The sequence below is a fragment of the Deltaproteobacteria bacterium genome, from assembly GCA_016930875.1.
Taxonomy (GTDB): domain Bacteria; phylum Desulfobacterota; class Desulfobacteria; order Desulfobacterales.
Map to the genome: position 1 here is coordinate 1 of JAFGFW010000095.1, position 57,671 is coordinate 57,671.

Annotated in this window: 52 protein-coding genes and 1 tRNA gene (1 of these 53 running past the window's edge); 17 read left to right on the plus strand and 36 right to left on the minus strand. The window is 48.6% G+C overall.

The window, feature by feature from the left end:
• The 9 genes from JW883_08860 to JW883_08900 all read right to left on the minus strand — a co-directional run.
• On the minus strand, positions 1-192 hold a 192-nt coding region (locus tag JW883_08860; GenBank protein ID MBN1842371.1), incomplete at its 3' end, for a hypothetical protein.
• A gap of 140 nt (positions 193-332) precedes the next feature.
• Positions 333-911, minus strand: a complete 579-nt coding sequence (gene gmhB, locus JW883_08865; protein ID MBN1842372.1) for a D-glycero-beta-D-manno-heptose 1,7-bisphosphate 7-phosphatase — start codon at positions 909-911, stop codon at positions 333-335.
• A gap of 34 nt (positions 912-945) precedes the next feature.
• A complete protein-coding gene (locus JW883_08870) occupies positions 946-1,722 on the minus strand; it encodes a septal ring lytic transglycosylase RlpA family protein (GenBank protein ID MBN1842373.1) in 777 nt (258 codons plus the stop codon).
• A gap of 57 nt (positions 1,723-1,779) precedes the next feature.
• Complete coding sequence (locus JW883_08875; protein MBN1842374.1) at positions 1,780-2,175, minus strand: cobalamin B12-binding domain-containing protein; 396 nt, start codon at positions 2,173-2,175, stop codon at positions 1,780-1,782.
• Between the two features lie 18 nt (positions 2,176-2,193).
• Complete coding sequence (locus JW883_08880) at positions 2,194-3,870, minus strand: methylmalonyl-CoA mutase family protein (GenBank protein ID MBN1842375.1); 1,677 nt, start codon at positions 3,868-3,870, stop codon at positions 2,194-2,196.
• Between the two features lie 17 nt (positions 3,871-3,887).
• Complete coding sequence (locus JW883_08885; protein ID MBN1842376.1) at positions 3,888-5,438, minus strand: methylmalonyl-CoA carboxyltransferase; 1,551 nt, start codon at positions 5,436-5,438, stop codon at positions 3,888-3,890.
• Between the two features lie 35 nt (positions 5,439-5,473).
• Positions 5,474-5,926: a biotin/lipoyl-binding protein gene (locus JW883_08890; protein ID MBN1842377.1), complete on the minus strand. Its 453-nt coding sequence runs from the start codon at positions 5,924-5,926 to the stop codon at positions 5,474-5,476.
• Positions 5,927-6,083: 157 nt separating this feature from the next.
• Positions 6,084-8,447, minus strand: coding sequence for an endopeptidase La (gene lon, locus JW883_08895; protein ID MBN1842378.1), 2,364 nt, complete (start codon positions 8,445-8,447; stop codon positions 6,084-6,086).
• 24 nt (positions 8,448-8,471) lie between these two features.
• Positions 8,472-8,918 (minus strand): Hsp20/alpha crystallin family protein, encoded by a 447-nt coding sequence (locus JW883_08900; protein ID MBN1842379.1) that lies wholly within the window; start codon positions 8,916-8,918, stop codon positions 8,472-8,474.
• A 310-nt stretch (positions 8,919-9,228) separates the two neighbouring features.
• On the opposite strand from JW883_08900, the gene JW883_08905 reads away from it, so the two are divergent.
• Positions 9,229-9,765: a hypothetical protein gene (locus JW883_08905; protein MBN1842380.1), complete on the plus strand. Its 537-nt coding sequence runs from the start codon at positions 9,229-9,231 to the stop codon at positions 9,763-9,765.
• Positions 9,766-9,787: 22 nt separating this feature from the next.
• Here the strand turns inward: JW883_08905 and JW883_08910 are convergent, their stop codons facing one another.
• The 10 genes from JW883_08910 to JW883_08955 all read right to left on the minus strand — a co-directional run bounded on the left by JW883_08910 (position 9,788) and on the right by JW883_08955 (position 21,498).
• Positions 9,788-10,072: a hypothetical protein gene (locus tag JW883_08910; protein ID MBN1842381.1), complete on the minus strand. Its 285-nt coding sequence runs from the start codon at positions 10,070-10,072 to the stop codon at positions 9,788-9,790.
• Between the two features lie 172 nt (positions 10,073-10,244).
• Positions 10,245-10,520 (minus strand): hypothetical protein, encoded by a 276-nt coding sequence (locus tag JW883_08915; GenBank protein ID MBN1842382.1) that lies wholly within the window; start codon positions 10,518-10,520, stop codon positions 10,245-10,247.
• Between the two features lie 9 nt (positions 10,521-10,529).
• Positions 10,530-10,874, minus strand: coding sequence for a hypothetical protein (locus JW883_08920; GenBank protein ID MBN1842383.1), 345 nt, complete (start codon positions 10,872-10,874; stop codon positions 10,530-10,532).
• Positions 10,875-11,226: 352 nt separating this feature from the next.
• Positions 11,227-14,628 (minus strand): DEAD/DEAH box helicase family protein, encoded by a 3,402-nt coding sequence (locus JW883_08925; GenBank protein ID MBN1842384.1) that lies wholly within the window; start codon positions 14,626-14,628, stop codon positions 11,227-11,229.
• A gap of 231 nt (positions 14,629-14,859) precedes the next feature.
• A complete protein-coding gene (locus JW883_08930) occupies positions 14,860-16,887 on the minus strand; it encodes a site-specific DNA-methyltransferase (protein ID MBN1842385.1) in 2,028 nt (675 codons plus the stop codon).
• A gap of 42 nt (positions 16,888-16,929) precedes the next feature.
• Entirely contained in the window at positions 16,930-17,445 is a 516-nt protein-coding gene (locus JW883_08935) for a PIN domain-containing protein (protein ID MBN1842386.1), read from the minus strand.
• On the minus strand, positions 17,445-20,000 hold the full coding sequence (locus JW883_08940; protein ID MBN1842387.1) for an N-6 DNA methylase: 2,556 nt from the start codon (positions 19,998-20,000) through the stop codon (positions 17,445-17,447). Before JW883_08940 ends, JW883_08935 begins: the two co-directional genes overlap by 1 nt.
• Positions 20,001-20,020: 20 nt before the next feature.
• Entirely contained in the window at positions 20,021-20,461 is a 441-nt protein-coding gene (locus JW883_08945; GenBank protein ID MBN1842388.1) for a MerR family transcriptional regulator, read from the minus strand.
• Positions 20,462-20,899: 438 nt separating this feature from the next.
• Positions 20,900-21,211, minus strand: a complete 312-nt coding sequence (locus JW883_08950; protein MBN1842389.1) for a helix-turn-helix domain-containing protein — start codon at positions 21,209-21,211, stop codon at positions 20,900-20,902.
• Positions 21,212-21,213: 2 nt separating this feature from the next.
• Positions 21,214-21,498 carry a type II toxin-antitoxin system RelE/ParE family toxin gene (locus JW883_08955; protein MBN1842390.1) on the minus strand — a complete coding sequence of 95 codons (285 nt, stop codon included), beginning with the start codon at positions 21,496-21,498 and terminating at the stop codon, positions 21,214-21,216.
• 362 nt (positions 21,499-21,860) lie between these two features.
• Here JW883_08955 and JW883_08960 point away from each other — a divergent pair, with 362 nt between their 5' ends.
• The gene (locus JW883_08960; GenBank protein MBN1842391.1) at positions 21,861-22,448 is read left to right on the plus strand and encodes a peptidyl-prolyl cis-trans isomerase; all 588 of its coding nucleotides are present in this window, start codon (positions 21,861-21,863) and stop codon (positions 22,446-22,448) included.
• 35 nt (positions 22,449-22,483) lie between these two features.
• Here JW883_08960 and lepA read toward each other — a convergent pair whose 3' ends face one another.
• From lepA to JW883_08980, 4 genes are all read right to left on the minus strand, one after another.
• On the minus strand, positions 22,484-24,280 hold the full coding sequence (gene lepA / locus JW883_08965) for an elongation factor 4 (GenBank protein MBN1842392.1): 1,797 nt from the start codon (positions 24,278-24,280) through the stop codon (positions 22,484-22,486).
• On the minus strand, positions 24,277-24,861 hold the full coding sequence (locus tag JW883_08970) for an indolepyruvate oxidoreductase subunit beta (GenBank protein MBN1842393.1): 585 nt from the start codon (positions 24,859-24,861) through the stop codon (positions 24,277-24,279). The genes lepA and JW883_08970 overlap by 4 nt, the downstream gene beginning before the upstream one ends.
• A 135-nt stretch (positions 24,862-24,996) precedes the next feature.
• Entirely contained in the window at positions 24,997-26,874 is a 1,878-nt protein-coding gene (iorA, locus tag JW883_08975) for an indolepyruvate ferredoxin oxidoreductase subunit alpha (protein ID MBN1842394.1), read from the minus strand.
• 488 nt (positions 26,875-27,362) lie between these two features.
• On the minus strand, positions 27,363-28,187 hold the full coding sequence (locus JW883_08980; GenBank protein MBN1842395.1) for an ABC transporter ATP-binding protein: 825 nt from the start codon (positions 28,185-28,187) through the stop codon (positions 27,363-27,365).
• Positions 28,188-28,400: 213 nt separating this feature from the next.
• On the opposite strand from JW883_08980, the gene JW883_08985 reads away from it, so the two are divergent.
• The gene (locus JW883_08985; protein ID MBN1842396.1) at positions 28,401-29,774 is read left to right on the plus strand and encodes an ABC transporter substrate-binding protein; all 1,374 of its coding nucleotides are present in this window, start codon (positions 28,401-28,403) and stop codon (positions 29,772-29,774) included.
• Between the two features lie 62 nt (positions 29,775-29,836).
• Here JW883_08985 and JW883_08990 read toward each other — a convergent pair whose 3' ends face one another.
• From JW883_08990 to mce, 4 genes are all read right to left on the minus strand, one after another.
• Positions 29,837-30,310 carry a universal stress protein gene (locus JW883_08990; protein MBN1842397.1) on the minus strand — a complete coding sequence of 158 codons (474 nt, stop codon included), beginning with the start codon at positions 30,308-30,310 and terminating at the stop codon, positions 29,837-29,839.
• Between the two features lie 234 nt (positions 30,311-30,544).
• Positions 30,545-30,817, minus strand: a complete 273-nt coding sequence (locus JW883_08995; protein ID MBN1842398.1) for a hypothetical protein — start codon at positions 30,815-30,817, stop codon at positions 30,545-30,547.
• Positions 30,818-30,903: 86 nt separating this feature from the next.
• A tRNA-Ala gene (locus tag JW883_09000) sits at positions 30,904-30,979 on the minus strand.
• A 202-nt stretch (positions 30,980-31,181) separates the two neighbouring features.
• A complete protein-coding gene (mce, locus tag JW883_09005; GenBank protein MBN1842399.1) occupies positions 31,182-31,586 on the minus strand; it encodes a methylmalonyl-CoA epimerase in 405 nt (134 codons plus the stop codon).
• A 156-nt stretch (positions 31,587-31,742) separates the two neighbouring features.
• Here mce and JW883_09010 point away from each other — a divergent pair, with 156 nt between their 5' ends.
• The gene (locus JW883_09010; GenBank protein ID MBN1842400.1) at positions 31,743-31,991 is read left to right on the plus strand and encodes a cytoplasmic protein; all 249 of its coding nucleotides are present in this window, start codon (positions 31,743-31,745) and stop codon (positions 31,989-31,991) included.
• Between the two features lie 6 nt (positions 31,992-31,997).
• Here JW883_09010 and JW883_09015 read toward each other — a convergent pair whose 3' ends face one another.
• From JW883_09015 to thiC, 4 genes are all read right to left on the minus strand, one after another.
• Positions 31,998-32,777 carry a thymidylate synthase gene (locus JW883_09015; protein MBN1842401.1) on the minus strand — a complete coding sequence of 260 codons (780 nt, stop codon included), beginning with the start codon at positions 32,775-32,777 and terminating at the stop codon, positions 31,998-32,000.
• Positions 32,778-35,174 (minus strand): DNA topoisomerase (ATP-hydrolyzing) subunit B, encoded by a 2,397-nt coding sequence (gene gyrB, locus JW883_09020; protein ID MBN1842402.1) that lies wholly within the window; start codon positions 35,172-35,174, stop codon positions 32,778-32,780.
• 1 nt (position 35,175) lies between these two features.
• Positions 35,176-36,291 carry a DNA polymerase III subunit beta gene (gene dnaN / locus JW883_09025; GenBank protein ID MBN1842403.1) on the minus strand — a complete coding sequence of 372 codons (1,116 nt, stop codon included), beginning with the start codon at positions 36,289-36,291 and terminating at the stop codon, positions 35,176-35,178.
• 264 nt (positions 36,292-36,555) lie between these two features.
• Entirely contained in the window at positions 36,556-37,839 is a 1,284-nt protein-coding gene (gene thiC / locus JW883_09030; GenBank protein ID MBN1842404.1) for a phosphomethylpyrimidine synthase ThiC, read from the minus strand.
• A 356-nt stretch (positions 37,840-38,195) separates the two neighbouring features.
• On the opposite strand from thiC, the gene tal reads away from it, so the two are divergent.
• Positions 38,196-39,290, plus strand: a complete 1,095-nt coding sequence (gene tal, locus JW883_09035) for a transaldolase (GenBank protein MBN1842405.1) — start codon at positions 38,196-38,198, stop codon at positions 39,288-39,290.
• 33 nt (positions 39,291-39,323) lie between these two features.
• Here tal and JW883_09040 read toward each other — a convergent pair whose 3' ends face one another.
• The 3 genes from JW883_09040 to JW883_09050 form a co-directional block, all read right to left on the minus strand.
• Positions 39,324-40,502, minus strand: a complete 1,179-nt coding sequence (locus tag JW883_09040) for a divergent polysaccharide deacetylase family protein (GenBank protein MBN1842406.1) — start codon at positions 40,500-40,502, stop codon at positions 39,324-39,326.
• 85 nt (positions 40,503-40,587) lie between these two features.
• Positions 40,588-41,937 (minus strand): S41 family peptidase, encoded by a 1,350-nt coding sequence (locus JW883_09045; protein MBN1842407.1) that lies wholly within the window; start codon positions 41,935-41,937, stop codon positions 40,588-40,590.
• A 175-nt stretch (positions 41,938-42,112) separates the two neighbouring features.
• Positions 42,113-43,459, minus strand: coding sequence for a TolC family protein (locus tag JW883_09050; protein MBN1842408.1), 1,347 nt, complete (start codon positions 43,457-43,459; stop codon positions 42,113-42,115).
• 910 nt (positions 43,460-44,369) lie between these two features.
• Between JW883_09050 and JW883_09055 the strand changes: the two genes are divergently transcribed.
• From JW883_09055 to JW883_09080, 6 genes are all read left to right on the plus strand, one after another.
• On the plus strand, positions 44,370-45,071 hold the full coding sequence (locus JW883_09055) for a tetratricopeptide repeat protein (GenBank protein MBN1842409.1): 702 nt from the start codon (positions 44,370-44,372) through the stop codon (positions 45,069-45,071).
• A 286-nt stretch (positions 45,072-45,357) separates the two neighbouring features.
• On the plus strand, positions 45,358-46,698 hold the full coding sequence (locus tag JW883_09060; GenBank protein MBN1842410.1) for a phenylacetate--CoA ligase: 1,341 nt from the start codon (positions 45,358-45,360) through the stop codon (positions 46,696-46,698).
• Positions 46,699-46,712: 14 nt separating this feature from the next.
• Positions 46,713-47,144: an ACT domain-containing protein gene (locus tag JW883_09065; GenBank protein MBN1842411.1), complete on the plus strand. Its 432-nt coding sequence runs from the start codon at positions 46,713-46,715 to the stop codon at positions 47,142-47,144.
• A 50-nt stretch (positions 47,145-47,194) separates the two neighbouring features.
• A complete protein-coding gene (locus JW883_09070; protein ID MBN1842412.1) occupies positions 47,195-48,385 on the plus strand; it encodes an ABC transporter substrate-binding protein in 1,191 nt (396 codons plus the stop codon).
• Positions 48,386-48,605: 220 nt separating this feature from the next.
• Positions 48,606-49,499: a branched-chain amino acid ABC transporter permease gene (locus tag JW883_09075; GenBank protein ID MBN1842413.1), complete on the plus strand. Its 894-nt coding sequence runs from the start codon at positions 48,606-48,608 to the stop codon at positions 49,497-49,499.
• Between the two features lie 52 nt (positions 49,500-49,551).
• Entirely contained in the window at positions 49,552-50,529 is a 978-nt protein-coding gene (locus tag JW883_09080) for a branched-chain amino acid ABC transporter permease (GenBank protein ID MBN1842414.1), read from the plus strand.
• A gap of 11 nt (positions 50,530-50,540) precedes the next feature.
• Here JW883_09080 and JW883_09085 read toward each other — a convergent pair whose 3' ends face one another.
• On the minus strand, positions 50,541-51,596 hold the full coding sequence (locus JW883_09085) for a histone deacetylase (GenBank protein MBN1842415.1): 1,056 nt from the start codon (positions 51,594-51,596) through the stop codon (positions 50,541-50,543).
• A gap of 300 nt (positions 51,597-51,896) precedes the next feature.
• Here JW883_09085 and JW883_09090 point away from each other — a divergent pair, with 300 nt between their 5' ends.
• The 6 genes from JW883_09090 to JW883_09115 all read left to right on the plus strand — a co-directional run bounded on the left by JW883_09090 (position 51,897) and on the right by JW883_09115 (position 57,547).
• Positions 51,897-52,940 (plus strand): type IV pilus twitching motility protein PilT, encoded by a 1,044-nt coding sequence (locus JW883_09090; protein ID MBN1842416.1) that lies wholly within the window; start codon positions 51,897-51,899, stop codon positions 52,938-52,940.
• Positions 52,941-53,017: 77 nt separating this feature from the next.
• Positions 53,018-55,018, plus strand: a complete 2,001-nt coding sequence (locus tag JW883_09095) for a response regulator (GenBank protein MBN1842417.1) — start codon at positions 53,018-53,020, stop codon at positions 55,016-55,018.
• 15 nt (positions 55,019-55,033) lie between these two features.
• The gene (locus JW883_09100) at positions 55,034-55,489 is read left to right on the plus strand and encodes a hypothetical protein (protein ID MBN1842418.1); all 456 of its coding nucleotides are present in this window, start codon (positions 55,034-55,036) and stop codon (positions 55,487-55,489) included.
• A 124-nt stretch (positions 55,490-55,613) separates the two neighbouring features.
• The gene (locus JW883_09105; protein MBN1842419.1) at positions 55,614-56,393 is read left to right on the plus strand and encodes a MotA/TolQ/ExbB proton channel family protein; all 780 of its coding nucleotides are present in this window, start codon (positions 55,614-55,616) and stop codon (positions 56,391-56,393) included.
• Positions 56,386-57,153, plus strand: coding sequence for an OmpA family protein (locus JW883_09110; GenBank protein ID MBN1842420.1), 768 nt, complete (start codon positions 56,386-56,388; stop codon positions 57,151-57,153). The genes JW883_09105 and JW883_09110 overlap by 8 nt, the downstream gene beginning before the upstream one ends.
• On the plus strand, positions 57,128-57,547 hold the full coding sequence (locus tag JW883_09115) for a PilZ domain-containing protein (protein MBN1842421.1): 420 nt from the start codon (positions 57,128-57,130) through the stop codon (positions 57,545-57,547). The genes JW883_09110 and JW883_09115 overlap by 26 nt, the downstream gene beginning before the upstream one ends.
• On the opposite strand, the gene JW883_09120 is transcribed toward JW883_09115, so the two are convergent.
• A protein-coding gene (locus JW883_09120) for a hypothetical protein (protein ID MBN1842422.1) crosses the window boundary here: on the minus strand, positions 57,544-57,671 show its end. The gene runs 1,237 nt beyond the window's last position; only the last 128 of its 1,365 coding nucleotides appear in the window; its start codon lies off the right edge, out of view; the stop codon is at positions 57,544-57,546. The two genes, JW883_09115 and JW883_09120, sit on opposite strands and share 4 nt — an antisense overlap.

Below are 57,671 nucleotides of genomic sequence, written 5' to 3' on the forward strand. Positions count from 1 at the left end.
GGTGATTCTGAATACTGCACATGTCCTACCAGGAATCAACTGTACACCCGTTATGGGATTTGAGCTTCGTTGCAAAGTCATATTGAACTCAAGATGGTGAATTACAAGATACCTGACGAAATCCTGAAGCAGACCACGAGATGCCAGAAAAACTTCAGTTGTTTGTCCGGTGAAGTAGACAATATGTGCCAATTTGAATTTCTTTCAAAATCTGCTCCAGTTCTGTTTGTCGATAAAGTTCAGGATCGGTTCTGCAGTTACTGTGGTCAGTTCAGACACTCCTGCGTTTGCTCCTGTCCTGTGAGGATAGAGCTTTATAATCGCTACCGGATCTAGGCCTTGCATGAGCTTTCACCAATCAGCCATTTGACAGCAGCCAGAAGATCATCCGCTACGTAATCCGGGACCATGCCATCTTCCCGGCACAGACGTTCGGCCTCCACACCATGGCCCGTGCGAACGAGTATGGCCGCCCCACACCCCGCCCGGCGGGCGCACTGGATGTCTTTGAAACTGTCACCAATCATGCACGCCTCAGACAAGTTCAGCCCGTGCTCAGCTTGCGCCCGGTAGATCAATCCGGGTTCCGGCTTTCGGCAACTGCAGCCGTCCTCAGGAACATGGGGACAATAATAGACCGCCTCTATCTTGCCGCCGTGGGCGACTGCGGCCCTTGCCATCTTCTCATGTATCTCTCTGAGTTCGGCCTCGCTAAGCATTTTTCGATTGATCACTGACTGGTTAGTGATTACAACAATGCGGAACCCGCGAAGGGTTAACAACTTCACGGCATCAAGGCTTCCCGGTATCCAGTCGAACTCAGGCGCGCTTTTGACATAGTCAGCGCGATCCCGGTTGATCACCCCGTCTCTGTCCAGAAAAATTGTCTTCAACTTACGAAATTGTTCCATGATTTTTTTTGAGAAAAAATGTCAATGCCTCTTCCTAGCGAGCTACTACAATGGCCTCCGGGAATCCATCGGCTTCCAGCATTTTTTCGTACTCCCTGGCCTGATCCAGGGTTGTGCACCGTGCAACACGAACCCTGTAGAATGTCCCCTCCTTGCTCTCGTATGCAACAATATGGACGTCCTTATACGCCGGAACCAGTCTGTCTTTTATCTTTAGAGCGTTAGCCCTCTCTTTGAATGCGCCAACCTGAACCGCAAAATCCCCAACATAGTAATTGCCCGGCACATAAGTCGGTTTGCCATCGGCCTTTGCCGCCATTTTTTTCGGTGTCCCCAATGCCACAATCTCCACAGGCGCTGTTCCCGGGCCCACCAATCCAATCTTTTTGGCGGCGCCGTATGACAGGTCAATGATCCGGCCACGGACAAAGGGCCCCCGGTCGTTTATTCTCACCACTATTTTTTTCCCGTTCCTTAAGTTATGCACCTTCACGTGAGTTCCAAAAGGCAGGGTTTTGTGCGCAGCCGTCACGCCATACATGTTATAGGTCTCGCCGGTGGATGTCTTTCGGCCGTGAAACTTCTTCCCGTACCACGAACCAACCCCCCGCTCTCGAAAACCACGAGCATGTTTTGCGGGTTGATACCATTTTTTACCAATCTTGTACGCGGCGGGATAACCCGGAAGGTAAGGGGGTTCTTTTTCCGGCGTGGCACAGCCGAACAAGAAAAATAGGGAAATATATAATGCAAATGGCAGGGTATGGTGCTTAGGAAAAAATTTTGACGGCACGGTTCTTTCCTCAAGCATGGGGCAATTCGACAAGGCCCCGCCCACGGCGGGACCACTTGGAATCGCGAAGCGGTTCTATCTAACGTTTTCTTCTATGAAACGAACAGTATCGCTTGTGGAGGTGCCAGGCCCGAAAATGGCCCTTATACCAGCCTTCTTCAAACCCGGGATATCTTCTTCGGGGATGATTCCGCCACCAATGACCAATATATCGCTCGCGCCAGCCTCCTTTAGAAGTTCCATGACCCTCGGAAAGAGGTAATCGTGGGCGCCTGACAGCACACTCATGGCAATAACATCCACACCTTCCTGGATGGCTGCCTGGACGATCTGCTCAGGGGTCTGGCGCAAACCCGTGTAAATCACCTCCATGCCGGCATCACGCAAGGCATAGCAGATGACTTTGATGCCTCTATCATGACCGTCCAGCCCTGGCTTTGCAGCCAGGACCCGAATCTTTTTCTTTGTCATCGGCTGACCCTCACACCTCTATAACGTCGACACCGCCCTGTACTCTCCGAAAACCTCCCTCAGTGTATCACAAATCTCCCCCAGGCTGGCATAGCATCTGACTGCTTCAATAATATGCGGCATCAAGTTATCGGTCCCCTGCGCACAGTTCTTGAGCCTTTCAAGGGCCGAAACCACGGCAGCACCGTCCCGCCGTGCCTTGACCTGCTTAAGCTTGGCCACCTGAGACTCCCCGACAGCAGGATCCACACGCAGGAGGTTCCTGGGCGGCGCTTCCTCCTGTTGAAACTTGTTGAGCCCAACCACTACCTGGTCGCCGGACTCCACAGCCCGTTGATAAGCATACGCGCTTTCCTGTATCTCTTTCTGGATGAATCCTTGTTCAATGGCTGCCACGGCTCCTCCATTTTCGTCAATTTGGTCAAGGTAGGCCTGCGCCAGCTGCTCAATCTCGTCGGTCAGCCTCTCGACAAAAAATGAGCCTCCCAGGGGGTCGACTGTATTGGCAACCCCAGATTCGTAAGCAACAACCTGTTGGGTTCTAAGGGCTATTTGAACGGCCTCTTCCGAAGGAAGTGAAAAGGCTTCATCCATGGAATTCGTATGAAGAGATTGGGTACCGCCAAGCACGGCAGAGAGGGCCTGGAGGGTGACTCTCATCACGTTGTTGTACGGCTGCTGGGCCGTGAGTGTGCATCCGGCCGTCTGCGTATGAAAGCGCAGCATCAGAGACCTGGGGGACTTGGCACCGAATCGCTCCTTCATGATCCGCGCCCACAAGCGCCGAGCCGCCCTGAACTTGGCGCTCTCTTCAAAAAAGTCCATATGGGCATTAAAGAAAAAAGAAAGCCTCGGAGCAAAGTCATCCACCTTTAGGCCCGCCTGGAGGGCTGCCTCTACATAGGCGATACCGTTGGCCAAGGTAAAGGCCACCTCTTGCACGGCTGTGGACCCCGCCTCCCTGATGTGATATCCGCTGATACTGATAGTATTCCATGTGGGAATGTGCTGGGAACAAAAGCTGAAGATATCCGTAATAATGCGCATGGAAGGCGCAGGCGGAAAGATGTAGGTCCCTCTTGCTGCGTACTCTTTTAGGATGTCATTCTGAATCGTACCTTTCAGTTTTTCGGGAGTAACTCCTTGTTTGGCCGCTGTTTCCACGTACATTGCAAGCAAAACTGCAGCGGGCGCATTGATTGTCATCGAGGTGCTCACCCGGTCCAGCGGGATGCCGTCAAACAGGGTCTCCACGTCCATCAGAGAATCAATGGTTACGCCCACCTTTCCGACTTCGCCTTGAGCCAGGGGATGATCCGAATCGTATCCAATCTGAGTTGGAAGATCAAAGGCGATGCTCAGCCCTGTCTGTCCCTGCTCAAGCAGATACTTGTACCGCTTGTTCGACTCCTCTGCAGTGGCAAAACCGGCATACTGCCGCATTGTCCAGAATCGACCGCGGTACATAGTGGGCTGAACCCCCCGGGTGTAAGGATAACTCCCAGGAAATCCAAGGCTCTTCATGTAGTCTAAGTCAGATTCGGAAAGGGGTGTATAGAGACGCTCCAGCGGGATTTCTGAAAGGGTTTGAAAGGTCTCTTTGCGCTCAGGACGCTTAGCAACAAGCGCTGCCGTCTTCTCGGCCCAGCCGGCAGACGTCTCCTCAATTTCCTTCAGTTTCTTTGCATCATACATCGCACTAGCTCTGCACCTTACAAAGGCAAGTTGTCGTGTTTTTTGGGGGGCATGGAATCCTTTTTGTTCTTGAGAGACTCCAGCGCTATGATCAATTTGGGACGCGTCTGCTCCGGCGAGATAATCTCATCGATAAATCCCCTTTCAGCCGCGCGATACGGACTGGCAAAAATTCTGCGATATTCTTCGATCATTTCAGCTTCCTTTTCCGCTGGATCTTCTGCCCCGCTTATCTCCTTTTTGAACACGATGTTCACCGCCCCCTCCGGCCCCATCACGGCAATCTCCGCTGAAGGATAAGCATAATTGATATCTCCCCACAGGTGCTTGCTCGACATCACGATGTATGCCCCACCATAAGCCTTGCGGGTGACCACAGTAATCTTGGGCACTACGGCCTCACAGTAAGCATAGATGAGCTTGGCGCCGTGTTTTATGATTCCGCCAAATTCCTGAGTTGTGCCAGGGAGAAACCCCGGTACGTCGCAAAATGTAACAAGCGGAACGTTAAAGCAATCGCAGAATCGAACGAACCGGGCGCCCTTGATGGAGGCATTGATGTCCAGGCACCCTGCAAAGAAGGAGGGTTGGTTAGCCACCACCCCCACGGTCATACCATTTAAGCGGGCAAAGCCGATTATGATATTGGGCGCATACCTGAGCTGGACCTCAAAAAAGTAATGATTATCCATGACCGAGTGGATAATCTTGCGCATATCGTAAGGCTGTCTTGGATTATCCGGCACAACCTCCCGAAGCCCCATATCGATTCGGGTCGGGTCGTCCGAAGGCTCAACAGCAGGGGGATTCTCCCGGCAGTTCTGAGGCAGGAAGCTCAAGAGACCACGAACCATGGCAAGTACTTCCTGATCGTCTTTTCCCGCAAAATGTGCAACGCCGCTTGTTGTGTTATGTGTGAGGGCGCCGCCCAGTTTTTCAGCCGTAACCTCCTCGTGGGTGACTGTCTTTATGACCTGGGGACCTGTGATAAACATAAAGCTGGTGTTTTCAACCATAAAAATAAAGTCGGTCAGGGCTGGGGAGTAGACTGCCCCTCCGGCACATGGTCCCATAATGACCGAGATCTGCGGGATAACGCCGCTTGACAGGACGTTTCGCATGAATATGTTCCCGTATCCGGCCAGACTGGAGACCCCTTCCTGGATACGAGCGCCTCCTGAATCGTTTATGCCGATAAGCGGCGCGCCGTTTTTTTGCGCAAGGTCCATGACCTTACAGATCTTGTCACTTACTGCAAGGCTCAGGGAGCCGCCCAGTATAGTAAAGTCCTGGGCAAAGACATAGACCAACCGCCCGTTGATGCGGCCGTACCCTGTCACAACTCCGTCGCCGGGAAACCTCTTTTTGTCCAGACCAAAATCTGTGGCCTGGTGGAGAACAAACTTGTCGATCTCTTCAAAGCTGTCTTTGTCCAGAAGCCCGTATATCCGCTCCCGCGCTGTCCATTTCCCTTTCTTGTGCTGGGTGTCAATCCGGTCCTGGCCGCCACCCAGTTCGGCCTCCGCATTCTTTTCAATCAACGCTTGAATCTTGTCTTCATTTGTCATGATATTTCTCCAAGACGAACTACGCCTTCCGCACCCTATCCTTGATCTATCACCACAAGAACATCATCAGTTGACACTTGATCTCCTGCCTTGACCCGCAGTTCTTTGACGGTCCCGTCTGCGGGAGCGGGAATCTCGTTTTCCATTTTCATGGCCTCCATCTTGACCACAGGCGTGCCGGCAGCCACGCTATCGCCAACGGAAACCATAACCTCCAATATGAGGCCCGGCATGGGTGCCAGAACCTGACCTCCCGACCGAACCGAGGCCACAGGCGCCAGGAACGGTTCAGGGGTTGCCGGCCCCCTGTCTTGTGGAACACCTGGAAAGGGTGGGGCCACGCGAGGGGCAACGACTGCTTCTGCTGCCTTTTTTACGTCGATTTCATAGGGCTTGCCATCCACCTTCACCACAGCCTGCTTACCGTCAAATTTCTCAATATCAATCTTATACTCTCTTCCCTCAACGGTTAGCTCAAATTTCTTCATATTCTTAGAAGTTCTCCGTTTTTTCCATTTTCATAATGGTCATAGAAAAAGGGTGTCGGCAACACCCGGACACCCTTGAATTCTTTACTATAACCGCCAAATTTTGCAAGGGAAAAGTATGGTAGTTGCCGAAAAGCTCTCAAACACGAAGCTTCAACTACTTCTCAGGCAGGGCAGTCCTCAAGACATCATCCATGGTCTCCACAAAATGGAATCGAATAGCTTTGCGCACCTTCTTGGGGACATCTTCAAGGTCTTTTTCGTTCCAATTTGGCAATATGATCCGCTTTATTCCGGCCCTGTGAGCGGCAAGGACTTTTTCCTTGATGCCCCCCACAGGAAGGACCTGGCCCCTTAAGGTGATCTCGCCCGTCATGGCCAGGTCGCTCACCACAGCCCTATCCGTGAGTAGCGAGGCCAGAGCCGTCAGCATGGTCACCCCCGCTGACGGGCCATCCTTGGGAATGGCTCCGGCCGGCACATGGATATGAATTTCCTGGTTTTCATAGAAATCCTCCGGGATGCCAAGCTGTTTGGTATGAGAACGGATAAAGCTTAGGGCCGCCGTGGCAGACTCCTTCATGACATCGCCGAGTTGGCCGGTCAGGGTCAAGGCGTGTTTCCCTTTCATCTTGGTGGCTTCTACGAAAAGGAGGTCTCCTCCGGCCTGAGTCCAGGCCAGCCCTGCTGCCACACCTGGGATTGAGGTTCGCTCCTTCACCTCGGAACGGAACCGCACAGGTCCTAAGAATTTATGCAAATCCTTTGCTTTGGCGTGTGTGGCCTTTTTGTATCCTTCTGCTATCACACAAGCCACACCACGACAGACGGTCGCTATCTCCCGTTCGAGGTTCCTTAAACCGGCTTCCCGCGTATACCCCGATATCACCCGCCGGATAGCGTCTGCAGTAATCGTGAGCTGTTCCACTGTGATACCGTGGGCCTCCAACTGGCGGGGGATGAGGTAGCGTTGAGCGATCTTTACCTTTTCGTCATCCGTATAACCGGGAAGATCTAACACCTCCATGCGGTCTCTAAGGGCCGGGGGAACAGTATCCAGGATGTTGGCAGTCGTGATGAACATCACCTTGGAAAGGTCAAAGGCAACATCGAGGTAGTGATCGGAAAAGGTGTAGTTTTGCTCTGGATCAAGGACCTCCAGGAGGGCCGCAGAGGGGTCACCGCGAAAATCGGCTCCCACTTTGTCGATCTCGTCCAACATGAAAACAGGATTATTGCTCTCGGCCCGTCTGATTCCCTGGATGATACGGCCGGGCAGTGCCCCCACATAGGTCCGACGATGACCGCGTATTTCAGCCTCATCTCGCACGCCTCCCAGCGACAGCCGGACAAACTTCCTCCCCAGGGCCCTGGCAATCGAACGGCCCAGGGAGGTCTTGCCTGTGCCCGGCGGTCCCACAAAGCAGAGGATAGGGCCCTTGGAGTCAGGCTTGAGTTTACGAACTGCAAGGTATTCGACGATACGCTTCTTCACTTTTTGCAGGTCGTAATGGTCTTGGTCCAATATGGTCTGGGCCTTCTTTATGTCCAGCATGTCTTCGGTGCTTTCGTTCCAGGGAAGGGCAACGATCCAGTCCAGGTACGTGGAAGCCACAGTGTACTCGGCTGAAGACGGATGCATTCGCTTCAGGCGTCCCAGTTCGCGCTCCGCCTCCTTCCTGGCTTCCTCGGGAAGATTCTTCTCGGCAATCTTGGTCTTATAGTCCTCCACCTCTACCTTGCTTTCATCCTGTTCACCCAGCTCTTCCTTTATGGCCTTAAGCTGTTGTCGCAAGTAAAACTCCCTCTGGGTCTTGTCCATGTCCTGCTTGACCTGAGATTGAATCTTATGTCCCAACTCAAGGACCTGAAGCTCCTGGTTGATCAGCCGTGTCACCTCTTTTAGGCGTTTCTTTATGTCCACAGCCTCAAGGATCTTTTGCTTCTTGTCTTTACCTATGTTCAGGCTTGAGGCAATGAGGTCCGCTAGCATCCCACCTTCATCCAGGGATCTTGAAAGGGCCCCCAGCTCCCTTGGAAGGTAAGGAGAAAACTCCAGGACTTTTTGGTAGAGGCCAACGAGGTTGCTCATCATCGCATCTACTTCGATATCTTTGACGGTTTCTTCGGAGATAGGTTCAATTCTCGCGCTAAGATATGGCTCGTCGGTGGTGAATCTCTCGATGCGAAACCGGCTTACACCCTGCACAAGGAGTTGCGTCACGTGGTCCTCAGGTTTTGCCATCTTTAGGATTAAGGCGGCAGTGCCTATCTTATACAGGGCATCTGATTTGTGAGAAGCCTTCAGGTCTTTCTCTTTGGAAACAACGATTCCGATGAGACGGTCTTTGGCCATGGCCTCATCTACCAATTTCTGAGACCCCTCTTCCTCGACCATAACGGGAAGGACCATCTTAGGAAAAAGCGTGAGATCCACAACCGGCAAGATCGGCAACACTTCAGGAATCTTGAAAGTCTCGTCTCCTTGTTGTGGATCATGGTCATTCTGCGCTGCTGTCATGACAATATCTCCAAATCCTCCGGATTACTCACCCTCAATACGAATCTGACGAACCTGTTCACGCGGCCGCTTTGCCATGGTGATTTTGAGAAGACCATTGGTATAGGAGGCCTGGACTTCCTCAGGATTTATGGGCACGGGCAGGAGCAAAATCCTTTCGAATCTGCCGTAGGTGATTTCGGCCAGGTGGTATCTCATGCCTGAAACAGGTGCGATTTCCGGCCTCACACCTGTTATCTTCACGGCCTTGTGATCAAGTTCCACTTCCAGGTCCTCCTTGTCCACCCCGGAAACCTCTCCCACGACTACAATCTCCTCAGGCGTTTCATACATGTCCATCTGAGGACGCCACGTTTGTTGGGGCAGCACTAGCATGGGGTTGACCTGTCGGAACATCTCCTCTATGGTTCTTTGCAGCCTGCCGTGCATCTGCCCAAGATCCTTCCCAAAGCGTATTTTTATGTACTCCATGAACAACTCCTTTGTTCCATGCTTCCAGTATTCCCTAAATCATAAACATCTGGTCAAGCTGCTCGGGCATAACTGGTCCGCCGCAGGCGGTTTGATATCGCCTAAAACAAAAAGCCTTCATTCCCGGGTTATTGAGAACATTCGCCAAGTGGGGCTCACCCGGACATTTCAATAATAAATCCTATCTTCCAGTTTGTAAAGGTGCGATTGACCTATGGGCTGGCATCTGTTAGTTAGTTGCTTGTGAAGTCCGAATACTTTTTGGTCCACCATACAAGGCAGACCATCGGTGGACCCAGGTTAAACGCAAATGACTAGAGTCGTTGATCTTCAAGCGTATCGAATCAAGGCAGTCGAGCAAAGAGGCTTCCGAGCCTGGCACAAACGCTTTGGTGAAACATATGGCGCAAAGACCAAGCTTGCGGATCTCTCAGACAGCACACTCTACATACTAGCCCTGCCTGGAGAGAAGACTGCTGTTGCCTTCTATGAGCTCATCCTGGGCATCCTTGGGCTTGGAGAAGCGCTAAAATTCTACTATCTTCCGACTACAGATCAAATGATGGTTGTGGATATCCACCTTTTCTTGGCAGATCAGGTGCGCTTTGAATTGATGCGTCGATTGGGATGGCTTACCAGTTTCCCCGGAGAAAAATATACCCTTATTGAAATGGTTCAGCGCTTCAAAGAGATGAAAGCCGAGAACAAAGCAACCCCCCCAAAACTCTCGAAAGCTCAACCCGACTCTGATGTGTATGACGCGCTAACAAATGGCGACAAAGGCGCTTTTGTGCGGCGAAAGCTGCAAGAGGCCTTAAGTGCCTTTCGCACCCGGCTTGCCACCTAGTTTCCATCCAGAAATGCCAAAATCACTCCCCCACCCACTTCTGCAATGCACCAATAATCTTCGTCGCCTGATCCTTGCTGGAAATATTGAATCTCGACTGCTGTCTGTACTCGCCATTCAACTTGCGATACCGGCGAATAGTAAAACGATCCGGACCGTACCCTTCTTTCTTTCGATCCCATTCCTGGTACCTGAAAATAATTGTCGTCCATGCGCCTTTGGAAAGGACTGATTTGTCCAGTTCCTTGACGACAACCATATCGCCTTCTTCGTAATTTACTGTAATGTCATTGACATCTGAAGCCAAAATCCTTCTCCTTTCAAAAGCAAACATTGATGAAGTCGTAAAAAGTCGTCACTCCGGTGAAAACCGGAGTCCAGAGCCTTTGTAACTAGCTGAATAAACTCGATTCCGGCTTCCGCCGGAATGACAGAAAGAGGTGTTTTTCGACTTTTTACGAGACTGTCAACATTCAGAACTACGCCGATGTAAAGCACCGGGCCTCAACACGCTTAAGATATCGAGAAAAAAGAACGCCATTAAACTCCTTCATATTCCTGCGAACATCAATGAAATTGATCCTCTTTATGAATCTCAGAAGTGGCTCGTTATCACAAAGAATGATGGCCCTAAAAAAGAGCTTGGCCCTTAACTCAAGTGTTGGTTCCTTGAAAAATGCTTTGCGCAAGCCCAGATATTCATCCACGAATTCTTTGATACCTTCATTGAGCTTTAGGATCTTAGGTCCAAACAAGCCCTGGATTTAAGTCAGAAAAAAGGATCTCTTGATGTCCGCAACAATATTTTCACATCTAAAACCTACTGACTGCACATATTCTTCAAAAGATGTCCAAAACCCACACAAGTAGGAAGGCTCATCAGGACAAGCTTCCGGCGCGCCGGCAAAACCCTTCATCAGGAAATCAGTAAGCTTTAGCTCAGCATGAACATCCTCTTCACGGCGATACAGCGCCTTGTAACGCTCAAACGACCCTTTTGCCTCTTCCAGGTCCAGCCTTGTCAATTCCAATATACCCCGGTTAAGCAAGACCCGTTTGTCCTCAAAAAGCGGCAACTGCTCGCTTGTGCATGGTTGGCTCAGACTCATAGAAACCTCATCATACCCCGTCTACCTCATCACCATCAATATGGTCCCAGCCCATCCCCTTTAGCTGCTCAAGAAATCTTTTAAGTTCTGATGTCGTAATTGATGATGAGTCGAGTTCCCTTTCGGTGAAAACGTGTTGTTTGGCCCGGGTTCAACTCAAATGTCAATATTTCACAGACATCCCCTATTATCTCCCAGCTTCTCGTCGCAACAACCGCATTTCAAAAGATATCGAGGCATTCTCTTCCCTGCCCCCTTCTTCTGATATACCCTGATTTGTGGATATCCTTCCGCCCTTGTGTGATAAAAACGATTCGTTCTCTTCAATATTTTCATCGAAAAACCGGCCTCCTCAACGGCAACTCCACATCCGATAAAGGCCTCTGGCCCATTCTTGGAGTGCCTCTTTTGCAAGTTCCGAATCACTTAGTTCACGATCCTGATGGGCCACGTATTCATTTCGGAAGCTGTAAATAGCATCTATCACGGAATACAAATCGCTTTTCGATACGTCGTCGAAGCGGATGCGCAGAAGCTCAAAGATACCTCCGATCTTTCTCCGGGTGGTCCGCACATAATCGAGACACCAGCGCAAAAGACCTATTGGCATCAAGCCGTTCTGATCCATCAGAGTCCTTTCCAGGTTTGTAGCCTGCCGCTTATGGTAGTTTGCCTCCCCCGTAGGCAAATCAGTCAGATCGGGATGGAAAAAGGAGTACTGTTCGGAGCGCTCCGCCGGAATAACATCCTTGAGCTCCCGCAGGATCATACCCCTGGCAGCCTCATCCAATGGGCCAAGAAGTGGTGTAAACACAGGAGCGAAGGATACCTCGTTCTTATTCTTCAAAAAATGGTATAAAGCCACTGCCTGCTCTACAGCCTTCTGATAGCGGGAAGGAAGTTCCTTAAAGCTCTTTATGGAAAGGAACACCGAAATTTGACTCTCTCCCCCCGGTTCAGGTTCCCCAAAGGGCAGACTCAATTGCGGACTCATTGTCTCATCCAATAACTGCCGCAGGGATGGCTTGCACATTCGCATGAGCGTCTTCAGCTTGTTGTCACTGAGATCCTCGAAGACTGCTTGCGGGACATAGGTGTATGCCCATTTCTCCTTTTCTTTTGATGCTGCTTCGCACCAAGCCACTGCAGCCCGTGCCTTTAAGGAAACATCCCTGTCTTCACGTCCCTTTGTCTCGATCAGGGCATAATCATTCCGGTTCAACCGGGCCATGAAATCCGGCGTATACAGGGCGAGCCTTCTCTTTTGCGAGAGGTAATCTATACGAAGGGCCTGAGGTCCGGCATTCTTGCAAAATGCTTTCACATCCGGGGCATGATCCAGGAACTGGCTCATTGCAATCTCAAACTCGCGGTTGCAGGTTACAAGATTGAAAAGGGTATGTTGTGCGGGAATGGCCGGGTGGTTCTCGGAATGCGAGACCTGAAAAGGTTTCCATCCGGATACAGATACGCCTTCGCCTAATGGCTTACGCTCTTCCTTGACGGTCGTCCGGGCGAGAATCAACGGCACAAAGGCGGCCCTGATATGTTCTCTCACATCGCTGTCCGCAAGCCGGCTCAAAAGGCGTGGATCGAACAGGGTGACCCTTTCCTCAAAGAGTATCTCTGTTATGAAGGTCTCAAGAAGAGGAGCCAGGACCTTGTGAGTGCCTCGAAGCCCTGCGATGTGTTCAAGCTCTTCACGGTAATAGGAGACCGCGCCGATTCCGCTTTCTAAGAGCGGCAACCGGATATTCATCTTTTCCACGATCTCATTGGTGAAGAGGTGTCGCCCCTCGTATTGGATCTCCTCTGCCCGCTTGTTGCCAAGGGGCAAGGGGCTATATTTTGAAAACTCCTTGCGAATATCCCCGATAGCCAGGTTTTCCAGCTTCGGTGTGCGCGTATAGCCCACGGAGACTGCGGGCAGAACCACATCAAGCCTCTTGACATCCTTGTTCTCCCTGTCCGGGAATATGGTCACCGTGCTCTTCGGCACCTTGTCAACATCCACGACCTCAATGGGGAGCCCCTCCTGGCTGAGTTCCTGTTGGTAGAGGCTTATAAAGGCATTGTGTTCAACAACCGTAACGAGTTCAGCAGCGCCTCCGGTCGGGGTCATGCGCCGCAAGCCCCGGCCAAGGGTCTGTTCCGGAAGGATGTTTGCCTTGGATGTATAGGCGCGAAGCGGGACAATCGTCGTGACGTTGCGCACGTCCCAGCCCTCGCGAAGCATGAGGACCGACACGATGCACTGATAGGGGCTTCTGCCGGAATCGAGATCACGGGAGAGATCGCGGAGCGCCCTCAGGTCATCTTCGCTGATCTCCTTCTCGCTTTCTAAAAAAACCGGATAGCCCTTCTTTTTCCCGCCGATCCATTTGATCCTTCCCTTGAGGTTCGTGTGGAGGTTGATGGTCCTCCCGTTCAGTTCGGCAAACTGGGGATCAGTATCCAGTCGCCTCGTGATCTGGTCAGCGGCCTCCGTGTCTTCGGTCATGACAAAAAGCAGGGGCTTTTTTTCGCTCTTATCCCATTCCTCCCTGGATTTGAGCCATCTCTGATAGCCCATCATCAGGTGTTGCTCGAATCGCTCGGATGCGTCTTTGCTCGGCCTCTCGCTTAATCCCTCGCCGCGGCCGATGATGGGAATCTTAACGATGCCTCCGTCAACCGCTTCGCCTAACGGCGAGTCGCATATCACATGCTGGAAGATATTTCCGTGATTGTCCTTGGGGGTGGCCGAAAAGTCTAATTGAGCGCAGAGACCGCCTTCGGTTTTATTCCGGATTTCTTGATGAAGAAAACTTATCGCCTCGTTCCATGCAGATCCGGGGTCCCAGAGGTGATGGGCCTCGTCATTGAGCACTATAACCCGGTCATGGGCAGTGATCCGTTTCCGCAGTTCCTTGCCTGTATCGAGGGCGGTTGCTTTGGACACAGGAGGTCCCATCCATTCGTAGGTCTCATCTTCCTTTTTTGTCCTGCGTTTGCTGATGTCATAGAGCCGGTGAATGTTTGTAAGATACAGGGTCCCGCCCGTTGCCGCGCCTGCCGCCTCGCCCTGTAAAACCACGGAAAGGTTCCAGTCACCCCGCCAGGCCACAGGGATAAGAGGGTCTTTGTCGAAAATAACGCCGTTTCCGAAATCCTCCTTGAGTCGCTCAAAGACCGTCAGGTTAGGAGCAATGACCACAAAGTGTCTGGCCATGGGAGAGTCGCTTTCACAAAGGGCATGAAAGTAACTCCACGCGATGGCCAGGCTCATAACTTTCGTCTTCCCCGTACCTGTGGCCAATTTGAATGCATACCTGGCCCAACGGTCTTCGTCCGGGTTGACGCCAAGGGCCGCTGTTTCGCGGTCGTCCCCTCCAAATTCTGAAATGATATTGGAAAGGCTTCTCAGTCCCCGGACCTCCCATAGATAGATCAGGGACTCAATGGCCTCCCGCTGGCAGAAGTAGTAGCTGAACGGAATGCGTTCTTTCGTGGGCGTTTCAATCATGTGATCCCGCTCGAACCAGTGAAAGAGAAGCTCTCGTGTGGTATCAGAAGCACCCGCATATTCACTCTGACGCCATGCCTTTACAAAGGAACGGAGGTTGTTTGCTACAGTGATGGATGACGGCCTTCTCCCCTTCACTACCTTAGCCGGATCGCCGGGTTTCTCAGCCCGGACTCTGTGAAAGTTCGGCTCCTCGTGGGGTGCAAACAGGGGTTCAAGGGCGGCTGAGTTGATGATGGGGCTGGTCATAAGATAACTCTCGTTTTATTAGTTTTTATTGCTTTTCCCTGTTAACAGTCGGGAATTAACAAAAGGACAACTTATTGATAATATTTATTTTACTATTATTGACGCCCGATTTCTTATTGTTTTTTTATTGATTTTATTGCTAATTATCGCCTTTAATATTCCACTTTAAGTATTTCCGCGATATTTTCAGCGCTTTGCTTTTACCGAACAGCGTCGCTTGGCATGCCGGTTCTAAATAGAGATCTCCACCGTGATGCTGGTGTCGCAGCCAAACACGTCGATCACTTTCACGCAGGCGGTGTAGACGCCCTTCTTTGGATATTTGTCATACCCGAAGTCACTGACCGTCTTTAGAGAACGGTCCTTTCGCGTCCGGTAATCCTGCCAGTGATGCTCAAATGGCTTGCCATCGCGCCAGTCAAAGTCCACGGCCCAGAAGTCGATAAAATCAAATCCGCTCTTTATAGCCCGTTCCTTCAAGGCTTCCAACTCCTTGCTCGGCACTTCAGCAAGGCTCGGCAGGAACCTGGTGAGCTTTATGTCCACAACGCGCTTCTTGCCTTTCTTTCTATACACCGGTTCAGCCTCTAAAACGGCGACCTCAAGAAACGGCGGCGGATTCGTCCTGTTCTTCTCCATGATCTCGCGGGGAATCGGAATAAGCTTTATCTTAAGGCCTTCCGCTGCCTCCAGCTCATGGCATACCAAACGAAGGTCCATCTCAAATTCCCATGCAAGGCAATGCACCTCCCTGGCCCCGGCTTCCCGCGCCGCCTTTACCACGGCCCGCACCTCGTCGCGTGTGAAGATGCTGTCAATACCGTCCACATGCACAAAGGCTTGTCCCTTGCGCCCGTGCAGCAAGCCTGTGGCATTGGGCAGCGGCTCCGCCTTGTAGAATTCCATCACTACGCGGCGGTGTTCCTCATCGGCCCCTTTGAGCCGCTCCTTCTGCCACCACTGCCGCTCATAGCGGCCAAGGTTATAGACATCGAATGAGCGGTATTGCTTGTTTGAGTTATGCAGTGTTCGTTGAGCCTCAATCAAGCGTTTCCGGCTGGTGTGTATGGCAAATCGCCCAAGGTCGCACATGATCCAGCGGCGGCCAAGTTTTTCAGCCACTGCGCCGGTTGTGCCGCTTCCACAGAAGAAGTCGGCTATGAGGTCGCCTTCGTTGGAGGATCCCTTTATAATCCTCTCCAGAAAGGCCTCTGGTTTCTGTGTGGCAAACTGGGTGTCTTCCAGGGCCTGTGAATTAACAGGGGGAATGTCATCCCACAGCGATTGAAGTGGCACCCCCTTTTGCTGGTCGAGGTAGCGCTTCAATCTCGGTATACCACCTCCTTCAGGCCAATAAAGCCTCCCAGCTGCGTCAAGTTCCTCTATCCGATGTCTCGGATATCGCCACGGCTTGTTTAGGCCGCGCCATGCATAGACCGGGTTGACGCCAGTGTGCCCTAGAAGGCTTGTCGGCTGAAAGAGACGCCCTGTGCCCTTCTCTATCTGGCAGTAGTATTTCTTGATGTATTCTTTTCGATATGGCACATACTGGTCGTTCCAAATGTAGTCGTCGGCTTTCGTATAGAACAAAAGATAGTCAGTCAATTCAGGGAATCGCTTCCCGGCATTTCCGCGTGGAGTACTCCGCTTCCATGTGATTTGATTATGAAATTTGTCGGCCCCAAAAACTTCGTCCATTAGAAGCTTTAGACTGTGGCCCGTGTGCCAGTCACAGTGCAAATAGAAGCTACCTCGTTCACTAAGAAGTTCCCGCATCAAGATCAGGCGATCATTCATCATGTGCAGATATGAGTCCGTTCCCCTCCCCCACATATCCCGGTATGCAACCATCTCAAGGGCGGATTGATCCTTGCCAATAGTCTCCCTCCTGTCCCCGAGAGGCACATCCATCGTAAAATCCGCCCCCACATCAAACGGCGGGTCAATATAGATCAAGTCGATCTTGCCCTTAAACTCTTTCAGCATGCTTGCCATCACCAGCTTGTTGTCGCCCCAAATCAGCATGTTGCGGAAGTCGTCGCGATGTGCCTTGAGCGGGTCAAACAAGTCACCCTGAACCGCTGCGCGGGAAGCAGGTTCATCAATCGTCTCGATCTTCTGAAGCGGCATGGCACACCCGGCGATATCCAGCGTCCGGCGGTTGCCGTACTCGTCATACTTGCCCTCCCAAATCAACTCCGTCTTCATCTGCGAAAAAGGATGCGGGTTATCCAATCCCCATCGGATGTTGTTAGTCATGTAGTCTCTCCGCGAAAATAACATATAAGGCTCTTTAGACACCTATTTCCAAGCAGCAATTTGAAGAGGGTAGGACAAAGTAGACGAGACTTCCGCAATTCGAGACATACGATCCTGGGTAACCAGGATTAAGTTGTATTGAATTGCCTGGGCAGCTATCCAGATATCATTTTCTTGAACACCCAGCTCCTTGGCCGTTGTTCGATCGACAAGATCTTCCGGTCGCCTCTTTCTCTTGGCCACCCTTCCCTTGGGGTCCTTGGGCGCATACTTCTTAAATAACGCTGCTCGAAGATCTGAATAAGGGCCCACTGTGTGCTTATCGAGATCAAGCACAAAGGGAAATTGGCCCATTTCCTTCCTAACGTCATTTTGCCGACTTATGTCCATTTTAGGAGCTATTTTCAGGCCGTATTCTACCTCTGCCAACACGACAATAGAAATCCAGAAGGGGGACAATGAGATATTTTGAAGAAACGCGTTTATCCTTTCGCGATCTGGATGCCGAGCATCCCATAGAATGCTGACGGCAGTGGTATCCAATAGGTAGCCATTCATCAGGCTTGTCTTTCCTCAAGGTCCATGACAAATTCGTGAATATCTTCGGAATCAAAGGGAGTTATTCTCTTTAGCAGCTCTCCAGCACTGGCCTGTTTCAAATCCATTTCAAGATATTTGTGCAATGGAATACAGGGGGCAAAATCCTCGGGATAAAAGTCGGGAAAATCAAATGGAACTGGTCGAGGATATTCCCTGAAAAAGTCAAGCAACTTTCGTTCAAGTCTTGGAGGGAGGTCGTAAGCTTTCAAGATCAAAGCATCGATTTCCATCAGAGTTTTGATGCAGTCGTGGACAGTGGTCTGTTTGTCGGGATATTTCTCAATTTCCGATCTGAGCTCAGTGTAGCGCTTAATGAGATGAGCAATTTTGTCGTTCTCGATGGCTTCCGGGAATGGGATAGGAATCTCCCTTAGCGTAGTATTGCGATTGCGTCGCTTTTCCTCTCGGAAGAAAAGTGCCGCGTTGACCAAAGGACAATTAATAAGAGCTGATATGGTTTCAGTCAACACTGGCGCTTTGGGCCAAATCGCAATGAAGTTTTCACGACAAACTAAACCACTCGAATCCGGAAATCCGACAATACGCCAAGGACCTCTGCTAATAGCATGTCTATTGGAGATGACCTTCGGCTTTTCCCATGGAAACGAATGGGCATTTGTGCGGCGATACCTCTCTTCCATATTAAGATATACGAATTCTGAGGCATAGTAAGGTTCTATTTTCCCCGGGACCACGTCTAGTCCCTTTTTGAACCCAGGCTTGGGCTCAGATGATATTAAAATGCTCCTATTTTCCTTGAGTGGAATATTCCACTCAATACCTCTGTGAATTTCAGCGATGTTTTTTAGATTAGGATAACCTTTGAGGTAATCCCAAACATCTGAAAGTGGAACATTAGCCAAGGAAATATGCCCCAGATTTGCGGATCTATTTACGACCTTGCCTACCCCTTCGGGCAGCAAGCCTGTTTGAAGAAAAGCTCGCCTGTGGTTTTCACGAACCCAAAAGGTCCTGGTAGATACAATTGACCTTCTGGACTTATTACGTTCCGATGCTAAAACTAGCATAGTTTCTTGATCTGAATGCGCGAAGATGCGATCAGGTAGGGCTATGGACTCTATGTGCTTGTAAGTGCGGGCAATATGATCCTGGATATCTCTATATTTCGCTCCTACTATGGCCGACTTCGGCAACACAAACCCGAGCATTTCCGGAGGCTGTTCCAACACTCTTCGAAGAATTTCGTAAGGTTTATGAGTACTCTGTATTCTGTCGCCGTACCGATTTCTTTCTTGCAATCTAAAGTCTTCAAACGGGGGATTGCAGAGGATTATTTGCGCATTTTGTAATTGCCTTTCCAGAACATCAGTGCCGAAGATATCTTGAGATTTTATTTGCCATCCGTCCGGATTGGGATAATCGGCTAACATGAGAGATAAACGGCAGACCTCAGCGGCAAAGGTGTCAACCTCTATAGCGGTTAATCGATCTTTCAGGTACTTGTGTCTTTGCTGGTCAGTCCATGAAGAAGGCAATAACTCCCGAAGCCGACGCAGGGCAGCAACCAAAAAGACTCCATGGCCTGCACAAGGCTCCAGAACGTGACGTTTACCCTGAGGGAGTGATTCAAAAGGAAGGCGGTCTACAATGAGCCCGGCTACGGTGGACGGCGTACTGTGTATGCCAAATTCTTTCCGGGTTTCCTTTCGTATCAAAGTATTTTCGTAAATGAAGGCCAAATCTTCCACAGAAAGGTTTTGAAAATTGAAGGCGGCCCGAAACCTGTCCCAAACTATCTGCTGCGTATTCGGCTCCTCAAGTATCCGTTGCGTCTCCGGAGTTGCGAATCCGTAAAACTTTTGGATCGCATCTATGATGGTATTTGCATTATTAGCAGACCAATCGCCGGGGTGTTTCCTATTGTCAAAAATCTTGGCTGCAAGGAAACGAAAAACCAGCCGAAAGAGCAAAGCCTCATCAGGCTTGACACCAGAGGTATTGCTTTCATAAGTAATGATGGCTTCGTGGAGTATATCCCTCAACAGGCGATCCAACTTATCATGGATCATGCCCTTCAAAGCAGGCAGAAGACCTATATCAACAAAATCGAGCTGAATTGCCCCTTCAAACGGCGTAATGGCTTTGGCACGAAAAATTGCGTCAGGACTCCACGTTTTACTGTTAGCCTGAAACGCTCGGTGAATATCTATAGCTGGGATGGTTTCCAAATACACGGCTCTGCCCGTGGATTCGATGCGGTACCGGTCGAGACGATCATTAAAAACCTCAAAGAACATGGGAGCACCCAGGCTTTGATAGCCTGAAACATGGTTCGGACCCGATTGGCCATTTGCAGTCAATACCCCGATGCAGGCATTGCGGTAGGACGGCGGCCATTGGGCAAATGCTGCCAACGGAACCTCAAGGTCACGCATTTCAGAAGTAGATGCATCATCGAAGACATAATCTTCCTGTAACAAGTTTTTCAAATAACCTAAGCTGGTTAGCTCATTACGGACTGTATGTAAGACATTCATGGCCTTTGGGCTCATACTTTTCTCCCGAAGGAAGTTTACATTTTTTGGAGTTTTTTTGAGACGCCCCCCTTGTTTGGATGCCAAACCTCCGACTTCTGTAAACCTACTATCTCAGCTCCGATTTGCTCGGTATCAAATCGCAAATACTGCTGTCTTGTTATGGCGCTAAAGTACTTCCCTTTTTCAGCAACAATCATATCCACACCGTCAGTATAGATGATCAGCCGCGAAAGGGGCTCGTCATCCGGCAACATCTTGGATAGGTTCTCTATCCCGTCTCTCACCTTTTGGAGGCTTAACCCCTTGTTTCTCAATGACGCCAAGACTCGTAATTTGACAATATCCTTAAAAGAGTAGAAAGAGGACTTGCCCTCTCTTTCCGGGGAAACGAGATTGATCCTGACCCAGTACTTCAGCTGATTTGGGGTCGCCCCTGTCAGTTTACGAACCAGATTTGTTGGATATGCGTTGTCCATGTCAGATTTTGGTTGAAAAGGGTGCGTTTATCGAATCTTTTTCAACCAATTTAGACATAAAACGTTTGGAAGGTCAAGCGAAAACCCATCTTAAAGGATTGTCAATCGGGACGTTCGTGCAGAACGTGCATAGCTGATCTTTCTGATCTATTTGCTGTGAGAACCCGCCTCGTATCTTCACCTGTGGTTTGCACATGACAAGATACGCCACGAACTCTCTCTATCCCTGCAAGCACAGGCATATCGTCCCACGTTCGACCATCCAATACCCGCCTCGCCTGCGTCGCAGAGCAACCTGTCTGCGTACGGACCTGCCGCTGCCTCAGCGGGGCAAGCTGGGGCGCACAGGCGGGAGCGTCATGGTAGCCAGGTTACTTCTTGTTGAATCCCCCAGTGCTTGCAGAAAAGAAGGTTCCCCGCCGGCCACTGGCGGCCGAGTCAACCCTTTACTGCCTTCCTATCCTTTTTGAAAGCCTTAAGCTCATCCGGGTCAAACACAATGCTTCTGCCTACCCTCTGATGTTTTATGTTTCCTGCTTTAATCCATCTCCTCAAGGTAATCTCGGCCACATCAAGGTATTCCGCTGCTTCTTTGACAGTAAATGGCGATTGTCTGATTTCATCAAAGACTTCATTATGACTGTATGAATCTTTCTCAAATCCCCGCCTCGCTATAACAGAGAATAACTTTTCTCTTTCTTTCAACGGCATCTCCAAAATTTCCCTATAAACTTTCTCAGCAGTAATCATTATCACTCAACCTCCTTCAAATACCTCTTGAGTTCACGATAAAAATTCTCATGGGGACCTATCATGAAAAACACTATTTCTCCCTCTTGGAGACGATAGGCAATCAGATATTTCTGTCTCATATGTGAAAATTTATGAACTTGAAATCCTTTCAGGTCACCCTTTTTGGATTCGCCCATCTCAGGATTGATTATTATCTTCTCGACTTCATCCTCAATAACGAGTTGAAAAGGTCTTGTTTGCTTCTTCACGAATTTCCTGAATAGTGGCTTGTAAGATTTTTCCATGATACCTTTTATGATAAGCTATATTATCATTTTGTCAATCATTATTTCGTGAATCCACTGGAATGCTCGTCTGGCGTGAAATTCGGAACAGCACCTAAAAAAAGCCACGTCGTTCCCCGTTCGACCATCCAATTGTCCCCCCGCTGTCGATAGGATGAGGGCTAATGACAAAAACACCTTTGCCCTTGACTAATACAACCAACTCTGAGAAATAACCCCATACTAACGAAGGGGGGCTTTGACTACGCAGACAATTCACCATAAAGCAAATTCGACGGATCAATTGAAAAAGCAAGTGTTCGTCTTTCGGACATCAGAAACTCAAGAAAAGTGAGGAGTAGACCATGCAGAACAGATCATTAATGGTGATGGTGTTGAGCATCGCGGCTATGGCAATCGTTCAATTGACCTTTGCAGGGGAGACAAGAAAGATGGATAAAGGAAATGTAATTGTGGCTATGGAAACCTCAGAAGGTGTGATCAAGATCGAGCTTTGGGCTGACAAGGCCTCGGAAACGGTTAAGAATTTCTTGGCGTATGTTGATGAAAACTTCTATGATAGCACGATATTTCACAGGGTTATCGATAACTTCATGATACAGGGCGGGGGCTTTACCGCAGATATGAGAAACAAGGATAAAGGCCAGCCCATAAAGAACGAGGCGACAGCGGAACTGAAGAACGACCGGGGCACTATTGCCATGGCAAGGACACAGGATATCCATAGCGCCACATCCCAGTTTTTCATTAACCTCAAGGATAATGATTTTCTAAACCACTCTGACAACACACCCGGGGGATTTGGATATGCCGTCTTTGGCAAAGTGGTCGAGGGCATGGATGTGGTTGACCGCATAGGCAAAGTCAAGACCACGACTTCCGGTCCGTACAGAGATGTTCCCGCAAAGCCCGTGGTTATCAAGAACGTAAAGCGCCTGGAAAGCAACTAGTAAAACATTTCATAGACGCCTTTTCCATTCTCCACTCACTCGGTGTCCCGCTTAAGGACGGCAAGGAAGGCAGACTGGGGGATCATGACGGAGCCGACCATCTTCATCCGCCGTTTCCCCTTTTTCTGTTTTTCAAGGAGCTTTCTCTTCCGCGTAATATCTCCACCGTAACACTTGGCTGTCACATCCTTGCGATAAGCCGAGATAGTCTCCCGCGCAATGATCTTTGCACCGATTGCACCCTGGATGGCGATCCTGAACATCTGTCTCGGGATCTCCTTTTTCAGCTTTTCGCATGCATACCTCGCCCGGTCGTAAGCCCCGTCTCGATAGACCAGTTGGGAGAGGGCATCCACTTTTTCGCCGTTGATAAGGATGTCTAGTTTGACAAGATCGCTGTCACGGTAGTCAATGAGTTCGTAATCAAAGGAACCATAGCCCTGAGTGACGGTCTTGAGCCTGTCGTAAAAATCGTAGATTACCTCAGCCAGCGGGAGCTCGCATGTCAGCTCAATCCTTTTGCTGCCCATGTATTGATGCTTTGCATTGACGCCCCGGCGCTCAAGGCAGAGCTTTATCACCACGCCAAGATATCTATCGGGCGTCATAATGGCTGCCCTGATATAAGGCTCTTGCGTCTTAGCGATCTTGGCAGGATCGGGATAAAGAGCAGGGTTGTCGACAACCTCTGTTGCCCCGTCGGTCATGATGAAAATATACTTTACCGAAGGCGACGTTATGATAAGAGAAAGGTCAAATTCACGCTCCAAACGTTCCTGCACTATTTCCAGATGCAGCAGCCCAAGGAAACCACACCGGAATCCAAAACCCAGGGCTGCCGAGGTGTCCTTCTCGTACACGAGGGAGGCATCATTTAGCTTCAACTTATCCACGGCCATTGCCAGGTCTTCGTATCCGTCAGATGCCACGGGATAGATAGAAGAAAAAACCACGGGCTTGATTTCCCGGAAACCCGGCAACGGCGCTGCACAGGGACAATTATCATGCGTGACGGTATCCCCACATCTGGTGTCGCTCACGGTCTTGACCCCAGCAATAATGTAACCCACCCCCCCGGCTGAGAGCATGTCCTTTCGAACCCTGTCAATCTGAAAGACCCCAACCTCTTCCACCCGGTATGTGGCATTATTGGACATAAAGCGTATGGCGTCCCCAGGCCTTACAGTGCCTTCAAAGATCCGGCAGTGGATAATCGTACCCCGGTAGGGATCATAGTGAGAGTCAAATATAAGGGCCTGCAAAGGGCTGTCCGGATCTCCCGCGGGTGCGGGGAGCCTTTTAACAATCGCTTCTAGGACATCGTCAACCCCGATCCCTTCTTTGGCCGAAGCGAGTATTGCCCCTGCCGAGTCCAGTCCAAGATCGTCTTCGATCTGCTGTCTAACCCAATCCACGTCAGCGGCCGGAAGATCGATCTTGTTGATCACCGGAATAATCTCAAGATCATGGTCCATGGCCATATAAAGGTTCGCCACCGTTTGGGCCTCCACCCCCTGGCTCGCATCCACCAGGATGAGGACCCCTTCACAGGATGCAAGGGACCTGGAAACCTCGTAGGTGAAATCCACGTGACCGGGTGTATCGATAAGGTTCAAGGTGTAAGTGTGGCCATCTTCAGCAGTGTAAGGCAGGGAGACGGCCTGGCTTTTGATCGTAATACCCCGCTCCCTCTCAATGTCCATTGTATCAAGGATCTGCTCTTTGAAATCTCGGTCCGAGATGATGCCGGTCGCCTGGATGAGACGGTCCGAAAGGGTCGATTTGCCGTGGTTTATGTGAGCAATGATGCTGAAATTTCGGATGCGTTTCACGATGTCCCAAAACCCATGCCAAAGGCCCGCAAATTTGCCTCCACAAACTTCTCCTTTGTCTTGGTGCGGATAGTCTCTTCAAAGGCTTCTCTGGCAACCGGCAAGACTCCGCTGCTGGCCAGAGCGCCAATCATCACCACGTTGGCTGACAGCGCAGACCCGGCTTGCTGCGCCAAGGTCTGTGCATTTAACGTAATCAGTTTCTTCACGCGGCTCCGGACAAAGGCAAAGAGCTTCTCAACATCAGGGTAAGCGCCTTTCCCAATAGCCACACTGAAAGGGGTCACCCGTACGCTATTAGAAATGACCACGGAGTCGGCCGAACATCTCCGCAAAGCCCGATAAGTCTCCACCGGTTCAAATCCGAGAAGAACATTTGCCTCGCCGTCCGAAATGATCGGGCTTTTGATATCGCCGATCATCACGGTCGATTCTACTACTCCGCCCCGCTGGGCCATACCATGGACCTCGCTGGCCAGGACATTATGACCCGCGTAAATTGCAGCTTCGGCCATAACCTTGGTAGCCAGAAGAGTTCCCTGCCCGCCAACGCCCGTGAAACATATACGATAATTGTCCATTCGATCTCTCCCTTTTACGAAACCTTCCATTTAATTAGTGTCCATCCATAATTCGTGGATGGACACTAATTAAACCAATTCAACTAATCAAACGGTGTTTCTCAGGCATCAACGTCGCAACACCTGATCACTGCCCTAAATCTTTTTTGGCCTGATCTTCTTGCAAAACTGGATACATACCCCGCAACCGATACAAAGCTGTTGGTCAATGATCATGGTTGTCTTGGCATCAGGAGCCGGATTCTTGTAAAGGGCGGGACACCCGAAAGTGTCAATGCATTCCGTGCACTCCGTATTGCACTCAGGACCTACCACGAACGCCCGTTTTGATTTCTTGCCAAGGACCCGCCTCTCGTATAGAGGACACGGGGCCTTGGCTATAATGACGGAAAGCTGGTTTGACTCCAGGGCCTCCTGGATCGCCTTCTTGGTCTTGGACAGGTTGTTCGGATTGACTACTGCCACCTGCTCAACGCCACAGGCCCTGACAATGGCCTCAATGGAAATAGAGGGCTTGTCCCATCCGGGCAGCGTGATATCCGCGCCAGGATGAGGTTGGTGGCCGGTCATGGCTGTTGTGCCATTGTCGAGGATGACAAGAATGAAGTTGTGTTGGTTGTGCACGGCATTGATCAGCCCTGTGATACCCGAGTGAAAAAACGTTGAATCGCCGATAAACGCAATCACCTTCTTGCCTGTTACCCTGGAGATGCCGGCCGCTGAAGTGACACTGGACCCCATGCAAATAAGAAAGTCCGCTGTCTGCAAGGGGGGCAGAATCCCCAGGGTGTAACACCCGATATCTGTGGGAAAGATGACTTCGGCCTTGGTCTCTTTCAGCACGCTGTTGACTGCATAATAGGCTGCCCGATGGGGACAACCCGCACACAGGTTTGGAGGCCGCATAGGAACCTGAATGGGCTCCGGGTTCTTCTCTACGTCGACGGGTTCTGGCAGGGTATAGTCAATGCCGAAAAACCGCGCTATGACCTCACGCACCATGCCGGGGTTGTATTCATATAGACGTGAAAAGAGATCCGCCCTTTTTCCGGCAATAGGTGTGACAAGACCGTCGGTCTGGGCTGTAACCCTAAGACTATCCTCTAACAGAGGCTCCAGTTCCTCCACAACGAGGATCTTTTCCACCGATTTGATAAAGTCTAGTGCAAGCTTTTCAGGAAATGGGTATGTGAAACCGAGCTTCAGCACCCTGACCTTGTCCTCAATCCCAAGATCCTTGATGGCATCAGCCACGTAGTTATAGGCCATTCCGCTTGTGGCAATGCCCCAGGAGCCTTCGCCGGTCACTGTATTAAAAGTCGATTGGCAGGCCATGTCCCGAGCCTTTTCCGCCTGATCAAGAAGCACCTTGTGGCGGACCCTGGCATTTGCCGGTACAGTGACAAATCGAGCACTATTCTTCTCAAAAGCACCTTTGGTCTTCGGGGGCCTCAGTTGGGCCGTTGTGACAATGCCGCGATAATGGCTCAACCGTGTGGTGGTCCGAAGCAGCACTGGGAGCTCAAGGGCTTCTGAAATTTCAAAGGCTGCCTTGGTTATCTCTTTGGCCTCTTGGGCGGATGCGGGTTCCAGCATCGGCAGGCTGGACAATCTGCCGTAGATCCGACTATCCTGCTCGTTCTGGCTTGAAAACATCGACGGGTCGTCGGCCGTAACGATAACCATGCCTCCCCGCACGCCGACATAGGCCAATGTCATCAATGGATCGGCAGCCACATTAAGGCCCACGTGTTTCATACTGCACATTGTCCGCACGCCAGACACAGCAGCACCTGCAGCCGTCTCCAGGGCCACCTTTTCATTGGTAGAATACTCAAAGTAAAGCTCTGATTCGGAAGCTATGCGAAAAAAGTTGTCTCCTATCTCAGATGACGGTGTGCCCGGATAGGTCGTGGCAAAGCTCAGGCCAGCCTCAAGAGCGCCTCTAACAATGGCCTCGTTTCCCAGAAGGAGAAGTTTCTTGCCTGTCTCTTCAGTCAACAGGGGATGCATAAGTACCCTCCATATTCATACGAAATAATGAAGCTCCCCGCAGCAAGCTGCAGGGTATCAAAGCGGAATTGCGCCGTAGCCAAAAACCCGCCTTGCCTTCGCGCAGCGCAGGCGCTTGCGCCGCGTGTCATCCGTGAAGCCAAGTCGCCGACGCGCCATAGCTTGGGCGACGGTGCGCTGCAGGGTATCCCGGCGAAGGCGAATCAAAATCCAGAGTAACTATATTACTTTCTTACCAAAAGTCCTGTTGGAAATCCAGCCTTACTAATCGAGTAACCGTTTACAGGTTAACCATTGAGGGTTGCTTTTCTTTTGTTAACCTTCCCGTATCCGTTGACGGAGTATTGGAACAAAACCAGGCTCCCAAACAACGTCCGACTTGGAAAAACATCATGGTTACTCGACTGCAACACACAGATCGTGATAATTTGTCTATTTCATGGAGACTTTCAGACCCATTGCTCCATCACTCCAGTACTCCAATACTACTACGTGAATCTTGATCCGGTAGCCCTTCTCAGGTCAGAATAGTCTATAGCTTCTCCCAGATAGGCATCAATGACATCCTGGTTGTCCTTGATGGCATGAGGGTGGCCCTCCGCTATCTTCTGGCCGTAATTAATAACCACGATCTCGTCAGATATGTTCATGACAAGATTCATGTCATGTTCTACGAGCAACACGGTGATGCCCTGATCCCGGATGGCGCAGATTCGTTCTGCCAGATACTCCGTTTCACGATCGTTAAGGCCTCCTGCTGGCTCATCCAGGAGCAGCAGTTGGGGGTCGGTTGCCAGAGCCCTTCCAATCTCTAGGAGCTTCTGGTCGCCCAGCGGAAGGTTGTCTGCCTTCATGTTTTTTTTCTCAAGCAGCCCTGCGAATTCGAGGCGCTCCAGGGCAGCTTGCCTGATCTTCTCTTCCTCCTGTCGCATTCTCTTGAGGCGAAAGCCAGCAGCAAAAAACTCTGATCGAGTCCTCACATGACGTCCTACCATCACATTTTCAAGCACCGTCATCTCGCCAAAAAGCTCCACGGTTTGAAATGTACTCGAAATACCTTGATCTGCGATCTGATACGGATTCAGACCGTTTATGGGCCGCCCCTTCAACCGGACCTCGCCCCTTGTGGGATCAAGAAGACCGGTAATCATCTTAAACAGCGTGGTCTTTCCAGCGCCGTTTGGACCAATGACAGACTTGATCAACCCTGAATCCACGGCAAAGGAAAGAGAGTTGATGGCCAAGAGGCCGCCGAATTCTTTGCATAGCCCATCAATTTCCAATAAGGCTTTATTATCTTTCGTTAAACGCATAGTTATCACTTAAACGTGCAACTTCTCAACAACCACTGGGACGATAGATGAACCCCGGGATCTTGTCAACCTGAGCCTCAATGCGCAATTACGTGCATTCAATGAAAAAGTTTTTCTAATATCAGATTGGCAGGATACTTGCACGAATACACAGCCGATAGACCTTGATGACAACATTTCGTTCACTTTTTCTCAAGAACAAGGAGCACGAAAATGTCACTTGATAAGCAAATGACAATCCTGGTTGTAGATGATTCCGGAACCATGCGGGCGATGTTCAAACAGATGCTAAACAAACTTGGTTTTGCTAACATCATTTCCGCTGTGGATGGCGTTGATGGAATCGAGAAGCTTCAAGAGCATAATATAAATCTGATAATCAGCGACTGGAATATGCCGAACAAGGACGGGTTGGACTTTCTGAAATGGGTCCGTCATGATGAGAAATGTGAGAATATCCCTTTCATACTGGCAACAGCACAGGGCGATAAGTCTCAACAAGAGCTTGGCAAAAAGGAGGGGGCAAATAACCATATTGCAAAGCCCTTTGACACTGAAGAACTCAAGGCAAAAATCGATGAGACTCTTGGCCTAAAAGACGGGGTCGCGGAAGAAAAGCGCGAGCCAAGGTTGATTCACGGGAAGGTTCAAATGAGAGTGGGACATATTCAGATTACCGATCACCTTGCACTCGGAGTTCTAAGGCATCAAATACAAATAGGAGAGGTTGGTCCCAAATATTTTGACCTGGAGACTCTATGCATGCCCGGCTGGAACCCGATTCAAGAATCTCTGGAAAAGGGAAACGTTGATGCCGCTTTTATTCTGGCCCCTATTGCAATGGATCTCTTTGGATTTCGTGCACCCATAAAACTAGTACTGCTGGCTCACAAAAACGGCAGCATTTTTGTGCGTTCAAACAAGGATGAAATCAATAATTATGAATCACTGAAAGACTTCTTCAAATATAAGGTAATAGACATCCCCCATAAGATGTCTGTCCATAATATGTTGGCACACAAATTCTTGACCGACTTGGGTCTGAAGCCGGGAGTCCCTGGAAAGAAGCCCATTAATGTCCGTTTTGAAGTCGTGCCGCCAGTAAAGATGGCAGGCATAATAAAGAAGAACGAAGAAGTCGCAGGCTTTATTGTGGCCGAACCGATCGGTTCGAATGCTATTGCAAAGGGAATTGCAGAGTTTCAGTTCCTCTCTGCATCGCTCTGGAAAAACCATCCCTGCTGCGTCGTTGCCATGCGGGATGAGTTTATTTCAGAATATCCCGATGCCGTGTATGAGTTTACGTCTTTGCTTGTTCAGGCTGGGAAGTTTATCGAGCAAAACAAAAAAAAGGCTGCTGAAATTGCTGTTGCTTTCTTGGATCCGAAAAAAGAATTGGGCTTGACCACATCCGTTCTGGATAAGGTCCTTAACGAACCTCAAGGGATAACAATGAATGACCTGTACCCGGTGCTTGAGGACCTTGACAAGATTCAACGATATATGCACGATCAAATGGACATAGGCGTTTTGATTGACGTCGAAAGGTTCGTTGATCTAAAATTTGCCGATGCAGCGTGCAAATAGATCTCAGTAGTCCAGCATGAATCAGTTGCCGATAGCACGGGTTATCAAAATTGAATTCTCGCTCAGTCCACGACAATAACGGACATTTTCTTCGCAAGTTGCACAACCTTGTTGGAAACACTTCCAAAGAAAAACTGCTTAATACCCGAGAGTCCCCGTCTTCCAATAACAAGCGTATCGTATTTCCCATGCTGGGCCTCTCTTAATATATCTCTTGCCAGGCCTACCTTCTTTTTCCTGATCTTGACGGTCACATTCTTGGAAGCAAAACCTCCCCTTACAAGACCCTGCTTGGCCTTTTCCATAAAGGCTTTAACACTCTCTTTCTTGGTGTCCTCTATGGCACAAAATGCTTGTCTGCTTTCCTTAAATAGTGGCGTAAGGGCGGGGCTGTCCAGCCCGCAGGCTGCAGTGGAATCTGGTATAACACTAAATAGCGTAACCAAGGCGTTTGGATGCATGCTTTTAGCCACGTAGTTAACTGCCTTCATGGAATTCTTGGATTCATCGACTGCAACTAGAATTTTTTTTGCCATTTTTCCTCTCCTTTCATGAAGCCTTCTGTCACACAAAGTGCCTTGATTTCTATCGATAATCCTTTATCAATATAAGGCTCTTTGTGTCAAGGGCAAAAGATACAAGTCTCAAGAGTTGTGGCGCCCCCTTTCAATTCCTCAAAGGGTTGTGGGGCTGTACAGTCACCAAAATGGTGGGAAAAGGTATGGCTTGGGGAGCTAAAGGAGAGAAGAATTACGTGTCCTTGTTGTGCTTCACGTTGATTCCATTGATACGCCTGCCAGTTCTTCGTCTTCTGGTTCAATCCAGACAATGTGGGCCTTGTTGATAATGAAGACCTTTCCAGAGCCTCCAGAGTATGCAGCATCAAATAGAACAACAAAAGGCTTATCTGATCTAGTAAATATGTCTGAAACCCGTCGTTCTGAACCTAGATTTACCTTGCCTTGTATGACACTACCTTCTACTGTTCTCACGGTAATTGCTGCAGGTCTGACTATTCTGTCCGCTTCAACTTGTGTTCCCATGATAAGACCCTCCCTGCTTGGCACAAGATTATCATGATTCCAACAAAAAGGGTCAACCGAAATGGCCAACCCATCTCATAACAACTTGGTGGAGCTGAGGGGGATCGAACCCCTGACCTCATGACTGCCAGTCATGCGCTCTCCCAGCTGAGCTACAGCCCCGATTAGTCTGTTTTTTTGTGGTAGAAAATTCTTGAGACAACCACGAAGATACGAAATGTCTCTGGAAATCTTTTCTTCGTGCTTTCGTCTCCCTTTGCGTTTTGCGGCGTTCGCCTTGAGAACATCACGTGGTAATCTTTTTTCTTTGTTTCACCTTGTTCAAGTTAATTTTTATTATTTTATAACAATAACAAATCAACTGTCAATTATCTTTTTTGGATACCAATTCGGTCAAAACCCCAAAACAGCTCTTTGGGTGCAAAAAAGCTACTTGTTTCCCATGGGCCCCGGCGCGGGGGGTCTCATCCAGGAGTTTGACACCTTGGGCTTTGAGCCTCTCAAGCGTGTCACCGACATCATCAACCTCATAGGCAATATGGTGGATACCTTCGCCACGCTTGGTAATGAACCTGGCGATTACACCCTCTTTTGAAGTTGGCTGAATCAACTCAATATTCACCCCGCCTACAGGAACAAAGGCGATCTTCATTTCCTTTAAAGTCTCTTCATGTTCCACTGCCAGGCCAAGCGACTCCTCGTAAAAGCACTTGGCGTGCTCGATGTCAAAGACGGCAATGCCTATATGGTCGATCTTTTTAGCCTCCATAAAATCTCTCCTTATTTATAAAATCCCTTTTGCGAAAACCGGCGACTCCTTGACAACACTCCTATAACCCGCTATATATCATAAAAAAGCTTGGCGCCCACAAGCCAAGCACAACCTTAAACAAAAATTGTTAGCTTGTGGCCTGTCAGTTTACTCATGCAACACAGTTTTTTTGCAAACCAGCGTCAGCGTGCCTCCGGCATTTCCACAAAGCAGGAAATGTTTAAGGAGTTCGACGCCACGGAACTCTATTGCCCAAGGTGCGGGAGATCAATGCCCGTGCGCAAGCGCCTGTTGTTGGTCCTCCCAGAAGGAGACAAGTACGAATATCTGTGCAACATGTGTGGAGCTTCCGTGGGAACCAAGGTAGTTCGGGGAAGCGAACAGCTTCGCGTGATCATTTGATCCGGGTCAGGCAACGACGTTTCGAGTTCCTTCGTTGCGCATAGTGCGGAGTTGGGCCAATTCCCATACATAGTCATAAAGATGGAGGCCCTTGCTGGCTGCCACTATCTCACCATCTGCGACACCGATTTCGCTAGCCATGTACTCCTTTAGAAGTTGAATTCCGCCAAGGTTGGCCGGAAAACCATTCCATAAATCCCAAGATCTGAAATAGACCACGAAGTGGAGCCTCTCGTTGCGAATACGAGTATCTATGTGGCGCAGACACGGGGGATCTCCCAAACGAACATCGGATGGAACCGAAACTGTCATTGCTGCTTGGTTTGTGCCATAGCCTTTTGTCTTGTACATATTGATGACTGATTCTATCTGGTTAACAACACTCAACTCTACCGTATTCTTCGAGGGATCACGCTGTAACTCCTGTCCATTTTTTGCAATAAGACCTGCTTCGCCGGCACACGGCAATGACCAACCAGCAAGACGCTCGCCGTAAGTGTAGTCTTCGTTTGGCTGCTTCTCGGGGGTCATCAAGTACGGTAGGTATTCCTCTAGATATCCTTCTGCCACGGGATTTGGTATGCCAAAGGAAGCGGGTATATCCGGAATTAAGGGCCGGACCGCAGGATATTTGATGTGAACAGTCACATAGTCAAACTCGAGCCGTTTCTGTCCGACGTAGCTACCATGATCGACCTTGTACTGATGACCCTTGTCCAAAATCTCATATACACATTGAAACCACGCATCGGGTAAGTCCCGTGCCTCTATGGAAACGAGATTCATCTAAATATCCAGTCGCTGTACATACAAAGCGTTTGTCTCAATGAATTTACGTCTCTGCTCCACTTCGTCACCCATTAAAACAGTAAATATATCATGAGCCTCGAACATATCTTCGACCTTAACCTTAAGAAGTGTTCGGCTTTCTCGGTTCATAGTCGTCTCCCAAAGCTGTTCAGGATTCATCTCCCCAAGGCCCTTGTACCGCTGGATAAAAAGACCCTTCTTGGCATCTCGCAAAAGGAGGGAAAGAAGCTCGTCTCTGCTTTCAACGGAAACAGATTCTTTGCCGTTATCGTAGACAATAAAAGGGGGTTTATTGGGTGTCAAAAAGTCTTTCCAGAGGACTATTCCCTTTTGAAAATCCGGAGAAGAAATAAGTTCCCAACCAATTTTTACTTTAATGTTCCCGTTGCCTTCTTGTTCTGCAACCAGTTCAAAAATATTATGCTCTTCATCTTTAACAACATGGGCCGTTTTGTAGCCAACAGATATTAGACTATATGAAAGATCGCGCATACGTTCTTCATTTTGAAGGAAGGTCTTGTCTTTTGCTTGTCTTTCAAGTAACAACTCAATCAGTGGTCGGCTATAACTTCGCCGTTCCAGGCGTCTCACCGCAGTCTCATAGTCAACAAGACTCCCCATAAATACATAGAGACTATCCCCTTGCAAGAAGGCCTCCCTGCCACCGGTCTTGACTTTCTTTGCTTCGCATATCCGCTTCATTAAGAACTCATTCAGACCAGCCTCTTCTTTCACGTAAATCGCTTTTTTTCCCTTCCCAATCCTAAATAGTGGCGGCTGCGCAAGATAAAGGTGGCCCAGATCTACTAAATCCGGCATCATACGATAAAAAAATGTAAGCAGGAGGGTTCGAATATGAGAACCGTCAACATCAGCATCTGTCATAATAATAACCTTGTGATACCTCAATTTATCGATATTGTATTCATCTCGGCCAATACCGGTACCAAGAGCTGTAATCAATGTCTTAATTTCTTCACTCTTGAGCATCTTGTCGAACCGGGCCTTCTCTACGTTTAGTATTTTTCCTTTTAAAGGAAGCACTGCCTGAAATTTCCGGTCTCTTCCTTGTTTTGCGCTCCCGCCAGCCGAATCGCCCTCCACAATAAAAAGCTCCCTTTTAGACGGATCTACTTCCTGACAATCTGCCAGTTTCCCAGGAAGTGATGCTTCTCCCAACACACCCCTTTTCCTGGCTATATCACGCGCACGTCTGGCTGCCTCCCTGGCACGCGCTGCCTCAACAACCTTTGCTATTATCTTCCTTGCTATCGTTGGATTTTCCTCTAAAAAAGTGCCAAGTTTTTCATTCAAGAGGGTTTCCACAAGTCCCTTGACCTCGCTGTTTCCAAGCTTGGTCTTTGTCTGGCCTTCAAACTGCGGAGATCTAAGCTTGATACTGATGACGGCTGTCAACCCCTCCCTCACATCATCACCACTCAACTTTTCTTGAAGGTTCTTTGGTAGATTACTACTAGAACCGTAATAATTTATAGTGCGGGTTAAGCCGGACTTGAATCCTACAACATGAGATCCACCTTCCACTGTATTAATATTGTTGGCAAAGGAAAAAATTTTTTCATTATATGTATCATTGTATTGCATTGCCACTTCAATGGAAACATCATGTTTTTCGCTTTTCACATAGATGGGTTTTTTGTGGACAAGTGTCCTTCCTTTGTTTAGATACTCCACAAATGAGACTATACCTCCCTTATAGTAGTATTCCTTTTTCTTGTCCGTCCGCTCATCTTCAAACACGATTTTAAGTCCCTTGTTTAGAAAGGCCAACTCTCTCAATCGCTGAGATATAAGGTCAAAACTAAAATCAGTGGTTTTAAATATGTCATGATCTGGTAAAAAACGGATTTTTGTTCCCCTCCTCTTGGTCTTTCCAATAACTTCAACTTTAGAAGTACTCTTCCCTTTTTCATAAGACTGGAAGTAAACCTTTCCTCCTGAACGGATCTCAACTTCAAGTAAACTCGACAGGGCATTCACAACAGATACACCTACTCCATGTAATCCACCAGACACCTTATAGGTATCGTGATCAAACTTACCACCGGCGTGTAGTTTGGTCATAACTACTTCAACTGCCGGAATATGCTCGGTCTTATGGATTCCTACAGGTATTCCCCTGCCATTATCTTCCACTGTCACACTGTTGTTAGAATGAATTAATACCGTTATTAAATCACAATACCCTGCAAGCGCTTCATCCACACTATTATCTACTACTTCATAGAGAATATGGTGTAACCCCTCTACAGAAACATTACCAACATACATAGAAGGTCTTTTTCTAACTGCGCTGAGACCTTCCAATACCTTTATTTTATCAGCATCATATATCGTTTCAGAAAACTGCATTTCAAACCCTCATTGGCATAATGACACTTAAAAAATTTGGATCATTATCACCTTCCAACAGACAAGGTGTGGCTTCATCACTTAATCTTATTATTAGTTCTTCGCTTTTCATAGTGGCTATTGCATCTATAAAATATCTTGGATTGAAAGCTATTTCAATTTCGTCACCATTGTAACTAACAGGAATTACTTCTCTTGATTCTCCTATATCTGGATTTGTAGTTTTCGCCTCCATTTCCTTATTATTTATTTTACAACTCACACTGCGATACTTATCAGAGGAAAGAATAGACATCCTTTTCAGCATCATCACAAATACTTCTTTTTTCACTCTGAGTTCACCTTCGTTTTTTTTAGGAATAACTAAATCATAATCAGGAAATTCACCTTCAATAAGCCTAATAATTAAGCCTTCAGAATCCTTTCTTACTATGAAGTTTCTATCCTTAAATCCTATGTGGACCTTACCTCCTCCCTCCAAAAGTCTTAGTACTTCAATAATGCCACTTTTGGGGATTATAACACCCTTCTCTAGCGCAACATACTGTTCCTTTTCCATTGACTGATCAATCTTTGATAGTCTATGCCCATCAGTTGATACCATTCGAAGCCTTCTCTCATCGCCTTTATCAATTGTTTCAAAAAAAACACCTGCTAAATGAGGACGTGCTTCATCACTAAGCACTGCATATATGGTTTTTTCAATCATATCTCTTAAAACATGAACATCCATCTCAAACAGTTCTGCACCCTCAACATCAGGCAGCCCAGGAAAATCATTTGGGTCCATACCAACAATATTATATTCCACATCCTTATCTGCAATCTGAATCCATTTATTTTCCAATTCTTTAAAAACCAATAGGTTACTTGGAAAATCTTTTATTATTTCATACAACTTTCTTGATGGAATAACACCGGAACCCGAGCTCAGTATTTCTGCCTTATATTTTCCATGAAACGCTATCTCAAGATCTGTAGCTATAATAGATAAATGTCCGTCGTCTGCCGTGACAAATACATTGGAAGTAATAGGAATATTTGTTTTTTTTCCTGTAATTCCCTGTATTTTTGATAATCCTTGATAAATAATTTCTTTTTTAATTTTAAACTCCATGATTAACTCCTTATACTAATAAATAATAAAGAACCATAATAATAAAGACTGTTTGTTTTGTTTAAAAAAAATTCAACGTCTTTAAATACAACAAAAATAAACGTTAATTACTGTGTTTAAAAATAAGAAAAAAATAAGAAATCCAAAGAAAAAAGTTATTTATCCATAACCTAATTAATTATTGAAAAGATATCAACAAAATTATAATCGTCCTATTATGGAATAAAAAACTACCACTATTTATTCGCTCAAAACATGGTTAAACTAAGAAGAAAAGTAGTCTCTGACAATTCTTATAGCGCAAAATTCTCCGCACATTGTGCATACTTCGTCTAAACTCGGCTCACTGCTGGCGCGATAAGCCTTGGCCTTTGAAGGATCTATTGATAAGGAAATTTGTTTTTTCCAGTCCAATGCCTTTCGTGCCTCAGACATCTCAAGATCCCACTTAATAGCACGCTTATTTCCCCTTGCAATGTCAGCTGCATGGGCTGCTATCCTATTTGCAATAACACCTTCTTTCACATCTTCTACAGACGGAAGCCTGAGGTGTTCTGCAGGTGTAACATAGCAAAGAAAGTCAGCACCTGCCATACCTGCTATAGCACCTCCAATAGCACCTGCAATATGATCGTAGCCTGCAGCTATATCTGTAACTAAAGGTCCTAATACGTAAAAAGGCGCGCCTTTACATAGTTTTTTTTGCATAATAACATTTGCTTCTACTTGATTCATAGGTACATGGCCTGGTCCTTCTATCATAACCTGAACACCAGCTTCCCACGCCCTTTCGGTCAATTCTCCCAGGGTCAGAAGCTCCTGGACTTGGGCACGATCTGTGGCATCTGCCAATGACCCGGGTCGTAGTGCGTCACCAAGGCTGAGAGTTATATCGTATTTCCTTGCAATAGAAAGGAGACGTTCAAAATGTTCGTAGAATGGATTTTCCTTCTGGTGGTGAAGCATCCAGGCGGTTAGAAAAGCACCCCCCCTGCTGACAATATCTGTTGTTCGGCCTTGAAGACGCAGCCTTTCGAGCGCATTAAGTGTTATGCCGCAGTGGACCGTCATAAAATCAACTCCATCCTGTGCTTGGGCTTCCACAGTTCGAAAGAGGATATCCGGTGTCAGACGGATAATCCCGCCAAGATTTGCCGCTGTTTCCACAGCTGCCTGATAAATTGGAACAGTGCCTACAGGGATATTGGACGCTTGCAATATTGATTGGCGTATCTTTGTTATGTCACCGCCTGTACTAAGATCCATGATCGCATCTGCTTTTGCATTTATTGCTGCCGAGAGTTTTAAGAGTTCCTCATTAATGTCCGCCCGATCTAATGATGTCCCAATATTCGCATTAACTTTAATACTTAGTCCCTTTCCTATTCCAATTGGATCAAGATCTTTGTGGTTGATATTGGCTGGTATAACCACAGTCCCTTGTGCCACAGAGAGCCTAATATTTTGGGCATCGATTTTTTCCTTACAAGCCACTGTCTTCATAGCCTCGGTGATAATACCCTTTCGGGCTTGTTCTATTTGTGTCATTATGACTCCATATTATAAAAGATTTATTTTTTTTGTGAGTTATAGGATATTATCAAAATATACATTAGAAAACAATTTTTGAAAAAAAATAACATTTTTTTACATCTTTAACGTAAGGGTTGACTCTGGTTTTTCGATTATGTAAGGTTAACAAATTCTTAAGAATTCTTCACACTCGAAAGCCGTGGTTATTTGGAGTAAAGCGATAAATCTTAGACACTTAACATTTTAAAAGTATAAGATTTTTAGGTTCGCTCGAAACAACACCTTTATTAAATTGTACTTTTTACGAGTTTATTAATCTCAAAACTTGCAATATTGCCACCAATATTTCGTCCTTGACGACGGAGACGAGTATGGAAACAAATAAACTTATGACACTGGCTACGTTGGGACAGAGCCCTTGGTATGACAATATAGATAGAAGGCTAATCCAGAACGGAGAGCTTAAGAGGTTTTTTGATCTCGGTATAACAGGTGTGACTTCTAATCCAAGTATATTTGAAAAAGCCATCATTGGTTCTTCAATTTACGATGAAACCATACAAAAACTGGCTAAAAAAGGAATGTCTCCTCTAGAGATCTACGATATTATTACAGTACAGGATGTGCAGTCTGCTGCTGACCTTTTATCAGGTGTTTATGACAAGACTCAAGGCATCGATGGTTATGTGAGCCTTGAGGTCCTTCCAGAATATGCCGACGACCCAGTAAAGACTATCTATAACGCCAGGAAAATACATAAACAAGTGGGAAGACAGAATCTCATGATTAAGGTGCCTGGAACAAGGGAGGCGCCAGAGGCTATAGAGGCATTGACCGCCGAGGGTCTCAACATCAATGCAACTCTTCTTTTTTCTTTGGAGCACTATGAACAGTGTGCCATGGCATACATAGAAGGGTTAAAGCATAGGTTAAAAGACGGCAATCCTATTAATACTGTCTCTTCAGTGGCAAGCGTCTTTGTGAGCAGACTAGATACGGCAATTGATAAGGTACTGGATCATTCAAACGCAAATCTAAAAGGTAAGATTGCAGTTGCCAATGCTAAAATGATCTACCGGAGATTCAAGGAAGTCTTTTATGGTGAGATTTTTGAGGATTTAAGATCTAAAGGGGCTAATATTCAGAGAGTCCTTTGGGGCAGCACAAGCACTAAGAATCCTGAATATAGTGATGTTAAGTATGTTGATGAATTAATTGGCAAAGATACGGTTAATACCTTACCTCACAAGACACTGGAGGCGTTGCTTGACCATGCCACATTAAAGCCAACTATAGAAGATAATCTGGACAAGGAGAAGGCGCACTTAACAGAGTTGAAAGGTTTGGGAATAGAATTGAATAAGATATGCGATGATATTCAAGAACAAGGCGTTGATGCTTTTTGCAGTTCTTTCAACCAGTTGATCAATACCATTGCATCAAAAATGAATGTGAATTCTCAATAATATCACATTCCCCCGATAACACAGGAAAAATGGCTACCCCACGACTTGTGAAACAGGTACGAGATCAACCTTGCGCTTGATATTGGGCAGATCCTCCCTGAGGACTTCCAGTGTAGTGGCATAAGGATGGCCGATGCCAATAGCATACCCACGCGTCTTAGCAACAGAGACAAGCCGCTTAATTTGAAATCGAATAGTCTTTGTGTCTTGAACGTGATCCAAAAAGACATTACGGCGGCCAAATTTAAGTTTCAGGAGTTTTGCTGCCCCAAGGCAATGCGATTTTGGACTAGTTAAACTGTCAACAAAAAAGAGATTGCGTTTTTTCAGAACTGTAAATATCTGTCGCATCTTAGCTGAGTCTTGTGTCAACTTGGATCCCATGTGATTATTCACACCCACGATGTAGGGGACAGCATCGAGGTTCTTGTTAAGTTGATCCAGAAGTTCCTCCGGGCTCATGGAAGAGATCAATGCCCCTACTCCTGGGTTCACATGCGGATACTCTATTGGTTCCATTGGAAGATGAAGGAGCACATCTCGACCCATTTTATGAATAGCCGAAGCAATTTGCTGTTGAAAGGGACTGTTTGGAAGGACAGAAAAAGATAAAACCCCGTCAAGCTCCAAGAAGTTGGACGCCATCTTTGTGTCGTATCCCATATCGTCAATGATGATGGCAACACGTGGGAGACCGGGTGGGTGGGAAGGGGTCGCTGCCTTTTCCACGAACGGAAGAAAGACAAGACGATGTGTTGGGTGTCCGTCAATTGACACAGTAAGAATTATTTTATGACTTGGTCCTCCTTTGAAGCTCAGGGATGTTCCCTGAACCCTACCAGAGATCTCCCTGGAAAATATTGCCTTTAAGGTCTTCCTGGATAGGGCTTTTCTAAGGCGTACTTGCAGTTCAGAGTAAGTCCACTGGTCCGCATCATCCCATTTGGTTTCCACTGAGTTGAATTGGACATCCTCAGCAGGGACACCTAAGGCTAACAGCGCATCGCACATGCGTCGATCAAACTCTTTTATTCTGGCTTCTGTTCCGTGGGAGGCGTAGGTTTCAAAAAGAGGCGCCTTACTGCTCAGCCTTGAAGAGAAAAGCCGATAGATCCCAAATCCGGAAACTCCAAGTAAGAGCAATAGGCCGATAAGATAAACAATTAGAGATTTGGTTGGTTTTTTCTTTGAGACCTTTCTGGATGAGGCCATTCGTCTGTTATCTACGAAGGTTGTGTTCTTTCTGCCAAAGATCTTTGATGTAGTGTTTTCTGGTTAGTGTTTGTCCGGGGTAAGTCTAAAAGGACGTCTTTGAAAATATTTGCCAACTTGTGAGAATTTCCAGGGCTCTTTTGGCCTGATTGTCCTTTGTCAGCAGTTCTTGAACCGCTTCAGATGGCTCCTCGCCAAACACCTGCCCCATATACCTTTTTTTACTACCTTTTTCCGACACACCCTCATCTGGTTCAGCCGAGATATGGTTTAAAAGATCTCTCTCTTGGATATGATGTTTTTTCTCAGTGTCGATTTGCTGAATGAATCTTTCCTCCACAACAACATCAGGCTTAATCCCTTCTGCCTGTATTGCATGGCCATTTGGCGTGTAGTACCGGGCGATGGTGAGTTTCAAACCGGACCCATCACGTAACGGCTCTACGGCTTGGACAGATCCCTTTCCGAAAGAGGTGGCGCCCAAAATAAGTGCGCGGGCATGATCTTGCAAGGCTCCAGCTACGATTTCTGATGCGCTCGCACTTCCTTCGTTGATCAGGAGGACAATGGGGTAGGCATGTTTTTCTTTGTCGGAATGAGCAGAATATACCTTGGAGTGGGACCCGGACCTCCCCTTAATAGACACGATCTGTCCTTCTTGCAGAAAGGTGTCCGCCACCTTAACGGCCTGTTCCAGTAAGCCACCAGGGTTGTCCCTAAGATCGAAGATCAGACCTTCTAATGGCGTTTCACCTGATTCCAGTTCCACCAGAGCTGCCGTTACATCGCCGTAGGTTCGGTCCCTGAAGTTCGTAATCCGCAAATAACCGTAACCAGGCTTAAGGGTATAGGAACGTACACTTTCCAACGGGATAACATCACGAACAATCTTGAATTCTATAGGCTCGGGAGCCTCTTTTCGCCAAACCGTAATTACAACAGTGCTTCCCTTCTTTCCTCGCATTTTCTTGACGGCTTCCCAAAGCTTCATCTCTTTTGTGTCTTCCCCGTCCACATTAATAATACGGTCTCCAGCCTTGACACCGGCCGTGTGAGCGGGAGACCCCTCAATAGGGGATATCACTGTCAATTGGTGGTTTTGCATAGTTATAACGATGCCTATACCACTGAATTCTCCTTTAGTGTCTATCCGAAGTTCCTTGTAGGCTTCAGGCGACAGAAATGATGAGTGGGGGTCAAGAGATTTCAACATACCCTGAATGGCGCCGCGAATCAACTTCTTGGAATCTACCGTGTCCACATAGTTTTTTTCTACGATATCAAGAATATCGCTAAATATCTTGAGCTCTTCATAGGTCTTCTCTGTCCCTGCCAACAGGTGTTCCTGAACTCCGGCGGAGCCAAGCCACAGACCAGCAGAGCAAAGAAGAATTACACAGATGAATCCTTTGTATTGTTTTGGCAAGAGTCTCATAAGTCCTCCCGGTTATCTCCAGACTCGACCAACAAGCGAGTCTGGAGGCATTCGTACTAACATGCCGAAATCATTTTTGGTGCAGGCAATAACCATACCATAGTCAGCACAGAGAATAAACCACTATTAAAGCTATATTCAATTTGGAAAATAAGACCCTTTAGACCTGGATTCTCTACTCTTCGAGCTCTACCCCCATAGCCCAGTCAAGCTCTGCTTTGGATATGTTGTATGTCCTCAATGCATTATAGTAATTCGTCTGTGTCTTGGTGAGAAGCGTTCGGGCGTCGAGAACCTCTGTGGATGTGGCCACTTGCTCTTTGTAACGATCTTCACTAATCCTGAAGTTCTCTTGGGCCTGTTCCACGGCCTTTTTTACCGTTACTATGTTCTTTTCGGATTCTTTCAGTTTGAGGTAAGCTACTTTTACCTGCTGCCGGATGTTGTCCTCGATTTCAGTCCTCTTGAGCTTTGTCTGTGCCAAGCGCCTCAGTTTTTCCGTCACCCCGTAACGCGTTTTTCCCCATTGCCAGAAAGTCCAAGATGCGGTTGCTACAAGATCCCATTCTTCTTCATCGGCAATACCTGTTCCGCCATTTAGTTCTGGGCTGTCGCCCCTGCTGTAATAGTTTGCCTGAAGGTCTATGGACGGGAAGTAGTCCTTCTTGGTCAAGCGCACTTGTTCTTCAGCGGTCTCCACTTCCAGGTTGGCAATGAGTCTCTCGGGTCTTCGTCTCAGAGCTGTTTCCACACACTCCTCATAAGCGTCGGTGAAAGGCTCAAGAGTCATGACATCCTCTATAAGCACGGGCGCATCAATGGGCCGTCTCAGAATGGTGTTGAATTGCGAATTTGCAAGTTGAACATTGTTATCTGCCACCACGAGGTCCTGTCTGGCATTGGCCAGTTCAACCTGTGCCTCGAGAAGATTATTTTTCGGTATCATACCCACCTCATAGAAGTTTCGGGCAACTTCTGCGTGGGCTGACAACTGGGTCACAGCTTGTTTAGCAACACCTTGGAGTTTTATCCTCTGAAGAATTACAAAATATGCACGTTTAACCTCCAGAATGACATTATAGCGGGCTTGCTGTTCGAGATATCTTGTAACATCAAGGCCCAGGCGAGATATATTGTGCTCTGCTAACCGAGAAAACCCAGAGAAGATCGGTTGGTCGAGGGTAGCCACAAAAGCGTATAGATTTTCAGGGCTTGTGAAAACACCTGGGGCAATCGTTTTATCCTCATCCAACCGCATGTACGTGTAGCTGCCGCTGAGCTTGGGCAGAAATTCTGTGAATTGCTTTTTCTTATTTGCTTCGGCGGCAGCAACCTCTTCCTTGGAGATCAGTATCTGTGTGTTGTGTTTCAGGGCGTAGTCAACACTTGACTTTAGTGTAAAAGCCGACGTGGGTTGTTCGCCTCGACAAGGCCAGGGCAAAGAGACGAAAGCCACAAGAAGAAAGAAGAGGATCTTCTTTACAAAGGCTGCTTGGTCCGAGGGCAAACGATAAGGTTCCATGGGTTAACTGCCTCCGAGATCTGAAAAACCATATTGATTAATTTAAACGCTGTTGATATACATACGTGAAGGTGCGAGGAGTGCCGGCAATGGTTTTCCTTGCACAAAGAGCCTCCGCTGAACGTGCAAGAAAAAGGGCTTCTTCCTGTTTGGCGGGGGTTTCTTTGTCTGGGTACTTCTAATACCATGGTGCTATGATTTCAAGCCCTATCTGTGATGGAGGGAAAACCACGTCCTCTGTGCTAGGTTAGAGACAAGTGGCCCCACCTCAGAGTTTTGCTTTTTGGGAGTGCGGATAACCAAAGCAGGGTCTTCTGGCCCCGGATTTCTACTTCAGGTGCTTCCACACAAGCCTCACCGCATCCAACATTGGACATGCCCAAGCTCGGCAAGGCTTTGCGGGCACAGTTACATAGCAACTGCCGCCTGGATAACCCTTGCTATCAAAACTCGGGCACGACATCCGATTTCTTGCCAGGCCAACTGCTCTTTGCTACTGTTTTTATAACACGGCGTCGGCTCGGCTGGGTTTGCCTCCCCGGATTTGGGCGCATTGGTCCCCATTTGGTTTTCAACCTCCGATTCTGCTGGAAATAGGCAACATGTGGTAACTCCGACTGTTTTGCAAGGCGATTTATGATTTCCAGATTCCTCACCTTCAAATCCCGTGCCAAGCCCTGAAGGCCAACCAATGTTCTAATATTTATGATCACTTGTCTCACATGCACTTAGTCCTGGTGTAGAATTGTTTGGACCTTGCCAGTAAGAGCATAGGTAAGAATTTCCTGTCGTGCACATATGCCTTGCAATCCTTCGGGGATAGTATTAAACGCAGATGCAAATGAGGTTTTGTTCCTATTACGGGCCTTGGGGAAAAACAGCCAGGCACGGCTTTGGGGAAGGAGCTAACATGGCAAAAAAAAAGAAACGATTAACAAGAAAACAACTTCTTAAAGAGCCGGATGAGTTTCTGACTTTTTCGGCCAAAATGATCCAGTTTGCAACAGAGAACCAAAGACGGATTTGTTATGCCTTGATCGGATTGGTTGTTGTTATGCTCGTTTTGGGGGCATTTCGATATTTCTCGAATCTGTCAGAACGCAAGGCCTATGCTCTATTTGAGGAAGGGCTTGTTCACTATCTTGGGCAAGTTTCCGGGGGGAAGTCAGCCCACTTTGACGAGGCAGCCAAGGCAAAATTTGCCGAGGTTCTCCGTAATTATCCATCAACAAAGGCTGCTCAACTCAGCTTACCGTTGTACGCGGACATTAACTACAAGGAGGGTTTGTACGATGAGGCCATTGAGCTTTACAAGGGGGCGCTTGAGGCTTTTTCAGAAGAAGAAGCTTTCCAACAGCTCATGTGGAACGGCCTGGCATATGCTTACGAAGGGAAAAGAGATTACAGCTCTGCGGCCCAGTGTTTTCAGAAGTTGACTCACTCTGAAAGTGGATTCATGAAGGCGGGGGCCTATTTCAATCTGGGCCGCATTTATGAGACCTTGAACAATCGGGAAAAGGCCATGGAGGCATACAACAGGGTGTTCACTGACTTTCCTGCCTCTGTCCACGGCAAGATAGCCGAAGAAAAGGTCCTTGGCCTCAAATGGTAGATTTTTCTTGACACAACGAGGAAAATCCAATAATAGTTCAAACATTATGAAACAGTACGGTTTTTTTGCGGATTTTGTGAAGGCCTTTTTTGGAGGTTTCCTCTTCTTTTTTAGGAAGCCTGCCCATGGGTCTTCCTAGGTCTGAAGCCGGCTGACAGATAGAGACCATGGGTAGGCGAAGGTGGGCGCCCCGTGGTTTTTTTGTGTCCACAATTAAAAAGGCCATGGGGCTTGGCTCCATGGCCTTTTTTGGGCCGCCAGGGCGGGCTTGCCGTAAAAGAACTGGATGGCGCGGGAACAATACTCTTTAGAGGAGGTATCAGATATGATTTACGATGAGGAGTTTGAGACCCTGCCGAGGGAGGCCCTTGAAGCCATTCAGTTAAAAAGGCTCCGGGACCTGGCAGAAAGGGTGTACGCCATTGTTCCTTTTTACAAAAAGGCGTTTGATGAACAGGGGGTGAAACCAGACGACATTAAGTCCCTCGAGGACTTGCCCAAGCTCCCCTTTACCATGAAACAGGATTTGCGCGACAATTATCCATTTGGCATGTTTGCCACGCCAATGGAAAACGTGGTACGGATCCACGCTTCCTCCGGCACGACAGGCAAGCCAACCGTGGTGGGCTACACGCGCCGGGACATTCGTACATGGTCAGAGCTCATGGCTCGCACGCTGGCAGCCGCAGGCGCACACAAAGGCGATATTGTCCATAATGCTTACGGGTACGGGCTCTTTACCGGTGGCCTTGGTTTCCATTACGGCGCTGAAAGACTGGGGGCTTCGGTGATTCCCGTGTCTGGGGGCAACACCAAGCGACAGATTTTGCTCATGAGAGATTTTGGCGCCACGGTCATCACCTGCACACCTTCCTACGCCCTTCGCCTGGCCGATGTGGCGGCTGAGGAAGGGGTTGATTTTAAGGCGCTAAAGTTCAGAGTCGGGGTTCTTGGCGCTGAGCCCTGGACTGAGAATATCCGAAATGAAATTGAAAGCCGGCTTGGTCTTGATGCTGTGGATATCTATGGCCTGAGCGAGGTCATGGGGCCCGGTGTGGCAGTGGAGTGTGTGGAGGCCAAGCACGGGCTGCACATTTTTGAGGATCATTTCATTGCCGAGATTATCAATCCGGAAACCGGCGAACCCCTCCCGTACGGGGAGCCCGGAGAGTTGGTCTTTACCACGCTTACCAAAGAAGCTTTTCCGCTCATTCGCTACCGGACCAGAGACCTCTCTGTGTTGCATCGCGAACCCTGCAGATGTGGCAGAAACCTCGTCCGCATGGGACGGATCACGGGGCGTTCTGATGACATGCTCATCATTCGAGGTGTGAATGTTTTTCCGTCCCAGATAGAGAGTGTCCTTATGGCCAGAAAGGAAGTGGCGCCCCACTATCTGTTGATCGTTGATCGCAAAGAGCGCATGGATACACTGGAAGTAAATGTTGAAATCAACGAAGAGATCTTTTCCGATGCCGTGAAGGATCTTCAGAATATAGAAGGGGATATTGAAAAGGACATTAAGGATCTGCTGGGGGTGTCATGCAGGGTTCGCCTGGTAGAACCCAAGACCATCCAGCGCAGCGAAGGAAAGGCCCAGCGAGTAATAGACAAACGCAAGACTTAGGAAAGGAGGCAGTTATGCGAGTCGAACAGATATCCATATTTCTGGAAAACAAGGCGGGCAGGCTCGCCGAAGTCACCCGGGTGCTGTCAGGGGCAGGAGTGAATATCCGGGCCCTCTCCTTGGCCGACACATCTGATTTCGGCATTTTGCGTCTAATCGTCAACGACAATGACAAGGCCAAGACAGTTTTGAAAGAGCACGGTTTCACCGTGGGAAAGACTGATGTTGTAGCAGTGGAGGTGGAAGACCGGCCAGGAGGGTTGAGCAGTATTCTGAATATCTTGAGCAAGCAGAATATCAATGTGGAATATATGTACGCTTTTGTTCAGCACAGCGGAAAGAACGCAGTCATCATCTTCCGTTTTGATGATATTGATACCGCAGTCAAACTCCTTCAAGAAAACAATGTAAAAGTCCTTGAAGGCAAAACCGTATACACGCTGTAGGTGTCCATGGTGGCCACCCACAAAATCCAATGAAAAGGAGGACAACAGCAATGAAGGCAAATCTTAGTGTTGGCAAAGGGGCGGTGTGTTTGTTGGCCGCCGTGGTTCTGGCGATTTTCATCCTGATACCCGTGGTGCAGGTGTCTGCTGCTGAGGCTTACAAGGTGGGGGCGGTCTTCTCAGTGACAGGGAGGGCTTCTTTTTTGGGCGACCCTGAAAAAAAGACCGCTGTAATGCTCCAGGAAGAGATCAACAAAAAAGGTGGTATCAACGGTCATCTCCTGGAACTGGTCATCTATGACGACGAAGGCGATTCGACCAAGTGTGCTCTTGCCGTGCGGAAGCTGATCAGCCAGGATAAAGTCTGTGCCATAATTGGTCCCTCCTTAAGCGGACTTTCTTTGGCGGTCCTTCCAGAGGCAGAAAAGCACAAGATACCACTGGTGTCATGCGCAGCCAGTTACAAGATTGTGACCAAGAATGCCGAGACTGGCGAACAGTGGAAGTGGGTCTTTAAGACCCCCCAGTCTGACAGCATGGCGGCGGAGGCCATCTACACGCACATGAAAAAGCATGGCATTTCAAAGGTCGCCATCATGTCTGGCACCACCGGTTTTGGTGCAAGCGGACGGAGTGAATTGTTACGGCTGGCTCCCCAATATGGCATCACTATCCTAGCAGACGAGAAATACGGTCCAAAGGACACGGACATGACAGCTCAGCTCACCAAGATCAAGGGAAAAGCCCCCCAGGCCATTGTGAACTGGTCAATTGGCCCCACACAGGTGGTTGTGGTGAGAAACCGCCAAGAGTTAGGTATGAGCAATATTGTTCTCTATCAAAGTCACGGTTTTGGGAGCCGCAAAAACATTGAACTTGCCGCAGGCGCTGCCGAGGGCGTCTACTGTCCCCTGGGGGCCTGCAATATTGCCGAAGTGCTTCCGCCAGCTCATCTGCAGAAAAAGGTCACCATGGAATACCTTAAGGCCTATAAGGCAAAGTATAACGAAGCCCTGTCATCCTTTGGAGGTCACGCCTGGGATGCCCTTGCTATGGTGACCAAAGCCCTGGGAGCCGTGGGCTCGGACAAGGCCAAGATCAGGGATTATCTGGAGAACCTCAAGGGCTATGTAGGACAACATGGCGTATTTAACTTCTCGCCCAAGGACCATAACGGTCTTACTAAAGAGGCCTTCCAGATGGTTGTGGTAAAGAACGGAGACTGGGCATTGACCGATTAATCGGTTGGGCCGGTTAGCCAGTTGGCCGGTTTTGCCCGTTCACGTAACTTGTCAATAAGCTTGTTTGAGCCTATCTGTTGCACAGGAGTGAAATGATACGAAAGATCATGGATCGATTGATGAGATATCTTAGGACTGATTGGCCAACTGGCGCGTCTACTGGCATAACGGGCGAACAGGCACAACGGGCATAACCGGCTTAACCAAGATTATGGAAGAGATTTCTTTTGCAAGCCAGCTTCTTCAGTACGCCATAACCGGTGTCACCATCGGGAGTATCTATGCCATGGTGGCTATCGGGTTTAACATTATTTATAATGTTACCGAGGCCATCAATTTTGCCCAGGGTGAGTTCGTCATGCTGGGGGGGCTGGTCATGGTATTTTTGCGGGTTGCCGTGAATATCCCGGTGATATTTTCCCTACCCCTTACGATCATGCTGGTTACAATGGTGGGCATTCTTCTGGATCGACTAGCCATCAAGCCCCTTTCCAAACCATCGGTTCTTGCCATGGTCATTGCTACGATTGGGGCGTCTTTTTTTATCAGAGGAGCCGCCATGATGCTTTGGGGGAAGAACCCTTTTGACTTGCCCCCTTTTTCGGGCCGAAACCCTATCTCTTTTCTGGGGGCCGTCGTGCAACCTCAGGGCTTGTGGGTCGTTGGTTTCCTGTTAGTGGTCGTGGTCGTGCTAACTCTCTTTTTCGACCGCACCATTCTTGGAAAAGCCCTCAGGGCCTCTGCCGTGAATCCGAGCGCATCCAGTCTCGTTGGCATAAATGTCAAACATATGGTCCTTGTCTCCTTTGCCTTGAGTGCAGCAATTGGTGCCCTGGGCGGGATCGTGATAACGCCGATATCTCTTATGGAATACGATAGAGGCGCCATGCTTGCGGTGAAAGGATTTTCGGCTTGTGTTCTTGGCGGTATTGGGAGTTTTCCGGGAGCTGTGACCGGCGGTCTCCTTATCGGCTTGATTGAGTCCCTTGGGGCCGGGCTTGTCTCTTCCGGATACAAGGATGTTTTTGCTCTTTTACTTCTGCTTCTTGTTCTGTTTGTGAGACCGAGCGGTTTGTTGGGAAATGCGGAGGTGAGCAAAATAAGGAAGTTTTGACCTCACGGCGTGGGGACTTTTTTGCGAAGTAGTGATGACGAGGAGTTACAGATTGGCAAAAAACAGGAGCGCTGTGCATCTGACAATCTTTGGGGTGTGTCTGTTTCTATTTCCTTTGCTTGCCCGATGGATCAGTTTTTTAGTGCATTACGTGGATGTCATGGTCTTTGTAGGGATTTATAGTCTTGTAACAGTTGGGCTCTGTCTTCTCATGGGTTATGCAGGCCAGATATCCCTTGGCCACGCCTCGTTTTTCGGGTTGGGGGCCTATGTTTCAGGTATCATAACGGCAAGGTATGGCGTGAATCCATGGTTTTGCATCCTCCTTGGCATGGTGGTCTCCGGGGGTGTTGCTTTCATAATTGGCGCCCCATCTTTGAGGCTGAGAGGGCACTACCTTGCCATGGCTACCCTGGCTTTTTGCATAATTATCACGGTCATCTTCAATGAGTCCATAGCGTTTACAGGAGGTCCTGACGGGCTGGCTTTCATTCCGGGCATTAGCATTATGGGGTATGCTCTCGATTCGGTCGTGAAATACTACTTCTTTGTCTGGAGCGTGGTGCTCATGGTGCTGTTGCTTTGTCTTAACATTATCCAATCAAGGGTGGGCAGGGCCCTGCGGTCAATACACGGCAGCGAGTTGGCAGCCAGCGCCGTTGGGGTGAACGTTGCAAAATACAAGATCTATGTTTTTGTGCTGTCTGCCGTGGTGGCCTCGGTTGCAGGCAGCCTGTATGCCCATTATTTAAACTTTATCAACCCTGCGAGCTTTGATCTCTTTGTCTCCATCAAACTTCTTATTATGATCATCCTGGGGGGCATCTACAGTCTTTGGGGGGCCATCCTGGGCGCCGTGCTGATCACTTTTCTCAGTTATGAATGGCTTCACTATTTTGAAGAAGCCGAGGTCATGGTGTACGGTGCCATTGTATTGATCATTGTGATCTTTCTCCCGGGCGGGGTGGTAAGCATACCCGAAAAGGTCAGAAGCCTGTGCAGGAGCTCAAAGCTCAAAGTTGAAGGGTGAAAGCGAGAGGCTCAAAGCTGAAAGCTCAAAGGCCAATACGTCCTCTGCACCTCTATCACGTCTTTTACAATGGGGGGTATTGTCCCTTGTTCAAGGGACTCCAAGTCGTCCTTGGTCAGTATGCTTTCCCGGGCAAGTTCCTTAAGTACCGCCTTGACTGATTCTCGAAGTCCTTCCAGGTGATAGCCTCCCTCGAGAGTAATGGCCAGCCGGCCAGAGCAATATGTTTGGGCAATCTCCATGATAACACGAGTAAGGGCAGCATAACCCTTTGGTGTGACCTTCATCCCCCCCAGGGGATCATCCACATAGGTGTCAAACCCAGCAGACACCAGGATAAACTCAGGCTGGAATGCGCTTGCAACAGGAGTGAGGATCTGTTTGAAAATTTGGAAAAAATCCGTATCTCCGTGGCCCGGCCATAACGGCACATTGACGGTATAGCCCTTGCCCTTGCTCTGTCCCACTTCCGCGAGATCGCCGCTTCCCGGATAGTAAGGGAACTGGTGTGTGGAAAAGTAAAGGACAGCGGGTTCTTCATAAAAGCTGTTTTGAGTGGCGTTACCATGATGCAAGTCCCAGTCTACGATGAGTACTCTCTTAACCGAATGGATGTTCATGGCATAGAGGGCGCCGCAGGCCACATTGTTAAAGAGGCAAAAGCCCATAGCGCGGTCACGTTCTGCATGATGTCCCGGGGGTCTTACCAGGGCAAAACCGTTTCTTACAGTGCCGTCAAAGATCTTGTCAACGAGGCAGAGCAGACCGCCAACTGCCAGTTCAGCCGCCTGAAAGGACAGGGGGGTTGTTTGGGTATCAGGGTCCAGAGACGAATGGGGCTTTCCGTCTGTGGCGGCGACCCTTTGGATGTGAGACTCGCTGTGGACCCAGGCAAGCTCCTCGCGGGTGGCTGCACGGGGCGAGATTGCAACGAATTTTCCAGCCATCTCTGCCTCATCCAGCATGTCATAAATCACTTCCAGACGCTGTGGGCTTTCAACATGGGGATAACCGGCAAGGTGCTGTTTGTAAATGTCATGGCGGACCACGCCCGTGCTTGACGACATGATGCCTCCCTTGATTTCTTGGTCCCTGGTTACTGATGAGTTAGTTGCGCGTTTGAGTCTGTAACATGCTGGCTTGTAACCCGCAACACCTAATGACCCCAAGGTCACGGCAACGCCAGGGGAGTATTAACGATTTCTTATCGGCCCCAGAATACCCTTGCAGAGCCGTAGGTTCAAACCCTTAACGCATAACGACCCGTAAAAGGACTGGTTTTTTTCTTGTGTCTTTGCTAAAATTTTTATCAGATTGTAAGAATTCCTATTGCACTGAGGGTGAGGCGCTAGGCGCGGAGGTGTGGATTGGCGAAAATTGATGTCCTGCTCAACATGACGATCCAGCATGGGGCCTCAGATCTTCATGTTTCTGCTGGTGATCCGCCCATGCTCCGTATTGACGGGCGGCTGCAGCGTGTCAAGTATCATGACCTTACTCCTGAGGAGACAGAAGTAATTCTTCTGGAGATGCTCGACGAGGAACAGGCGGGTCTTCTCAAGGCCAGAATGGATATCGATTTTGCATATGAAATGGAGGGGATGGCACGTTTCCGGGCAAACGTTTTCATGGAGAGAAAAGGCTATGCCGGCGCATTCCGACTAATTCCCACAGAGATAAAGACCTTAAGAGAGCTCATGCTCCCGGAATCTATCCACTCCCTCGCTCGCGTCAAGAACGGGCTCGTGCTGGTAACCGGGCCAACAGGATCCGGCAAATCCACGACACTTGCCGCCATGATCGATTTGATCAATAAGGAACATAATCATCACATTATTACCCTGGAAGATCCCGTCGAGTTCATCTATCCCAGGGGGAAGTGCCTGATCCACCAGAGGCAAGTAGGTTTCCATGTGGAGAGTTTTTCTGGCGGCTTGAGGGCCGCGTTGCGCGAAGATCCTGATGTCATCCTTGTAGGGGAGATGAGGGATCTGGAGACCATACATCTCGCCCTTACCGGAGCAGAAACCGGGCTTTTAGTCCTCGGCACCCTCCACACATCCAGTGCTGCCAAGACCGTTGATCGCATCATTGACGTGTTTCCAACAACTCAGCAACCGCAGATCAGGACCATGCTCAGCGAGTCCATGCGAGGCGTGGTTGCTCAACAGTTGTTGAGGAGATCCGGCGGAGAGGGCAGGGTTGCTGGGGTGGAAGTGATGATATGCAACCAGGCTATCAAGAACCTTATCAGGGAGGGCAAGACGTACCAGATCTTTTCAGTGCTACAAACGGGCAAAGCGGCTGGTATGCAAACCCTGGAAGACCACATCAAGAAATTTGTAGAAGAAGGCGTGGTTAGCCAAGAGGAAGCAAATCTTTATATCCAGAAAACAGAGGGAGCCTCCTAGTGCAGTGTGTTGAAAGTTCAGTGCACGATTTTGCCAATTTAACATAGTTATTTATGAAACAAGGTACTAGCAGCAGAATGGCTGACACCTCGAAGCTCAGAAGTCATCTCCTGAGTAGCGGTCGATTGACCGAGGATCAGTTCTTGCAGGCGGAAGACTACGCCTTGACGCGGAAGATATCCGTGGAGGAGGCGCTCCTTTTTCTCGATTTCGTTGACCATACTTGGCTGGGAGAGCGCCTTGGCAAGATTTACAAAAAGCCTTACCGTCCCCTCATGACAGAACCGCCTCAGGATTCTGCCAAAGAAATAGTCCCTCTCAAGTTTGCCGAGCGCTGGAAGGTCTTCCCTGTATCCCATAACCCTGAAGAGAACCTCCTCACCATCGCCATGGGTGATCCGGAGGATGGTGAGATAGTTGGGCAGCTTCGAAGCATCTTGCCGGCCCCCATCCGGCTCGAATTTACGGTGGCTTCGACAGCCGAGATTGAGGAGGCCATAGAAGTTCACTACAAGGGCAAGGCCTACGCGCCGACTCCCGAGCTGCAGGTTCCGCAGGACTTTACCATTCTTGCCGACCAGCAGAAAAGCAAAGAAAAGATCTCTCTGGAAGAAAGGGCCCCTAGCCAAAGCAAAGTCCTCCTCCTTGAACCTGATCGTGCTCGAGCCAGCGCCCTGAGAACCATCCTGCGTGGCGAAGGTTACCCTCACGTAAAATGGGTAATGTCTCCACAAGAGACGGTCAAGGCCCTTAAGGGGGAAGCCTCTGACCTGCTCTTGGTCAATGGTCGTTTTTTCCAGCCCCGGGGTTCTTGGCACAGGGATATCTGTCAAGAAATCAAACTTCCGCACGTCTCGTATTACGACCTTGCTCCGGTCCTGCTGGGCCAGGAGTATTCTTACCGCCAGATGAGCGAGGCCTTTATCGGCTTGACGGCTTTTCTTGTCAGAAAGGACCTAAAGGATGATCAGGGCCAGCTTCAGGAAATACTCATGCGGGTAAGATACTGCAAGCTCCTGGCCTTAAGACTGGAGTTGCGCCCTGGCCAGGTGGATGGCGCCGTGCTGGCAGCATGGCTTTCCGCAGGGGCAATCGGGACGGAACTGTTGAGTCGCGTCGTTACGCCCTATCGTCTGGAAGAAATCGTTGAGCCGGAACGGCGCGGGGAGAATGTCGAGAGGGTGGAAGCGGCTATCCTCGACTTGGTGAAGGAGTATCAGGACCTAAAGGGGGCTGACCCTGATGTGGCCAAAGACATGAGCAGGGTCCGAAGAATGCTGAGCCCAAAATCGTCTTCTCCCGAAGCCGAAGCCATACTGGAAGCCTTTCTCCATCTTATTCAGGACGAGGAATTCCTGAGAGAAGTTGATCAGCCTGTTGGCCGTATTATTGTCGTGGATCCAGCGCTGGGACAAGGATCCAGCATGGTTCTTCGTTTGAGTAATGACGGCTACGAGGTTGAGGCGGTGCCGGACCCCCGCAAGGCCGTGGAAATCATGTCGAAATCCAAATTTGATTTGGTTATTTCCGAGGTGAACATGCCGGGCGCTGACGGGCTGAGATTCTGCCGGGCTTTGCGAAAAAACGCCATGACTGCGCATATCCCGTTTTTCTTCGTGACTGCCGAAGAAGGCGAGAGGCTTCCAGCGGAGTGTCTGGAAGCCGGCGCTGATGATTTCCTCAAGAAGCCGGTCGATTTGGAACTGCTTTCTCTTAAGATTCAACGTTTGCTCGCCATGAGGAGCCCCAAGGAATCAAAGAGAGGCGTGAGCGGGTCCCTAAAAGAGATGAGTTCCACGGACTTTATTCAGAGCCTTTCAGCAGGAGAAAAGGATGTTGAAATCAGCCTCGAACATATGGGCGAAAAGGGCAAAATTTGCATGCAACGGGGCCAGATTATTGATGCTAACACGGGAGGCTTGACAGGAGAGGAGGCCTTTTACAGGCTCATGACATGGGAAGAAGGAGAGTTCCAGATAATTCCCTGTTCCAATTTTCCGGCTCGCACCATCCATGCCCCTACCATGTCCCTCTTGATAGAGGGCGCACGTCTTATTGATGAGGCAAGGGATGAATGAGTTCAGGAGAAAATCGTGTTCAAGATAGAGACGATCAAAAAAGGGGCGGAAGTCTTTTTCTCCGACGGGAGCCATCTGTCCGGCAACTTTTTTGTTTTACCACGATCCCCGAGTCGTGCAGGCAGCGAGCTCATATCCGAGTTACTCAATGGCGATAGGGACTTCGTGCCTCTGGAGTTGGCGGAAGGCGAAGTCGTCCTGCTTCAAAAGGGATGTGTTGTAAAGGTTCTTTTGGAGGGAAATGAAGTCAACAGGGATCTCCCTTACCAAAAAAAAATCGAAGCTCAGGTTTGCTTCCTTTCGGGTGACAACATGGATGGCAGAGTGTATCTGGATCTGCCGGAAAGCCACTCTCGTCTGTCCGATTTTCTAAACTACAGCATGCAGTTTTTTTGCCTCGAAGCAGAGGACAAGGAGTATCTGATAAACTCCCGGTTCGTCAAGATGGTCCGCCCCAGCCTATCAGAGTGATAACAGTCCGCTCTGGCCCTCCTCTGGTTTTCCGCAAGACCAAATATGTCTCAGTGCAATTGCCAGGCATGATTCCTGCAGGGAGCACTCGGATAGTCTTCAGTCGAAAGGTAGAGGTTCGTCCATGGACATTGCATCTCTGATCGGGGTTATTTCAGGCGTTATGCTGGTCATCTCCGCCATATTAATCGGCGGCAGTGTTCATAATTTCTTTAATCTGCCCGGATTCATGGTTGTGTTCGGCGGGACAATAGCTGCAACCTTTTTGACTTTCCAGTTAAGGGACGTATTGTCTGCTTTCAAAGCCGCTTTTTTTGTGTTTTCAGAAAAGAAACGAGATCCGAATGATATGATATCAACCATGATTTCACTTTGTTATGTCACCAGGAGAGAAGGGATTGTCAAGTTGGGCGGCGTAAAGACACAATCAGTTTTTCTGAAAAAAGTGTGCAATCTGATTGCTGATGGTTCTGAGGAAGAGCTCTTCCGCAAGACAATGGCAATCGAAATGGAGGCGATGAAGGCGAGGCACTTCATGGTTCAGGACGTTTTCAAGAAAATGAGTCTTTATGCCCCTGCTTTTGGCATGCTGGGGACACTTATAGGCCTGATCCAGATGCTCAGCAGATTGCAGGAGCCGAGTTCCATCGGGCCGGCCATGGCCATAGCCCTTTTGACAACCTTTTATGGCTCGCTTCTCTCCACGTTGTTTTTTCTGCCCGTTGCGGGAAAATTAAAGTCCAGAACGCTCTTGGAGCTTATCAACATGGAGATCATTACGGAAGGAGGCATATCGATTCTGGAAGATAATAATCCGATGTTGGTATATGAGAAGCTCTCATCTTACGTAGCTGCCAGAATTCGCAGGCCCATGAAACGAACAACGCAAAAGAAAGATGGATAAAGCCAGTCAAACCCTTTCTGAAATAATGGAAGAGGAATCCACGGTAGGGTGGCTGGTCACCTATGCGGATTTGATGACTCTCCTTCTTTGCTTTTTTGTCCTTTTGTTTGCCATATCGACTATGAATCTTGAGAAATTCAAACAAGCCCTGTCTGCAATTCAAATAAGCCTCGGAGAAAAAGCCCCTCCAGTGGGTCTTCTGGAACTGGTTGTTGACTCTCCCCCTGCGGCTATCGGTCTTGCTAAACCGAGTTCACGGGCCGGCCCATCGGAGAAGAAGATTGTCCTGGAAGATTTGATTGGGCTGACGTCGAGGGATATTTACAGGGATGTGCAGCATTTTGTTCACAAAAGCAAACTGAGTGATCACATCGTTGTCTCCATGGATGGATCAAAGGTTATTATCCGCGTGACAGGCAAGGTCCTTTTTGAATCCGGCATCGCAATCCTCAACCTGGGAGCAACCCCGATACTGGACGATATTGTCGAAATATCAAAGCGTTATCCGGAATACAATGTCCGTATCGAAGGTCATTCCGATAATATTCCTATTTCAACGGCGCAGTTTCCTTCGAACTGGGAGCTATCTGCGGTTCGAGCAACAACAGTGCTTCGCTATCTCATTGACGGAGGTATAGACCCTAACAGACTGACGGGAACAGGATACGGATCATTGCTTCCACTGGTACCAAACAACACGGACAGCAACAGAGCACGCAACAGGAGGGTGGAGTTTGTTTTGGAAAAGAAGCCAGAATGATATGGGGATAATTTCTTCCGACTCAATTGATCGGCGATCCTCATACCGGGTCCGCCCGCTTTCCACAGAACCCATACGAATAGAGTTTAAGGGAAAGACGCTCTTTGTAAAGGATATCAGTGCCGGTGGGCTATCGTTTTGCAATGACAATTTTGCGGCAGGAGACTCCCAGTTAATTACTCTTGATTTGCCGGGGGAAAACGTAACCATAACTGCAAAGACGGAAGTCATCAGGATCGACCGGCAAGGCGTTTGCCATTGTCGTTTCGTAGGGTTAAGTGATGATTTAGTCAATGCAATCCATCAGTATGTGATGGCAGTTCAAGTAGAGGAAATGCGGGAAAAAAGACGAGATTCACGCCAGGTCTCTCAGTCTGGAGACATGACTATCTAGAGATATAGCCTCTTTTCCTTCTCGACTACGTCAATTATGTCATAAAGAATGTTGGGTATTTTCCGCTGAACCCGCTCCCATGAAACGGTTTGAGGGGTTTCGAAAAGCTGCTCTCTGTTCTTTT

Excerpts from the sequence above, each read along its gene's own strand:
- JW883_08940 (MBN1842387.1), bottom strand. The coding sequence starts at position 20,000 with ATGAGCCCAAAGGCCATGAATGTCTTACATACAGTCCGTAATGAGCTA.
- JW883_08905 (MBN1842380.1), top strand. The coding sequence starts at position 9,229 with ATGACTAGAGTCGTTGATCTTCAAGCGTATCGAATCAAGGCAGTCGAG.
- JW883_09045 (MBN1842407.1), bottom strand. The coding sequence starts at position 41,937 with ATGAGACTCTTGCCAAAACAATACAAAGGATTCATCTGTGTAATTCTT.
- JW883_08890 (MBN1842377.1), bottom strand. The coding sequence starts at position 5,926 with ATGAAGAAATTTGAGCTAACCGTTGAGGGAAGAGAGTATAAGATTGAT.
- JW883_08880 (MBN1842375.1), bottom strand. The coding sequence starts at position 3,870 with ATGTATGATGCAAAGAAACTGAAGGAAATTGAGGAGACGTCTGCCGGC.
- JW883_09095 (MBN1842417.1), top strand. The coding sequence starts at position 53,018 with ATGGCTGACACCTCGAAGCTCAGAAGTCATCTCCTGAGTAGCGGTCGA.
- JW883_08900 (MBN1842379.1), bottom strand. The coding sequence starts at position 8,918 with ATGGAGTACATAAAAATACGCTTTGGGAAGGATCTTGGGCAGATGCAC.
- JW883_08970 (MBN1842393.1), bottom strand. The coding sequence starts at position 24,861 with ATGGACAATTATCGTATATGTTTCACGGGCGTTGGCGGGCAGGGAACT.
- JW883_08935 (MBN1842386.1), bottom strand. The coding sequence starts at position 17,445 with ATGAATGGCTACCTATTGGATACCACTGCCGTCAGCATTCTATGGGAT.
- JW883_09070 (MBN1842412.1), top strand. The coding sequence starts at position 47,195 with ATGAAGGCAAATCTTAGTGTTGGCAAAGGGGCGGTGTGTTTGTTGGCC.
- JW883_09065 (MBN1842411.1), top strand. The coding sequence starts at position 46,713 with ATGCGAGTCGAACAGATATCCATATTTCTGGAAAACAAGGCGGGCAGG.
- JW883_08990 (MBN1842397.1), bottom strand. The coding sequence starts at position 30,310 with ATGGCAAAAAAAATTCTAGTTGCAGTCGATGAATCCAAGAATTCCATG.
- iorA (MBN1842394.1), bottom strand. The coding sequence starts at position 26,874 with ATGCATCCCCTGTTGACTGAAGAGACAGGCAAGAAACTTCTCCTTCTG.
- gyrB (MBN1842402.1), bottom strand. The coding sequence starts at position 35,174 with ATGCAGTTTTCTGAAACGATATATGATGCTGATAAAATAAAGGTATTG.
- JW883_08885 (MBN1842376.1), bottom strand. The coding sequence starts at position 5,438 with ATGACAAATGAAGACAAGATTCAAGCGTTGATTGAAAAGAATGCGGAG.
- JW883_08930 (MBN1842385.1), bottom strand. The coding sequence starts at position 16,887 with ATGACTAACAACATCCGATGGGGATTGGATAACCCGCATCCTTTTTCG.
- JW883_08950 (MBN1842389.1), bottom strand. The coding sequence starts at position 21,211 with ATGATTACTGCTGAGAAAGTTTATAGGGAAATTTTGGAGATGCCGTTG.
- JW883_09105 (MBN1842419.1), top strand. The coding sequence starts at position 55,614 with ATGGACATTGCATCTCTGATCGGGGTTATTTCAGGCGTTATGCTGGTC.
- JW883_09055 (MBN1842409.1), top strand. The coding sequence starts at position 44,370 with ATGGCAAAAAAAAAGAAACGATTAACAAGAAAACAACTTCTTAAAGAG.
- JW883_08980 (MBN1842395.1), bottom strand. The coding sequence starts at position 28,187 with ATGCGTTTAACGAAAGATAATAAAGCCTTATTGGAAATTGATGGGCTA.
- JW883_09015 (MBN1842401.1), bottom strand. The coding sequence starts at position 32,777 with ATGAATCTCGTTTCCATAGAGGCACGGGACTTACCCGATGCGTGGTTT.
- JW883_08870 (MBN1842373.1), bottom strand. The coding sequence starts at position 1,722 with ATGCTTGAGGAAAGAACCGTGCCGTCAAAATTTTTTCCTAAGCACCAT.
- tal (MBN1842405.1), top strand. The coding sequence starts at position 38,196 with ATGGAAACAAATAAACTTATGACACTGGCTACGTTGGGACAGAGCCCT.
- JW883_09060 (MBN1842410.1), top strand. The coding sequence starts at position 45,358 with ATGGCGCGGGAACAATACTCTTTAGAGGAGGTATCAGATATGATTTAC.
- JW883_08995 (MBN1842398.1), bottom strand. The coding sequence starts at position 30,817 with ATGGGAACACAAGTTGAAGCGGACAGAATAGTCAGACCTGCAGCAATT.
- JW883_08955 (MBN1842390.1), bottom strand. The coding sequence starts at position 21,498 with ATGGAAAAATCTTACAAGCCACTATTCAGGAAATTCGTGAAGAAGCAA.
- JW883_09085 (MBN1842415.1), bottom strand. The coding sequence starts at position 51,596 with ATGTCGTCAAGCACGGGCGTGGTCCGCCATGACATTTACAAACAGCAC.
- dnaN (MBN1842403.1), bottom strand. The coding sequence starts at position 36,291 with ATGGAGTTTAAAATTAAAAAAGAAATTATTTATCAAGGATTATCAAAA.
- JW883_08985 (MBN1842396.1), top strand. The coding sequence starts at position 28,401 with ATGTCACTTGATAAGCAAATGACAATCCTGGTTGTAGATGATTCCGGA.
- JW883_09010 (MBN1842400.1), top strand. The coding sequence starts at position 31,743 with ATGCAACACAGTTTTTTTGCAAACCAGCGTCAGCGTGCCTCCGGCATT.
- gmhB (MBN1842372.1), bottom strand. The coding sequence starts at position 911 with ATGGAACAATTTCGTAAGTTGAAGACAATTTTTCTGGACAGAGACGGG.
- JW883_08875 (MBN1842374.1), bottom strand. The coding sequence starts at position 2,175 with ATGACAAAGAAAAAGATTCGGGTCCTGGCTGCAAAGCCAGGGCTGGAC.
- JW883_09110 (MBN1842420.1), top strand. The coding sequence starts at position 56,386 with ATGGATAAAGCCAGTCAAACCCTTTCTGAAATAATGGAAGAGGAATCC.
- JW883_08920 (MBN1842383.1), bottom strand. The coding sequence starts at position 10,874 with ATGAGTCTGAGCCAACCATGCACAAGCGAGCAGTTGCCGCTTTTTGAG.
- JW883_08925 (MBN1842384.1), bottom strand. The coding sequence starts at position 14,628 with ATGACCAGCCCCATCATCAACTCAGCCGCCCTTGAACCCCTGTTTGCA.
- JW883_09040 (MBN1842406.1), bottom strand. The coding sequence starts at position 40,502 with ATGGCCTCATCCAGAAAGGTCTCAAAGAAAAAACCAACCAAATCTCTA.
- thiC (MBN1842404.1), bottom strand. The coding sequence starts at position 37,839 with ATGACACAAATAGAACAAGCCCGAAAGGGTATTATCACCGAGGCTATG.
- JW883_08945 (MBN1842388.1), bottom strand. The coding sequence starts at position 20,461 with ATGGACAACGCATATCCAACAAATCTGGTTCGTAAACTGACAGGGGCG.
- JW883_08960 (MBN1842391.1), top strand. The coding sequence starts at position 21,861 with ATGGTGATGGTGTTGAGCATCGCGGCTATGGCAATCGTTCAATTGACC.
- mce (MBN1842399.1), bottom strand. The coding sequence starts at position 31,586 with ATGGAGGCTAAAAAGATCGACCATATAGGCATTGCCGTCTTTGACATC.
- JW883_09050 (MBN1842408.1), bottom strand. The coding sequence starts at position 43,459 with ATGGAACCTTATCGTTTGCCCTCGGACCAAGCAGCCTTTGTAAAGAAG.
- lon (MBN1842378.1), bottom strand. The coding sequence starts at position 8,447 with ATGACAGCAGCGCAGAATGACCATGATCCACAACAAGGAGACGAGACT.